Origin of the sequence: Streptomyces triticagri (genome assembly GCF_003429565.1) — a bacterium.
Lineage (GTDB): Bacteria > Actinomycetota > Actinomycetes > Streptomycetales > Streptomycetaceae > Streptomyces > Streptomyces triticagri.
In genome coordinates this window covers 113,637-171,307 of sequence record NZ_QUAK01000239.1, presented here as the reverse complement: position 1 = coordinate 171,307, position 57,671 = coordinate 113,637, and the positions used below count along the sequence as shown (strand labels likewise).

The following is a 57,671-nucleotide window of genomic DNA, read 5'->3' as shown; positions in this document are numbered from 1 at the left end:
TGCTCGGCCCGCTGACCGTCCTGGCGTCCCGGTTCCTTCCGGCGCTGCAGCTCGGCGACGACACCGCCGCCGGGCTCGGGACCCGGGTCGAGCCGAGCCGCCTCGCGCTGCTCGCCTGCGCGACCGCGCTCGCCGGGGTCGCCACCGCCGCGGCGGGTCCGGTGGACTTCGTGGCGCTGCTCTCCGCGCCGATCGCACGGCGCCTGGTGCCGGGCAGGCCGGCCCTGCTGCCGGCGGCCCTCACGGGAGCGGTGATGGTGCTGGCCGCGGATCTCGCCGCGCAGCATGCGCTGCCGTCCACCCAGCTGCCGGTGGGTGTGGTGACAAGCATCATCGGGGCGCCGTATCTGCTGTTCCTCCTGGCCCGGGCGAATCGCGTGGGACGGGGAGGCTGAGATGGCCGTACGAGGGGACTCCGGGCGGGGTCCGGACGGTGCACGGCGGAGGTCCGCGCCCGGCGGGAGCCCGCGCCTCGAGAAGGGGACGACGGCCGGACAGCGGCCGGCGACGATGCGAGAGGGCGACACGGTGCAGGACGGACACACGCTCGAGGCCCGTGGTGTGTGCCTCGGCTACGGCGAGCGGGACATCGTGCAGGATCTCGACGTCACGATCCCGCGCGGCCGTATCAGTGTCATCGTCGGACCCAATGCCTGCGGCAAGTCGACCCTGCTGCGGGCGATGGCCCGGCTGCTCGCGCCGACGGCCGGTCAGGTACTGCTCGACGGCCGCGACATCCAGCAGACGCCGACCAAGGAGGTCGCGGCGCTGCTCGGCATCCTGCCGCAGTCCCCGACCGCCCCGGAGGGCATCACGGTCTCCGATCTGGTGGGCCGGGGCCGCTATCCGCACCAGGGCTGGTTCCGGCGCTGGACCGCCGAGGACGACACCGCGGTGGCCGAGGCGCTGCTCGCCACCGATGTGCTGGATCTCGCGGACCGGCCGGTGGACGAGCTGTCCGGCGGCCAGCGCCAGCGTGTGTGGATCGCCATGGCCCTGTCCCAGCGCACGGACATCCTGCTCCTGGACGAGCCGACGACGTTCCTCGACGTCAGCCATCAGCTGGACGTACTGGACCTGTTGACGGATCTGAACCGGGAGCGGGGGGTGACGATGGTCGCGGTGCTGCACGAGCTGAATCTGGCCTGCCGGTACGCGGACCATCTGATCGCGATGAAGGACGGGCGGATCGTCGCCGAGGGTGATCCGTCCGAGATCGTCGACGAGGAGCTGGTCGGCGAGGTGTTCGGGATGCGCTGCAAGGTGATCGACGATCCCGCCTCGGCCACGCCCGTGGTGGTCCCGCTGGGGCGGCACCACGTGCAACCGAAACAGTAAGGCTAGGCTAACCTGACTGGGTGAACGTCATGATGAAGTCCTCCCGCCGCACCGCGACTCTGCTGTCCGGCCTTCTCGCCGCCGTGCTCGTCTCCGTGTCGGCCTGCGGTTCCTCCGACGGCGACGAGTCGTCGGGCAGCTCCTCGTCCGGCTCGAAGGGCGCCTTCCCCGCCAAGGTCGCCACCAAGTTCGGTGAGGTCACCGTGGACGAGGCGCCCAAGCGGGTCGTCGCCCTCGGCTGGGGCGACGCCGAGACCGCGCTCGCCCTCGGTGTGCAGCCGGTGGGTGCGAGCGACTGGCTGCCGTTCGGCGGCGACGGTGTGGGCCCCTGGGCCAAGGGCAAGTACGACAAGAGCCCGAAGCTGATCGGCACCCTGGAGCCCGAGTACGAGAAGATCGCCGAGCTGCAGCCCGATCTGATCCTCGATGTGAAGTCCAGCGGCGACAAGACCCGCTACGACACGCTCAGCAAGATCGCCCCGACGGTCGGCGCCCCCAAGGGCGGCGACCAGTACAAGGTGACATGGGACAAGCAGACCGAGATGGTCTCCGCGGCGCTGGGCGTGCCCGAGAAGGGCGACGAGCTGATCTCCGGTGTCGAGAAGAAGTTCGCCGACGCCAAGAAGGCACACCCCGAGTTCAAGGGCAAGACCATCACGGTCGGCTCGCGCACCTCTGAGGGCTACGGCGCCTATGTGCGGGGCACCGGCCGGATCAACTTCGTCGAGAGCCTGGGCTTCAAGAACTCGCCCGCCGTCGAGAAGAAGGCCGGCAAGGCGTTCTCGATCTCGGTGTCCAAGGAGAACCTCGAGCTCCTCGACGCCGATGTGACCGTGATGACGCCGATCGGCATCCCCGCCAAGACCATCACCGACGACCCGCTGTACAAGGCGGTGCCGTCGGTGAAGGACGGCCGCGACCTGTTCTTCCCAGCGGGGGTCGACAAGGCCTTCGCCACGGACTCGGTGCTCTCGGTGTCGTACGCGATCGACAAGGTCGTCCCGCTGCTCGCGGAGAAGGTGAAGTAGCCGCCCGGGCCATCGGCCCTCCCCCGCTCATCCGGCGTCGGCCGCCGTCCGCATCAGGGCGGCGGTCGACGCCGGGTCGTATCCCTCGGGGACGCCCGGCACCAGGATCACGTCGCCCTCGATGTGGTCGGTGCGCAGCGGCAGGATCGCCTGGTACGCGTCCGAGCGGTACCAGCCCTTCGCCCGCTCCTCGTCGGGGAAGGCGATCATCACCAGGTATCCGGGCCAGGCACCCTCGACGACCTCGGGCCGCGATCCGTGCACGACGAACCGGCCCTCGTAGGGGTCGAGCGTCGACTGGATGCGCTCCATGTAGACGAAGACGTCCTCGTGCTGTGCTGCGCTCTGCAGGTGCGCGACGGCGTAGTGGGTCATGGCGTCCTCCTGGGTCTGCTGTGAACCGGTGTACGACCAGGCTCGCCGAGCAGGCGATGCGGGTCGATTACCTGTGAGGTCATCGCCGGACCGGCCCCGTACCCCCTTTCACCCCTGAAGAGGGGCCGAATGGCCCTGTTGTCGCGAACCGTTGATGCGCCAATCCCGTCATACGCTCAACAATCGGGCATATCGCACCGTCGACAGACGCCCGACCGTTCGACGCACAGCCCTGGGAGTGAAATCGATGGCACACCGTCCGAGCCGCCGACTTGTCCGCATCCTGCTCGGTTGTGGGGCGGTGCTCGCGCTCGCCGCGGCCAATGCCCCGGCGGTGTACGACTTCACCTCCGAGCGCTACCACGCGTACGAGATCAATCAGCCCGAGTACAAGGCGGCCAAGGGCCACTGGCGGACCGTCGACGTCCCCGAGAAGTACCGGATCAACACCATCCACGCGGCGCTCCTGAACACCGGAAAGGTGCTCCTGATCGCCGGCTCGGGCAACGATGCCAAGCAGTTCGACGCCAAGACGTTCCGCACGGTGCTCTGGGATCCGGTGAAGAACACCTTCAAGAACATCGACACCCCGAAGGACCTGTTCTGCGCGGGACACACCCAGCTGCCGGACGGGAATCTCCTGGTGGCCGGCGGAACCCAGCGCTACGAGACGCTCAGGGGCGATGTACAGAAGGCCGGCGGCCTGATGATCGTGCACAACGAGAACCCGGACAAGCCCAAGACGCTGCCGCAGGGGACGCGCTTCGTCGGTCAGGAGAACGGCAAGACCTTTGTCTCGCAGGCGAGCGTCCTGGTCCCGCGGGCTAAGAAGACCGTCGACAAGAAGACCGGCAAGGCGAAGGTCACCGCCAGCAGCGCGCGGGTCTATGTGGAGGCGCCGCGGAAGGGCGAGCAGTACCAGACCGGCACCCAGGACCAGTACCGCATCGAGGGTCTCGAGGGTGACGAGAAGCGGAACCTCTACGGCATCGCGCAGAAGCTGTCGTTCGACAAGAAGGACTTCCAGGGCATCAAGGAGGCGTACGAGTTCGACCCGGTCGCCGAGCGGTACATCACGGTCGATCCGATGGGCGAGGCCCGCTGGTACCCGACGCTGACCACGCTGGAGGACGGCAAGGTCCTGTCGGTGTCCGGCCTCGACGAGATCGGGCAGGTGGTGCCGGGCAAGAACGAGGTGTACGACCCGAAGAGCAAGAAGTGGCAGTACCTGCCCAAGTCGCGCTTCTTCCCGACCTACCCGGCGCTCTTCCTCACCGCCGACAGCCGCATCTTCTACACCGGGTCCAACGCGGGATACGGGCCGGACGACCAGGGCCGGGTGCCGGGTCTGTGGGACCTCGACTCGGACAAGTTCACCGAGGTCCCCGGGCTGACCGATCCGGACATTCTGGAGACGTCGATGTCGGTGCTGCTGCCGCCCGCGCAGGACCAGAAGTACCTGGTACTCGGCGGAGGCGGGGTCGGCGAGTCGCAGAAGTCCACGGACCGCACCGGGATCGCGGACCTCAAGGCCGACAAGCCGCGCTTCACCGACGGTCCCCCGATGTACGACAAGGCCCGGTACCCGAGCAGTGTGATCCTGCCCGACGACACCGTCCTGACCACCAATGGGTCGGGCGACTACCGCGGCAAGGGGGCCAGCAACATCCTCAAGGCCTCGCTCTACGACCCGGCGGCGAACAAGTTCAGCGAGGCCGCGGCGCCCCTGGTCGGCCGCAACTACCACTCGGGCGGCCTGCTGCTGCCCGACGGCAGGGTGATGACCTTCGGCTCGGACTCGCTGTTCTCCGACAAGGCCAACAGCAAGCTCGGGAAGTTCGAGCAGCGGCTTGAGATCTACACGCCGCCGTATCTGCACCAGGACGGCGAGCGGCCCGAGCTGCGCGACTCCGACGATGCGCGCCGGACGGTGAAGCTCGGCGCATCGGCGGACTTCCGCAGCAAGGACGCCGCCTCCATCAAGAAGATGCGGTTGATCAGACCGGGCGCCTTCACCCATGTCACCAATGTCGAGCAGCGCTCGATCGCGGTGGACTTCAAGCGGACCGACGACGGTGTACGGGTCACGCTCCCGCACAACCCGTCGCTCGTACCGCCCGGTTGGTACATGTTGACGGCCGTGGACGACCGCGGGGTTCCCTCCGAGTCGGTCTGGGTGAACGTGCCCGTCGCGAAGGACGCGCCGACGCATCGGACGACGGCGGAGGATCCTGCGCCTGCGCACAACTGAGGGCGATGGGGGGGCGAACGGTGATCGCGGCACCCGCGGCGCGGGTACCGAGCGGTCCGTCGAGACTTTCGGCCAAGGTCATCCCGGTCGAACCGGCCATCGCCGCAAGGGCGATGAGGGCGAGGCTCGATGGAGTCGGCAGGTGGCAGCGGGGTGAGCGCGTCACGGGTGGCGCGGCGGCGCACGGGACGACTCGACGGCCACTGCCGGTGGTTCAGAGTGACGCGATCCGGCCGATTTCGGCCGCCCCCCTTGCACGATCAACATGTGGTTAGCCTAACCTAAGTTGCGCACCGAGGGCCGGGCTGCCCGAAAGGCTGCTCCATGCCCGAAGTGTGCCGTCTGCCCTGCCCAAGGGCGGCCCGGAGTGACCGGACAGCTGTCCGGAACCACCCCGACCACCGAGAACGTACGGAGAAGTCAGTCCATGCTTGCGAAGTCGTCCCCTTCCATACGCGGTTCCGGCCGCCTCAGCTCCGCGGCAGCCGGGTCCGCCGTCTGTGCGGTCGCACGGACCACCTGCGGTTTCCCGGACGACGGCGGCTCGCAGACCGGGGCGAAGTCGGGTTCGGGTTCAGGTTCGGGTTCGAATGAGCAGGTCAAGTGACTGTCGATCAGGAGCTGGCCGGGCGGTTCGCCCTGGTCACGGGTGCCGGCCGAGGCATCGGTGAGGCGGTGGTGCATGCGCTCGTGGAGCGCGGTGCCCGGGTCCTCGCCACCGACCTCGACCCGGCGGGCGTGGCGGCGCTCGCCGTGAAGCACCCGGACCGGGTGACCGCCCGTGCCCTGGACGTATCGGACGCGGACGCGGTGGAGCGCCTCGTCGACGAGGCAGAGCGCGAACTGGGCCCGCTGGACATCGCGGTGAGCGTCGCGGGCATTCTGCGCGGCGGGAAGGTCACCGAACTCAGCGACGAGGACTGGGCCGCGACCTTCGCGGTGAACACCGACGGGGTGTTCCACCTCGGCCGGGCGACCGCACGCCGGATGACGGAGCGGGGCCACGGCAGCATCGTCACCGTCGCCTCGAACGCCGCGGGCATACCCCGGACCGGCATGGCGGCGTACGCCGCGTCGAAGGCGGCCGCGGTCATGTTCACCAAGTGTCTCGGTCTCGAGGTCTCCGCCCGGGGAGTGCGCTGCAACTCCGTCTCCCCCGGTTCGACGCTCACCGAGATGCAGCGCGCGATGTGGGCCGACTCCGGTGTCGACGAGACGGAGGCCGCCCGGCGGATCGTCGCCGGCGACCCCGAGTCGTACCGCACGGGCATACCGCTCGGCCGGATCGCCGACCCGGAGGACATCGCGGAAGCGGTCGTCTTTCTGGTGTCCGACCGCGCGCGCCACATCACCCTGCACGACCTGTACGTCGACGGCGGCGCCACCCTCAGGGCGTAGGCCGTGTCCATCAAGTCCTGCACGGTCCCCACGGCGCCCTCCCGGCACGGCCGCCCGGAGACCCCGGCGCGCGCCCGGTGCTTGCGCCGGCGGTACCCCCACCCGCCGGGCGCCGGTGCCCCGGACTTCCACCACATCTGCCAGCCACCGTCCGCGCCACTGCTCGCCGCCGACCGCGGCGCGTGGCCATCCCCCACTGGAGACCCTCATGTCTGCCTCTCTGCGTGAACCCCTTGCGCCGGCCGGGCACTCCTCCACCGAAGCGCTGCCCGACTCCCCCGGCGCCTCGACGGCGCTGCTCGAGGCCTACCGCCCGGGCAGCGACCGGTTCCTCGCCACGCCCCGGCACACGCTGCTCGCCCGCGGGGTGCACTCCGAAACAGCGCATGACGAACGGCCGTTGGCGCTCCGGGTCCGTGCGGCCCTGGACGAGGCGCACGCGGACGGCATCCCCTCGCCCGTGGTGATCGGTTCAGTGCCGTTCGCCCCCGGCGCCCCTGCCTCGCTGGCCGTACCGGTCTCCGTACGCAGGGCCGCCGCGCTGCACAAGGACCCCCTGATCGCGCTGCCGGTGCCGGACCGGGAGGCGGCCGCGGACTGGCAGGTGCGGGAAGTGCCGGCCGCCGACGCCTACGGGGCGGCCGTCGCCGCGGCCGTGGCGCGGATGCGGGCCGGTGAGTTCGACAAGGTGGTGCTCGCCCGCACCTTGGAGCTGACCTCGCCGCAGCCGCCGGACCTGCCGGCCATGCTGCGCCGTCTCGCCCACCGCGACCCGTCCGGTTACACCTTCGCCCTGCCGAGCGGTGCCGGCCGCACTCTGATCGGAGCCAGTCCCGAGCTCCTGGTGGCCCGCAGGAACGGCCGGTTGATCGCGAATCCGCTGGCCGGGTCCGCGCCGCGCAGTGCCGATCTGGCCGAGGACGTACGCCGGGCGGCCGCCCTCCTGGAGTCCGCGAAGGATCTGCACGAGCACGCGGTGGTGGTGGACGCGGTCCGTGCGGCGCTCGCGCCGTTCTGCAGCCGCCTCGAGGTGCCCGAGCGCCCGACGCTGGTCCGTACGGCGGCCATGTGGCACCTGTCGACGATGGTCACCGGCGAGCTGGCCGAACCGGACACCGGTGCACTGGAGTTGGCCTCGGCGCTGCACCCGACTCCTGCCGTGTGCGGCACGCCCACGGACGTGGCGCGGGACGTGATAGCCGCATCCGAGCCCTTCGACCGGGGTGCCTACACGGGGATGGTCGGCTGGCAGGACTCCACCGGTGACGGCGAATGGGTCGTCACCATCCGCTGCGCGGAGGCCGAGGGCAACCGGCTGCGGCTGTACGCGGGCGCGGGTGTGGTCGCCGACTCGACGCCGGAGGCCGAGACGGCGGAGACCGCGGCCAAGTTCCGTACCTTCCTCGGCGCGGTGGGAGCCTCCCTGTGAGCATCGACGGCATCCCCGCGCTGACGCCCGGGACCGACGCGCCCACCTGGCCCGCGGAGTTCGCCGAGCGCTATCGCAGAGCCGGCTACTGGCGGGGCGAGACCTTCGGCGGCGTCCTGCGCGAGCGCGCCGCCCGGCACCCGGACCGCATCGCCCTGGTCGATCCGGCACCCGAGCGCCGCACCTGGACGTACGCCGAACTCGACCTGGCCGCGGACCGGTTGGCGGAGGGCTTCCGGCGGCGCGGCATCGGTCCCGGTGACCGGGTGGTGCTGCAGCTGCCCAATGTGGGCGAGTTCATCGAGGTCGTGTTCGCGCTGTTCCGCATCGGCGCGCTGCCGGTGTACGCGCTGCCCGCGCACCGGGAGACGGAGATCGCGTACTTCTGCGAGTTCACCGGGGCCGTGGCGTATGTGATCCCGGACCGGCACGCGGGCTTCGACCACCGGCCGCTGGCCGCCGAGGTCAAGGCACGCAATCCCGGTCTGCGCCATGTGTTCGTGGTCGGTGAGCCCGGGGAGCACACCGCGCTCGCGGAGGTGCCGTGCGAGCCACCGGCCGATCCGCCGGACGGTCCCGGGCCCCACCAGCTCGCCTTCCTGCAGCTGTCCGGCGGCACCACGGGCGTGCCGAAGCTGATCCCGCGTACCCACGACGACTACCTGTACTCGCTGTGGGGGTCCAACGAGATCTGCGGCGTCGACGCGGACACCCGCTTCCTGGTGGTGCTGCCCGCGGCGCACAACTTCCCGATGAGCTCGCCCGGTTGGCTGGGCGTGCTGTACGCGGGCGGTACGACGGTGCTGTGTCCGCGGCCCGACCCGGCCACGGCGTTCCCGCTGATCGAGCGGGAGGGGATCACCATGACCGGGATGGTGCCGCCGCTCGCCCTGGTGTGGACGGACTCGGCCGAGTCGACGGAGCACGATCTGAGCAGCCTGGAGCTGATCCTGGTCGGCGGCGCCAAGTACAGCGAGGCGGCGGCCCGTCGGCTGGAGCCGGCGCTCGGCTGCCGGCTGATGCAGGTCTTCGGCATGGCGGAGGGCCTGGTCAACTACACGCGGCTCGACGACGACCACGAGACGGTGGTGACGACCCAGGGCCTGCCCATCTCGCCCGACGACGAGGTCCGGGTGGTGGACGACGCCGGACTCGACGTCGTCGACGGCGAGTTCGGGCATCTGCTCACCCGCGGCCCGTACACCATCCGCGGATACTGGCGGGCGCCCGAGCACAATGCGACGGCCTTCACCGAGGACGGCTTCTACCGCACCGGGGACATCGTGCGGCGCACGGCGACCGGGCATCTGGTGGTCGAGGGCCGGGCGAAGGACCAGATCAACCGCGGTGGCGAGAAGGTGGCCCCGGAGGAGGTCGAGAACGTCATCCTCGCCCACCCGTCCGTGCACGACGTCTCGGTGGTCGCGGTCGCCGACGAGTATCTGGGCGAGCGGTCGCTGGCGTACGTGATCCTGCGCGAGGGCGCCGAACCGCTCAAGGCCGTCGCGGTGAAACGCTTCGTGCGCGAGCGCGGGCTCGCCGCGTACAAGATTCCCGACCTCGTCGAGTTCGTCGACACCTTCCCGCAGACCGGCATCGGCAAGATCAGCAAGAAGGGGCTGCGGTCCACCGCGGCCACCGCCGAGCAGCACTGACCGGGACGCACCCGAAAGGCCCCCACCCTCATGGCACTTCCCGCCATCGCCCCCTATGCACTGCCCACCGAGGGCGAACTCCCCGCCAACCGCGTGTCGTGGACGGTCGATCCGTCGCGCGCCGTGCTCCTGGTGCACGATCTGCAGAACCACTTCCTCAAGGCCTTCCCGAGCGGCGCCGAGCCGCTCACGGGGATGCTCGACAACACCTCCCGGATCCTCACCGACTGCCGCAAGCGCGACGTGCCGGTCGTGTACTCGGCACAGCGCGGCGGCCAGACCCCCGAGGAGCGCGGGCTCCAACTCGACTTCTGGGGACCGGGCGTGGCCGACGACCCCGAGGCGCTCGCGACGCCCGACGCGGTCGCCCCCGAGCCCGGTGACACCTGGCTCACCAAGTGGAAGTACAGCGCTTTCGTGCGCACCGAACTCGAGTCGCTGATGCGGGAGTCGGGCCGCGATCAGCTCGTGGTGGTGGGTGTGTATGCGCACATCGGCGTGCTGATGTCGGCCTGCGACGCCTGGATGCGCGACATCCAGGCCTTCGTGGTGGCCGATGCCGTGGCCGACTTCTCCCGCGCCGACCACGACATGGCCCTCACCTGGGCCGCGGGCCGCTGCGCGGTCGTGACCACCACCGACGCCCTGTTCAAGGAGGCCTGAACCGATGGCACTCACACTGGAGCAGATCCGCGCCGACGTCGCCGACGCACTCGGCGAGGACCCGGCCGAGATCCCCTTCGACGAGAACCTTCTGGACTACGGTCTCGACTCGGTCCGCATCATGGCTCTCCTCGAGGGCTGGCGCCGCGACCACGCGGTGTCCGCCGATTTCGCCGATCTCGCCGAGCAGCCGGCCATCGAGGCCTGGGCGCCGATGCTGGGGGTGGCGGTCTCATGACACTCCTCGACACCGACCGCGAGGAGCCGGCCGGCACCGCCTCGCGGGCCGGACTCCCGCTCACCGCGGCCCAGTCGGGCATGTGGTACGCCCAGGCCCTCGACCCGCTGAGCCCGGCGCAGAACACCGCGGAGTGCCTGGAGATCGACGGCCCGCTGGACCCGGCCATCTTCGCCGCGGCGCTGCGCCGGGTCACCGCCGAGGCGGACGCGCTGCGCGTACGGGTGGTGGACACGCCCGAGGGGCCACGGCAGTACGTCGAGCCGGAGGTCGAACTGCCGCTCACCGTCCTGGACTTCCGCGGCCACGAGGACGGCCGGGAGCGGGCCGAGGCGTGGATGCGCGACGACCTGGCCACGCCCTGCGACCTGGCCACGGGTCCGCTGTTCCGCCAGGCGCTGTTCCGCGTCGGCGAGGACCGTTGGCTGTGGTACCAGTGCATCCATCACCTGGTCATCGACGGCTTCGGATACTCCCTGCTCGCGCGGCGCACGGCGGAGGTCTACTCGGCCCTCGTGCGCGGTGCGGAGCCTCCGGCACGCGCCTTCGGCACCCTGGCCGAACTGGTCGAGCAGGACACGGCATACCGCACGTCCGAGGCCTTCGCCGCGGACCGCAAGCACTGGTCGGAGGAGTTCGCCGACCGGCCCGACGTGCCGCGTCTCGCGGGCCGGGGCGCACTGCCCGGGCGTACGTTCCGCCGGCGGACCGCCCATCTGCCGCAGGTGACCTCCGAGCGGCTGCGCGAGGTGGCGGGACGGCTGCGGGCGACCTGGCCTGAGGTGCTGATGGCCGCCCAGGCGCTGTACACCTCCCGGGCCACCGCGCAGTCGGACGTGGTCCTCGGCGTGCCGATGATGGGCCGGGTCGGCTCGGCGTCGCTGCGCATCCCCGGCATGGTGATGAACGTGCTGCCGTTGCGACTCAGCGTCACGCCCGAGGACACCTTCGCCGAACTGGTCCGCCAGGTGGTGCTGGGTGTGCGGCAACTGCGCCGCCATCAGCGCTACCGCTACGAGGACATCCGCCGCGATCTGGGGCTGCTCGGCGAGAGCCGCGGCCTGGTGGGTCCGCTGGTGAACGTCATGCCCTTCGACTACGCCCTGGACTTCGCCGGCACTCGGGCGCGCGCCCGCAATCTGTCCGCGGGACCGGTCGACGATCTGACGGTGAACGTCTACGACCGTGCCGACGGCGGTGGCCTGCGCATCGACCACGACGGCAATCCGGCGCTCTACGAGGACGCCGACCTCGCCGCGCACCAGGACCGTTTCCTGCATCTGCTCGAAGGGCTCGCGGACACCGATCCGCAGGTGCCGCTCAGGGTGCACGGCATCGCCACGGCGGCCGAACGGGCTCTGGTGATCGAGGAGTTCAACCGTACGGGCCACGAGGTGCCGCCGACGACGCTGATCGGCCCGATCGAGTCGCGGGCCGCCCGCTGCCCGGGCGCGACCGCCCTTGTGTACGGCGACACTTCGCTGACGTATGCGGAGCTCAATGCCCGCGCCAACCGCTTCGCCCGCCATCTGCAGTCGCTCGGCGCGGGTCCGGGCCGCCTGGTCGCCGTCGCGGTGCCGCGTTCGGTGGACCTGATCGTGTCGCTGCTCGCGGTCCTCAAGTCGGGGGCGGCCTATCTGCCGCTGGACCCGGAGTATCCGCAGGCGCGGCTGACCTACATGCTCGACGACGCGGCTCCGGTGTGCGCCGTGACCGACCGGCCCGGCCGGCTCCCCGCGGACGGCGACACCCCGCTTGTCGTCCTCTCGGAGCTCGAACCGGCCGTGCTCGACGCCGAGTTGCCGACGAACCCGGCCCGCCCGCTCACCCCGGCGGACCCGGCGTACGTGATCTACACCTCCGGTTCGACGGGGCGCCCCAAGGGCGTGGTGGTGTCGCACGGCGCGATCGACAACCGGCTGCGCTGGATGCAGTACGCCTACGGGCTGCGGTCGGACGACCGGGTGCTGCAGAAGACCCCGTCGTCGTTCGACGTGTCGGTGTGGGAGTTCTTCTGGCCGCTGCGCGAGGGTGCGGCGCTGGTGGTCGCGGAGCCTGGTGGGCACAAGGATCCGGTGTACCTGGCCCGGCTGATCGACGAACAGGCCGTCACGACCTGCCACTTCGTGCCGTCGATGCTGCAGGTCTTCCTGACCGGTGCGGACGTGTCCGGGCTGTGCGCCGGGCTGCGCCGGGTGTTCTGCAGCGGAGAGGCGCTGCCCCGGGAGACCGCGCAGGCCTTCGGCAAGGCGCTGCCCCGGGTCGCTCTGCACAATCTGTACGGGCCCACCGAGGCAGCGGTCGACGTCAGTCACCACACCTGCCAGGTCGGTGACACGGGTCCGGTGCCGATCGGGCGTCCGGTGTGGAACACCCGGCTGTACGTCCTGGACGCGGCGCTCGAGCCGTGCCCGCCGGGTGTGCCGGGTGAACTGTTCCTGGCGGGAAGGCAGTTGGCGGACGGCTATCTGAACCGCCCGGAGCTGACGGCGGAGCGTTTCGTCGACGACCCGTTCGCGGCGCCCGGTGAGCGCATGTACCGCACGGGCGATCTGGCGCGGTGGACCGAGCAGGGCGAGGTGGAGTATCTCGGCCGCACCGACCACCAGGTCAAGCTGCGCGGTCAGCGCATCGAACTCGGCGAGATCGAGGCCGCGCTGGCCGGCCGGCCCGGGGTCACGGGCGCCTGCGCCCTGGTGCGCGAGGACCGGCCGGGAGACCAGCAGCTGGTCGGCTACGTGACCGGCGAGGCCGATCCGTCCGACGTACGTGCCGCGCTCTCTCGTGAGCTGCCGGAGCACATGGTGCCGGCCGCGGTGCTGGTCCTGGACGCCTTCCCGCTGAGCCCCAACGGGAAGCTGGACCGGCGGGAGTTGCCCGTGCCGGTCTTCACCGGGGCCGAGCGCGCACGGGAGGCGGCGAGCCCGCTCGAGAAGACCCTCGTCGGGCTCTTCGCCGAGGTGCTCTCGGTGGAGCGGGTGGGTCCGGACGACGCCTTCTTCGACCTGGGCGGCACCTCGCTGCTCGCGGTGCGCCTGGTGACACGGATCGGCGAGGAGCTGGGCTCGGAGCTCACCATCGGGTCGCTCTTCGAGGCGCCGACGCCGGCGCGGCTCGCCGCGCGTCTGGGGTCCGGGCGTCCCGCGGCGGGGGACGCGCTCGACTGCGTGCTGCCGCTGCGGCCTGAGGGCGGCCGCCCTCCGCTGTTCGCCTTCCATCCGGCGGGCGGCATCGCCTGGTGCTATGCGGGTCTCGCCGCCCGGCTCGGGCCGGATCAGCCGGTGTACGGGATCCAGGCACGGGGTCTGACGGACGACACTCCGCTGCCGGAGAGTCTGCAGGAGCAGGCCGCCGACTACGTACGGCGGATCCGCGAGGTCAGGCCGCACGGCCCGTACCGGCTGATCGGCTGGTCGGTCGGCGGGATCCTCGCGCACACGGTCGCCGTGCTGCTGCAGGAGGCCGGTGAAGAGGTCCAACTCCTGGCGCTGCTCGACGCGTTCCCTGCCGAGCAGTGGCGGGAGCGGCCCGCACCCGAGGAGGGGGACGCGCTCACCGCGGTGCTCCGCATGGCGGGCTTCGAGCGGACGGACGAACGCGACCGGGAGGACGTCCTGGCCACGCTGCGGCGCGGCGGCAGCCCGCTGGCGGGCCTCGGCGACCACACGCTCAACCGGATCGTCGACATCGTGCCGAACCACGCCCGGATGATGCGTGAACATGTGCACGGGACGTACGACGGCGATGTGCTGTTCTTCACGGCGGCAGCACCGCGTGCCGAGGACTGGTTGACCCGGGAGGCGTGGCAGCCGCATGTGCGGGGCGGCCTGGAGAATCTGGACCTCGACTGCACCCACCCGCAGTTGCTGCAGGACCGCCAACTGGACGCGATCTGCGAGGTGCTGACGGAGCGACTGAGAAAGCTGGACATCTGAGCAGCGCGATATCGCGCCAACTTCACCGCCCCGGCCTGGAGTTGTGTGCGACACGACCCGAATCCGCTTGACTTACTTAGGTAAGCCTAAGCTAAGTTGTCATTCAGTCGCCTCCTCCCAGGAGGCACATCAGCATCAGGAGACTGACGCAGCATGTCCTCACTCACCCGTCGTATCCGTCGTGCCGCTGCGATCGCCGTCGCCGTCGCCGCGGGGAGTTCCCTGGCCGTGGCCGGCACCGCGACCGCACAGGCAGGCAAAGGCGCCCCGACCGAGGCCTCGCCGGTCACCTCGGCGCCGCTGACCCAGGGTCTGTACCAGTCCGCCTACTCGGAGCGGAACAACGTCCTGTGGACCACCTCCGCCGTGGGCCGCCCGCCGGTGACCGAGTCGAGCCTGCTGAAAGTCGACCCGCGCACCCTCGAGGTGAAGGCCTCGTACGCCCCGCCGGTCACCGACCCCGAGACGGGCGCCGTCGAAGCGGTGTACGGCATCGCCGTGGACGACGAGCACAACACGGTCTGGACGACGAACACCCGGGACAACTCGGTCGCGGTCTACAGCCAGCGCGACGGCAGCCACCTCGCGACCTTGCCCGATGTGGCGCACGCCCGTGAGGTCGTGGTGGACGAACGGCACGACGTCGCCTGGGCCAGTGGTTTCGGCGACGGCACGGTGGTGGGCTTCGACACCCGTACCTTCAAGGAGAAGAAGCGCATCACGGTGGAGGGAGCGTCCCCCGCGGGCCTCGCCGTCAACGAGCGGACGGGCGCCGTGTACGCCACCGACCTGGAGGGCGACCGGATCATCGAGGTCTCCCGGCGCGCCGAGAAGCCCCGTTTCATCCCCGCCGGGGACGGACCCATCTCCGTGGCTCTCTCCCGTGACGGACGCACCGCGTACACCGCGGACCAGGCAGCCGGCGGGCTCTCGGTGGTGGACCTGCGCAAGGGTGAGGTCACCAAGAGCGTGCCGACCGGCGAGGGCGCGCTCAACGTGGCCGCCGAGCCCCGCTCGGGCCGTGTCCTGGTCGCCAACCGGGATGCCGGCACCGTCACGGTCGTCGACCCGCGCAAGGGCACGGTCGTCGCCTCGCACGCCACCGGCGCCAATCCCAACCACATCGCCGTGCACCGCGGCACCGCGTACGCCGTGGACAAGTCCGGCTCCGGCCCTGAGGGAGAGGACCAGATCCACCGCATCCGCGTCTCCCGCTGAACGCGGAGCGCGGAGCGGCAGCGCTCCGGCCGGGGTCCCTTCGCCACGGACCCCGGCCGGTCGGCCGTCCGGTGCCCGGCGGTCAGCCGTGGCTGGTGTCGATCACACAGAAGCGGTTGCCGTCGGGGTCGGCGAGCACCACGAAGTCCGGGTCCTGCGGGTAGCGGTCCCAGTCGACCCGGCTCGCGCCGAGCGAGATCAGCCGCTCCACCTCGTCCGCCTGCTCCGCGGCGTCCGCGGCGTACAGATCCAGGTGGATACGCGGGTACGGCTGCACGGCCACGTCGCTGAGGCCGAGCGAGAGGGACACGCCACCACGGCCGTCGGCGGGTACCAGGACCGCCCAGTCGGGCTCCGGTTCCTCCCGCGGTACGTAGCCGAGTGCCTTGGTCCAGAAGGCGATCGCGCGCGGCACGTCGGCCACGCCCACCACGACTGATCCGATGCTCACCATGCACCGAGTCAAGCACGCGCCGCGGAATCGGAGCTCTCCGGCTCAGTGGCGCAGGCGACACGCACCGCCGCGATCGCCACCACCATGGCCGGCCCCGGAGTCAGCAGCAGCAACGACGCCGTCCACTGGACGGCCGCCCAGACACCGAGCACTCCCAGGCAGGGACCGGCCAGATGACGGAGTGGACGGCGCAGCGCCAGGTGCAGTGCGCACCCCCACAGCAGCCGTCCGCGCAGCTCGGGCCGCAGGGCACCGAGCGGCAGCGCCACGGACAGGGCGAACAGGGCGAACAGCGCCGCCGCTCCGCTCGCTCCGACCGAGAGCAGCAGCCAGTCCGCGCCGGTCTCCTGCCACAGGCGGAGGGCGACGAGGAAGGCGGCCGTCGGCGCCGCCGCGACCAGACACTGCAACAGGCCGAAGCGCCACAACTCCCTGAGCGCCAGCCACCATTGACGCACCGTCGCACCGTCGTCCGCCGCCCGGGCGAGCGCCGCAGCTCCCGGCCCCACGAGAACGGCCGCGACCAGCACCGACACCGGTGTGACCCCCGGGGCCAGGAGGACGGTGAGGGTGGCGCCCGCGCAGACGGTCGCACTCCCGGCGAGCAGGGCCGGCAGTCCCGGCCATGCCCCGCGCAGGGTACCGGCGAGTGCCCGGTGCTCGGCCACGTGGAGGTGCTGTACGGGCACCGTCCTCACCCCCGCAGTCCGGCAGACGCGATACTGGCGACGAAGCTCCGCTGGAACGCGAGGAACACCGCGAGGACGGGCAGCACGACCGCGGTGATCGCGGCGAACACCACTACGGACGAGCCTCCTTGGCCGTTCTGCAGGGCCACCAGGCCGATCGGGAGCGTCATGTGCTCCGGCGTGCTCAGGAAGATCAGCGGGCCGAAGTAGTTGTTCCAGGACAGCTCGAAGGTGAGGATCGTCATGGCAGCGAGGGCAGGGCCGGACAGCGGCACGATCATCCGGAAGAGGATCCACAGATGTCCGGCGCCGTCGATGCGGGCCGCCTCGTCCAGTTCGCGCGGGATGGTGTTGAAGTACTGGCGCAGGAAGAAGACCGAGAAGACATTGATCAGGGCGGGCAGCCAGAGGGCGGCCAGGGTGTCGACAAGGCCGAGATTGCGCATCAGGACGAAGACGGGGATGACCGTCATCTGCACCGGCACCATGAGTGCGCTGAGCATGACGAGGAAGAGCGCGTCCCGCCCCCGGAAGCTCAGCCGTGAGAACGCGTACGCGGCGAGCACGCTGACGAGAAGGGATCCGGCCGTCGAAATGACCGCCACCTGGAGGCTGTTGAGCGCCATCCGGCCGAACGGCACCAGGTCGGGGATGCTGCCGAAGTGGTCAAAGGTGAACGGCACCGGCACCCATTCGGGCGGGATCGAGAAGGCCGACTTCTCCGGGGTGACGCTCTGGACCACCAGCCACACCAGGGGCGCCACCATCAGGAGCCCGACGGCGAGCAGCACCGCGTTGACCACCACTCCCTTTGCTCTGCTCACTGGTGGTGCACCCACTTCCTGGATCCCCGGAACTGCAGCAGCGTGACGGCCATCATCACGACGAACACCAGGAGCGAGACGGCCGACGCGTATCCGACCTGGAAGGACTCGAAGCCCTTCTGGTAGAGGTACATGACCACGGTCAGGGTGGAGTCGTCCGGGCCGCCTTGCGGGGTGATGATCTGCACCGGGTCGAAGATCTGGAAGGCCCCGATGAAGGTGATGACCGCGGCGAAGAAGATGGTCGGTGACATCAGCGGGATCGTCACGTGCCAGAGGATCTGCCGGCCGTTCGCGCCGTCGCAGCGTGCCGCCTCGACGAGTTCCTTCGGTACGGTCTGCAGCCCGGCGAGCATGATGACGAAGGTGAAGCCGATGGTGTGCCAGAAGTCGATGCCGATGATCGCGGGCAGCGCCCAGGCCGGGTCGGTGAACCAGTCCGGGGTACTGATGCCCAGCTCGCCCGCGTAGTGCGTGACGATGCCGAAGGTCGGGTCGAGCACGTACTTCCAGAGCAGTGCGACGGCGGCCCAGGAGATGACGAAGGGGAAGAACAGGGCCGTGCGTACGAAGTACGAAAGGGCCCTGCTCATCGCCCGGTTGACGGCGAGCGCCAGCAGCAGACCGCCCACCAGGTGGGTGACGACGGAGGCGAGTGCGAAGACGAAGGTGTTCGCGAGTGCCTTGTAGAGCAGTGGGTCGGCGAACATGCGGGTGAAGTTGTCGACGCCGGTGAAGCGGGCCGGGGTGAGCATGTCCCAGGCGAAGAAGCTCAGGCCGATGGCGGCGACGAACGGGCCGAGTACGAACACCAGGAACAGCAGCACGGCGGGGCTGACGAAGGCATAGCCCACCCGGTCCCGGCGGGGACCGGCAGGCCGCACGCGATCACCGCCCGGCCGGACGGATGCGCGGCGCCGCACGGCACGTACCGCGGTGTCGGTCACAACAGCCCGCCCAGTTTGCTGTTGGCCGCCTCCAGTGCCTCGCGCACCGGCTTCGTACCGGTGATCGCGGCCTGCCAGCCCTGGGTGACGGCGGCCTGCATCTGCGCGCCCTGATTCGGCGACGGGATGGGAGTGGCGTAGCCGATCGCCTCCGCCAGTTCCGGGGTGCCCTTGGGTGCGTCGTCGGTGAAACTCGCGCTCTGTGCCACCGAGTTGCGGGCCGGCACGGTGGTGCCGCCGATGGAGGCGTAGAACCGGGAGGCGTCCTTGCTCATCAGCCACTTCAGGAACGTCCAGGCCGCCTGCTTCTTCTTGGACGCCTTGAGGATCGGCCAGCCGTCCCAGCCGACGGGTGTCCCCTGTCCCGCCTTCACCGGCCAGCTCACGATGCGTACCTTGTCGACCATGTCGAGCCGGCGTACGTCGAGGGTCGGCCAACGGCCGCCGCCGAGAGCGGCGAGCTTGTCCTTGGCGAGCTGGGCGCCGGCGTCGAAGGTGCCGCCGGGCTTGGGCGACAGGCCGTCGTCGACGAGGCTCTTGACGAAGCCGGCCGCCTCGACGGCCTCCGCCGAGGCGAACGTCCCTTTGTCCCAGGCCGAGTTGAGGGTGCTGGTGCCGTTGGTGAGCAGCCATGGCAGGATGTCCACGAACGGGAATCCGTAGCCGACCGGCAGCAGGAACGCTCCGGTGCGCTCCTTGATCCGCACGCCGGCCCGCCGGAAGTCGTCCCAGGTCCACTCCCCCGACGGCAGGTCGACGCCGGCCTTCGCGAAGACCTCCGTATTGAGGTACATGACGACCGTGTTGTAGCCGCCCGGGATGTAGTAGGTGCGGCCGTCACCGGTGGAGCCGTACTTCTGGGTCCAGCGGCGCAGCTTGGGGTCGACGTCGGCGAAGTAGGCGTCGACGGTCTTCTTGTCCTTCTCGATGTAGCTGTCGAGGGGTTCGAGCAATCCCTTGGAGGCGAACAGGCGTTGGCCCTCGGTGGCGACCTGCACGACGTCGGGCACCTTGCCGCCGGCGATCTGGGTGGAGACGGTGTTGGCGAAGGTGGCCCAGTCCTTGGCGGCGATGCCGCGTGCCTTGATGCGGATCTCCGGATGGGCCTTGTTGAACTCGTCGAAGAGGGCGTTGAACGACTTCTGCTGGGTGGCGTCGCCGAGGTAGACCAGGCTCAGGTCCCCGGTGGCGGCGGAGCCCCCGCCGTCGTCGCTGCCGCCGCAGCCGGTGAGCGCGGATGCCGCGGGAAGGGTCGCGGCGGCAGCCGTCAGGTGCAGGGCGCGGCGCCGGGTGAGGGCTGCCCGGTGGAAGGTGGTCATCGCGGGGTCTCCTGTCCTGGGGTGTCCCGGATTGCGCGTACGGGCGGTGCGGGCCGGCGCAGGACGACGGCGTACGGCTCGCCCTCGTGGCTGCCGGTGAACCGTGCCGTGCCCTCCTCGGTCACCTGCACGGTCCCGACGAGGGAGCCGGCGAGCACGGGCCAGCGGCCCGGCAGCGGGTCGAGCGTGATGGTGCGGCTGCGGGCGTCGACGACCGTGCGGGGCCAGGCGTGTGCGAGCCCGAAGGACGCCATGGAGCGCACGTAGTGGTTGCCGCACTCCACCTCGTTGAACGGATTGCGGGTGCGGCCCGAGTAGCGGGCGCGGACGTCCTCGACGATGTGCCGGGCGAGGTCGTGCAGCCCGTGCGCGGCGAGCGCGACGGCCGCTGTGTACTCGAGTCCGGTCCACACCTCGTGGCAGTACGGGAAGGGCCGTTCGGGCCGGCCGCCGTGCGGATAGGTGCAGTTGAGCAGGCCGTGCTCGTCGCCGAGTGCGTAGCTGCGCAGATGGTTGAAGTGGGTGTGGAACTCGTCGCGGTGGTTGTGGCGCACGATGCTGTGCAGGGCGGTGCGGACGTGGGCGGGGTCGAGCCGGTCGTCGAGTCCGCCGAGCAGGGCCAGGGCGTGGCCGGCCAGTTGGTCGGTCATGCAGCCCGGGCCGATCTGCAGGTCCGGGTCCACCAGGTCGTCGGAGCCGACGTCCGGGTTGTCGCCGTCGTAGCGGATGCGCAGTCCGTCGGCGATGCGGTCGGCGCTGCCCGGTGGGCGCACCTGGTGGGCGTAGTACTCACCGTTGAAGAGCTCGGTGTCGGTGGCGGCCGCGCCGCGGGCCAGGAGCTGCTCGCAGTCGGCGGCGAAGTCCGGTTCGCCGAGGGCACGGGCCATCTCGGCCGAGGCGGCCAGGGCGCCCAGGTACCAGGACTGGTTGACGCCGTTCGGGCCGTAGTACTCCACGTCCGAGGTGCTGTGCTGGCAGCCCTCCATGAGGCCGTCGCGGTCGGCGTCCCAGCCGAGCGGGAGCCAGGTGAATTCGAGGGCCTTGCGGGCGCCGGGCCACAGGGCGGCGAGGAGGTCGTCGCGGCCGGTGAGCCGCCAGGTGCGGTGCAGGCGCAGGAGTGCGCCGAGTTGGCCGTCGGCGGCCGCGACCGGCCATGCGGTGCCCTCGGTGGCGAGCGGCAGTCCGGCCCGGAAGCTCATCCGTCCGCGGTCGTCGAGGGAGTGCACGAACTCGACCTCCCGCATCGTCCAGGCCAGGTCGGGGAAGAGCTGCTCGAGCGCGTACTGGTAGTTCCAGACGTGGGTGCAGCTGCCGTGACAGCTGCCGTGGTCGGTGTTGCCGCCCTCCCAGGCGAGGAAGGTGCCGTCGGCGATACGGAAACAGGTGGGCGACTTGAGTACGGCCGTGTTGGAGAGCACGGCGTCCTGCACCGCGTCCGGCAGGTCGGAGCCGGTGACCGTCTCCACGTAGGCACGGGTCCGGCGCAGGTCGTCGGCGAGGCGCGGCACGGCGTGGCGTATCACGTCCGCGGCGTCGGTGAAGCGGCCGGTGTAGTGGTTGCCGACCAGCGGCCCGCCGTGCCCGTAGTCCGGTGGGCCCGCGAAGTGGTGGGTCCAGGCACGGCGGTTGGGGAAGTGCCAGGCGATCAGGAAGGTGAAGTCGGCGGACTCGCCCGGAGGTATCTCCTTGGTGACGACGAGGGATCCGGTCGGGACCCGGGCGCCCTCGTCGGGTGCCTCGAGCCTGCCGTCGTCGGCGAAGTCGTCCCAGAAGTCCAGCAGCGAGTCGCCCCAGGAGCGGTGTGCCCAGGTCAGCCGGTGCGAGGTGACCGGGCCGTCGACGGCCGCGAGGGCGAGGCTGCCGCGGGCCTCGTCGTCCTGGGCGACCGCGTCGCTGCACCGGCCTGCGAGTGTGGTGGTGCCTTCGGCCGTGGTGACGAGCGAGAAGCTGTTGCCCGCCGGTGTCCGCCCGTCGCGGCCGCGTCCCGCGATGTGCTGGAGGCTTCCGCAGACCGCGGCCCGGACGGTCCGGTCGGAGGTGTTGCGCAGCCGGGTGCGGTGGACGAACAGGGGCAGGCCGCTGGCCTCGGCGTCCGAGGGCACCAAGGGGTTGTACGCGGACACCGTGGCCACGACCGGGAGTTCGGGGTCGGTCAGGAGGGCCTGGCCGAAGGGATACGCCGCGGCGAACTCGCCGCGGGGGAATCGGGGCAGTCCGTGCAAAGCCGTCCGGCTGCCGTGCGGGCCCGCGTACTCGTGTTCCAGGAGCGCGGCCTCCAGGACCCGCGTGCTGACGCGTTCGCCGTCGTCGAGTCGTAGGGCGAAGAAGGTGTCGGCGCTCGAGCCCTTCGCCGGGCGGTTGAACAGCTCCCAGTCGAGCAGCTGGCCGCGGCCGCCGAAGCCGATGCATCCGGTGCCGATGCCGCCGACGGGCAGCACGATGTGGGCGCGGTCCTGCCCGGTGCAGCGGCGCAGCCAGGGCCGGTCGTCGTCGAACATCAGCGGCCGCCCGCGTCGGTGTGCTGGCGGGCGGCGAGGGCGTGCGCCGTGTCCCGGGTGGAGAGGTAGAGGTCCAGGTAGTGGCCGTAGAGCTCCTCGTACAGCGCGCCGCGGGAGGGGTCCGGCTCGACGACGGACTCGACGGGGTTCCATGCCGCGATGTCCGACGGCTGGGCGAGGCCGGTGCCCACCGCCGCGAGGAAGGTGTCCCCGTAGGCGGCTCCGACGGTGTGCCGCGGGACCTGCTGCGGCTTGCCGGTGGCGTCGGAGACGATCTGTGTCCAGAGTTCGCGGGCACCGCCGCCGACCGCGATCAGCCGGTGCGGGTCGCCGCCGGCCTCGATGATGGCGGCGAGGTTGTGGCGTACGCCGAAGGCCGTCCCCTCCAGTGCCGCGCGGTACAGGTGCCCGCGTCCGTGACGCAGTGTCAGGCCGTGGACGAGGCCGCGCGCATCGGGGTCGAAGAGCGGTGACCGCTCCCCCGCGAAGTACGGCAGCATCAGCAATCCCTCCGCGCCCGGCGGGACTTGGGCCGCCTCGACCACCAGCGTGGGGTAGTCAGCGCCGGTCAGCTCGCGCAGCCAGGCGGTCACGGCGCCGGAGGTGGCCATGCCGCCGGCCAGGCAGTAGGTGCCGGGGAAGGCGCCGGTGGTCCCCCAGAGTTTGGTGCTGGAGACGGGCCTCGCGGTGAAGTTGACCAGGAACATCGTGGTGCCGTACATCAGCATCAGATCGCCCGGCCTGGTGGCGCCGACCGCCGTTGCCTCCGCCCAGGCGTCGACGGTGCCGGCCACCACCGGGGTGCCGGCCGGGATGCCGGTCTCGGCGGCGGCCGCGGTGGTCACCTCGCCCACCACGTCGGCGGGCCAGACCAGTTCGGGCCATTCGAGCCCGGGTGCGATGTCCTCGCACCAGTCCTCGATCCAGGTGTGGGTGTGCAGGTCGTAGAGCGGTGTGCACTGGCTCGCGGAGTGGTGGTCGAGCACATAGGCGCCGGTGAGCCGGTGTGCGAGCCAGGAACTGGCCATGTACCAGCGGCTCGTGGCGCCGTACACGTCCGGCTCCCGCTCGCGCAGCCACTGCAGTTTGGGGCCGATGGCCTGGCTGGTGAGCACGGAGCCGCAGCGGGCGGCGATGCGGTCCTGGCCGTAGCGTGCGGTCTGCGCGGCGATCTGGTCGCCGGCCCGGGTGTCCACCCCGTACAGGATGGCCGGACGCAGCGGGGTGCCCGCGGCGCCGGCGGGCAGCAGGCAGGGGCCGATGCCGCTGATGCCGACCGCGCTGACGCGCTCGCCCGATGCGGCGGCCGTGGCGGTCAACTCCCGTGCGAGGGCGACGAGATCGCTCCACCACACGCGTTCCGCGTCGTGCTCGACCCGGCCGGGGTACGGGGTGTCGGTGACGTGTTCGCGCACGGACTGGGCGACGAGGGTGCCGTCGGGCCGGGTCAGCACGCCCTTGGACGAGGACGTGCCGATGTCGATGCCGAGGATCAGGGTCATATGGGTCCCAAGAGGTGATGTGTACGGGGGTGTGCGTGGTGGCCGGTCGGGGTCAGCCGGACTTCTTGCTCATGTCGTAACGCCCGTACACGTCCTCGGCGTTGGACTTGGTGATCTCGGTGGTGTCGAGGGTCTGCTTCTTCTGCACCGACTTGCCCTCGGCGAGTGCCGCCGCCGTCTCGGCCGCCTCCTCGGCGCCCGTCGGGTACAGATAGGTGGCGATCATCTTTCCCTGCTGGACGGCGCGGATGCCGCCGTCGGGGATGGCGAGTCCGTCGATGCCGATGAAGTCGATGTCCTTGGCCTTGCCGGCTCCGGCCGCGGCGGACTGGGCGCCGATCGCCATGGGGTCGTTGTGTGCGTACACCAGGTCGATTCTGGTGCCGCGCTGCAGCCACTGCTGCATGATCTTGGTGCCTTCGGGCTGCAGCCATTTGCCCTCGCGCTGCTCGACGACCTTGATGTCGTCGTGGCCCTTCAGGGCGTCCGCGAAGCCCTTGTGGCGTTGCTTCTGCGGGTCGGTGGAGAGCAGTCCGCGGATCTCGGCGACATTGCCGCCGTCCGGAAGAGCCTTGATCGCGGCCTCGCCGGCCTTCTTGCCGATCTGGTAATTGTCGCCGCCGATGAAGGAGTCGTAGCAGTCGGTCTTGACGTCCCGGTCGAGGATGATGACCGGGATCTTCGCCTGGCAGGCCTGCTCGACGGCGGGGGTGAGCGGGTCGGGTTCGTTGGGCGAGACGATGAGGACGTCGACCTTCTGCTGGATGAACTGCTGGACCTGGCTGACCTGGCGGGCGTTGTCCTGTTCGGCGTCGGCGATGGGCAGCAGCTTGATGTTCTTGTGCTGCTTGGCGAAGTACCGCAGTTGCTTGTTGAGTTGGGCGCGGTACGGCTCGGCGTTGTTGGCCTGCGAGTAGCCGATGGTGAAGGTGGACTTGTCGCCGTCCTTGCCCGAGCCGCCGGTGCCGTCGTCGGTCTTGGAGGCGCAGCCCGCGCTGAGTGCGAGGACTGCTGCCAGCGCGGCTGCGGCTGCTGTGCGCGGTGTACGGGTCATGGTGCGGTCTCCTTCTCAGCCGGGGTGAGTCGGTGGCGCAGGGTGCGCAGCAGTCCGGGGCGCTGCAGCACGACGGCGACGACGACGATGAGTCCCTTGATGACCAGTTGCCAGTTGTCGCTGACGGCGTTCAGGCCGAGGACGTTGTCGAGCAGGGTGAGGATCAGGGCGCCGACGAAGGTGCCGATGATGGTGCCCTTGCCGCCGGCGAGTGAGGCGCCGCCGATGACGGCGGCCGCGATGGCGTCGAGTTCGTAGGTGTTGCCGGCCTGGGGGTCGGCGGACACCGAGTAGGCGGCGTCGATCGGTCCGGCGAAGCCGGCGAGCATGCCGGAGAGGGTGAAGACGGCGATGACGACGAGGGTGACGTTGATGCCGGAGAGGCGGGCGGCCGTCGGGTTCCCGCCGACCGCGTAGATGTGCCGGCCGAAGGCGGTGCGGGACAGGATCAGGTGGAAGACGACGCAGACGACGACGAAGGCGAGCACCGGGTAGTAGACGCCGTCGGGTCCGAGGAAGCCGACGCCGACGTTGTGCCCGGGGGTGCCGAGCGACTGGAACGCCTCGGCGTTCTCGGTGAGTTTGCCGTCGGGTCCGGCGACGGTGGTGCCGACGGACTGGTTGTCGGACATCTGGCGGTCGAGTCCGCGGGCGATGGAGAGCATGGCCAGGGTCATGACGAACGACTGGATGCGCAGGACCGAGGTGCCGACGCCGTTGACGAAGCCGAAGGCGGCGCCGATCAGCATGCACAACGGCACTATCTGCCAGACGGGCATGTCGTGGTTGGCGAGCATCATGGCGGAGGCCATCGAGGCGAAGCCGAGCAGGGATCCGACGGAGAGGTCGATGCCGGCGGTGAGGATGACCAGGGTGACGCCGACGGCGAGGATGCCTCGGGAGGCGAAGTTGCCCACCGCGTTGGTGAGGTTGGTCTGGTCGAGGAAGGTGTCGCCCTGGGTGGCGATGCCGATGGCCACGATGAGGACGAGGCCGATATAGCTCTGCAGGGAGCCGAGCCAGGGCAGCAGGCGGCGGGCACGGGTGCGGACGTCGGGGCTGCCGTTCTGCGTCTGCTCGGGCAGGGTGTCAGTCATCGCGGCTCCCGTCGGTTCGGGGAGACGCCCCTGGGGCGTCCGTGATCGTGGTGCCGCGCCCGGCTGCCGCTGCAGGGTCGCCGTCGGTGACGGTCTCGCGGGCCATCGCCGCGGTGAGGATCGACTCCTGGGTGGCCGGCGGCCCGTGCGCGGGGTCGCGGTGGAACTCGCCGGTGAGGCGGCCCTCGCAGAGCACCAGGATCCGGTCGCACATGCCGATCAGTTCCGGGAGTTCGGAGGAGACGGCGACGATGGCGGTGCCCTGGGCGGCGAGCCGGTCCATCAGGGCGTGGATCTCGGCCTTGGCGCCGACGTCGATGCCGCGGGTCGGCTCGTCCATCAGGAGCACACTCGGTTCGGTGAGCAGACAGCGGGCGAGGACCACCTTCTGCTGATTGCCTCCGGAGAGGTCGGAGACGGTGGACTCCAGGCTCGGGGTCTTCACCTTCAGATGTGTCATCTGTGCGGCCACAGCGGCCCGTTCGCGTCGCCGGCTCACGGTCCGCCAGGCGGTGCGGTAGCGGGTGAGGGCCGCGAGGGAGCCGTTGAAGCGGACGGTGTTGCCGAGCACCAGGCTCTGCTCCTTGCGGTCCTCGGCGACCAGGGCGAGTCCGCGGCGGATCGCATGGCCGGGCGTGCGGGGGTGGTACGGCTTCCCGTCGAGGGTGAACCGCCCCCGTACCCGGGGGCCGTAGGCGCCGAAGACGGCCTGCAGGAGTTCGCTGCGCCCTGCGCCCATGAGTCCGGCGAGGCCGACGATCTCGCCGGACCGTACGGTGAGGTCGATGCCGTGCAGGGCTGGTCCGCCGGACGGGTCGGGGCGGGTCAGGCCGCTGATCTGCAGGCGTACGGGGCCGTCGCTGTGCTGTTCGGGGCGACGCGGGAAGAGTTCGCCGAGCGGCCGTCCGACCATCAGGCGGATCAGTTCGGCGCGGGTGGTGTCGGCCATGGTGCGGTGTCCTGCATGGCTGCCGTCGCGGAGCACGGTGACGGAGTCCGCGACGGCCTCCAGCTCCTCGATGCGGTGCGAGATGTAGACGATGCCGACGCCCTGCGCGGTGAGTTCGCGGATGACGGTGAAGAGGCGCTGCACCTCGGCGTCCGCGAGGGCCGAGGTCGGCTCGTCCATGACCAGGACCCGGACGTTCAGGCTGAGCGCCTTGGCCACCTCGATGAGCTGCTGCTCGGCGATGCGGCAGTCCTTGACGAGGCGGCGTGGCGGGGTGTCCAGGCCGAGGCCGGCCAGGAGTGCGGCCGCTCTGCGGTCCATGGCCTTGCGGTCCACGGTGCCGCGCGAGGTGCGGGGCTCGCGGCCGAGAAGGATGTTCTCGGCGGCGGAGAGTCCGGGGACGAGATTGAGTTCCTGGTGGATCATGCCGATCCCGTGGCGGGCGGCGTCCTTGGGGCGGTGGATGTCGACGCGTTCGCCGTCGCGTTCGATGACGCCCTCGTAGTCGGAGTGCAGCCCGGCGAGGATGTTCATCAGGGTGGACTTGCCGGCGCCGTTCTCGCCGAGCAGGGCCACCACCTCGCCGGAGTGCACGGTCAGGTCGACGCCCTTGAGGGCGCGTACGCCGGGAAAGGACTTCGCTATGGCGCGCATCGCGAGCAGCGGTGGCGCGGGCGGCACTTCGCTGGTCATGGCCGGATGGGCTCGCCTTCGGTGAGGGGGCGCGCGGGCGGGCCCCGCGCTGGGGCCCGCTGTTCGCGGCGGGAGGGGGAGGACTCGCTACGCGGCGTCGCCGAACCCGTCGTAGCGGATGCCGAGTTGGTCGCAGACGGCGCGCAGGTCGGCGACGTGGTCGCCGGGGACCGCGTGGATGTGGTTGGAGCCGAAGCGGGTGAGGAATTCCTCGGCGGGCGCCTGCAGTCGGGCGAAGGCATGCGGCCACTCCCAGGTGGAGGCGCGCATCATCCGCTCGTCGGTCTCGGCGCCGTACGTCTCGAACGAGCCGCGCATGACGTGCATGCGGTACGCGCCGTCGGCCCGGGTGAGCCGGGCGAAGGTGAGGTCACCGGGGGCGGCGAGGTGCTGCACGGAGGCGCCGCCGGCCGGGAAGTAGAACACCTCGGGCAGGAAGTTGACCTTGCCCAGGTTCTCCAGCGGATCGTCGGAGCGGGCGGCGTACCAGGTGGCGTGCTGGCCGGAGTTGCAGAGGTCCCAGACGTCCTTGTCCTGGTGGTAGTGGCGCACGTCGGCGAAGAGGACGGGGTCGCCGGTGAGCAGCTTGAGGAGCTGCATGGTGAGGGCGCCGTCCATGTCGGCCTCGGTGGCGGTGACATGGGTCTGCTTGGGGCCCTCCCAGTCGTAGGGGTCGTTGAGGAAGGCCTCGGCGATGTCCATCGTGCAGAAGTTGGCGGTGAGTTCGGGCTGGCCTTTGATTCCGGAGAAGTCCAGATTCCATTCGGCGATGAGTTCCTTCATCGCGTAGTACGAGCGGATCTGGCGTTCCAGGAGTTCGGGGGTGAGCCGGTCGCCGTCGTAGTGGACACCGGCGGAGTGCTGTTCCAGCCAGAGGCGGCCCTGCTTGACCAGGGAGGCGTCCGCGTTCTCGGCGCGGCGGACGATCTCCCACTGGTCGATCTCCTCGACGTCCACGCCGAAGGTCTTCATCCACTGGTCGGTGTTGGCGGTGGCGGTGTACATCCCCATGGGGCGGCCGCCGATGCGGCCGAAGGTGGATCCGCGCAGGCCCTGCACGGCGGCTCCCGCCCTGACCTGGGAGAGGATGCGGCTCCGGGTGGCGGGGTCGTGCAGATCTCCCCAGGCGCGGGCGTGCACACGGCCGATCTGGTCGAGCGCCCCGCCGCCGGCCAGCATGCCGACCATGCCGGGGAACTGCGGGTCGATGTTCGCGACCATCAGGATCGGGCCCGGGGTGGCCTCGGCGGCGAGCATGGTGAAGTGCGGGAACGTCCACACCGAGTGATGAAAGATCGTCAGATCCACGTGCTGGTCGGCGAGATGGCGGGCCTGGGACGTGGCGAGGACGTTGGACTCGACGTGCTCGGGAGCGGTCACGACCTCGTGTCCGGCCTCGACCAGCATCGCCGCCAACTCCTGGGCCGCGCGGGTCACATGCTCGCGTACGTCGCGCTGCACATAGTCCCGGCCGTCGGAGATAGACAGCAGACCGATGCGTGCCATGAATGGCCTCCAAATGCGTGGTGGGTCCTGCGGCGGTACGTGGTGCGTACGGGGTGGGCCGTGGTCACTTCAGGCCGGAGGTCTTGATGGACTCGACCATCTGGCGCTGGAAGAAGACGAACACGGCGATCATGGGAAGGGCGGCGACCATGGTCCCGGCCAGGATGTAGTTGTAATTCGACGAACTCTGGCTGGCGAACTGGGCGATGGCGGTCTGGATGACCTGCAGTTTCGGATCCGTGGTGACCACCAGGGGCCAGACGAACGCATTCCAGTTCGCCAGGAAGAAGAAGATGGCAAGGGCGGAGAGAATGGGCCGGGACATCGGCAGCACGACGTTCCAGTAGACGCGCCAGTGACTGCAGCCGTCGACGATCGCCGCCTCTTCGAGTTCGCGCGGAAAGCCGAGATAGAACTGGCGGAGCAGGAAGATCCCGAAGGCGTTGAAGATGGCAGGGACGATCAGCCCCGCGTAACTGTCGAGCATGCCCAGCTGCCGGACGACCATGAACAGCGGGATCAGGACGACGGGCGCCGTGATGAGCAGGGTGGCGAAGATCAGCGTGAAGATCTTCTCCCGTCCGGGAAAGCGCAGCCGGGCCAGTGCGTAGGCCGCCATGGAGTGGAAGAAGAGCGCCACCACGGTGATGACGGCGGACACGAAGAAGCTGTTGAAGAGATAGCGCCCGAAGTCCACCTCGGTGAAGACGTAGACGAAATTGTCGAAGGTGAATTCGGTGGGGATGAGTTTCCCGTCGTTGACGGTGGCACGGGTCTTGAACGAGGACGTGACCATCCAGAGGAACGGGAAGAGGGTGATCACCGACATCAGGACCGCGAGTACGGTGAGGCCGGCCCGGCCGGTGAGCCGCCGGCGAGCGGCGACGGGATTGCTAGCGGTCATCGTCGAACCTCCCGCTCCCGGTCACCTTGAAGATGACGGCGGAGAACAGCACCATCACCAGGACGAGGAACGACCCCATCGCCGAGGCATAGCCGTACTCGCCGAATCCGAAGGCCTGGGTGTAGATGTAGTAGATCGCCAGCGAGGTGCCGTTCGCGGGCCCGCCCTGGGTCATGGTGAAGATCAGATCGAGGCCGCCGGTCATGGCCGCCACGGTGGACATGATGAGGACGAAGAAACTGGTGGGCTTGAGCAACGGCCAGGTGATGGAACGGAATTGAGTCCAGGGCCCGGCTCCGTCGATGCGCGCCGCCTCGTAGTATTCGCTGGGGATCTCCTGCAGACCGGCGAGGAAAATGATCATGTAGTAGCCCATCATGACCCAGACCATGATGGCGATGACCGTGCCGAGTGCGAGGGCCGGTTCACCGAGCCAGGACTCGCCGTCCATTCCCAGGGCGTGCAGCGATTTGTTCACGACGCCGACCTGGTCGTCCAGCATGAATTTCCACAGCAGGCCGACCACGGCGAGGCTGATCATGTACGGCAGGAAGAGTGCCGTACGGAAGAATCCGGTGCCGGGCAGCCGCTGTTTCATGAGGAGTCCGAGTGCGAGGCTCACGCAGAACAGCACCGGGACCAGGACCACCACATAGATTCCGGTGATCTTCATGGACTCCCAGAACATCGGGTCCTGGAACATACGCTCGTAGTTGCCGAATCCGACCCATTCGTACGAGCCGAATCCGCTGACCTGGAAGAAGCCCAGGACGATGGAGAGCAGCATCGGGATGCCGACGAAGAGCAGCAGCCCGAGGCCGTCGGGGAGGATGAAGAGTCCGGCCGCCAGCCATTCACGGTGCTTGCGGCTCATACGGTTTCGGCCGGGGCGTGCGGGAGCGGCCGTATCCGTCTCCCGGGCGCGTCCGGGTGCGGCGACACTGGTCATATCAGGCTCGCCCCCTGGTAACTCTTCATGAAGGCCTCGATGGATTCGGCGGCGCGGGTCACGGCTCCGTCGACTCCCTTGTCGGCGAACATCACGCCTTGCACGGCATCCGACACCGCCTTGTACACGACGGGCGGGAATCGGGGTTCGGCACGGCCCTCGGGTGCGATGTCGTCCTTGAATTTCTTCATCGCCCAGAAGTCGTAGCCGCCCTTCTCCGCACCGCGTTCCACGGCGGAAGTGCGCGGCGCGATGTCCGACTTGACGCCGGTGCACCACTGGACCATCCGGTCGACACATCGTTCGTCGGTGCGGCCGAGTGCCCAGCCGCAGAATTCGGCGGCCTGCTCGGGATTGCCGCCCTTGGCGTTGGCGGCGAAGGACCAACCGCCCAGTGCGGTGGTGTACTTGCCACCCGGCGGGACGGGAAGGCGGAAGATGCCGTACTTGAACTTCGGGGCGTACGCCTTGAAGCTAGACACCTGCCAGATGCCCATCTGCCACATGCCGACATTGCCGGTCTTGAAGGCGCTGACGACGTCGCCGGCGGCCGGGAGTGTGCGGGGCATGATGCCGTGGCGTACCGCGTCGCCCCACAACTGGAGTGCCTGGCGGGCCGCCTTGGAGTCGAAGACCACCGTGCCCCCGGCATCGACGACGTCGCCGCCGCCCTGCCAGAGCCACGGGTACCACATGAAGTTCTGCAGATAGCCCGGGTTGGTCTCGACGACGAACCCGGCCCGGGTACGGGTGCTCAACTTGTCGCCGGTGTCGAGGAGTTGGTCCCAGGTGGTGGGGATGTCGGCCTCGGAGAGTCCCGCCTTCTCCCAGGCGCCGACGTCGTACAGCATGGCGAGTGGCTCGACCTCCATCGGGAGGGCATAGACCTTCCCGTCGACCATCCGGCTGTTCAGGACGTCGCCGTAGTCCTCGACCACCCCGTCGTCGAGGTGCGGTGTGAGGTCCTGCAGGACGCCGCCGTTGGAGTAGCGCAGGAAGTCGCCCGGGCTGAGCAGGAAGATGTCGGGGCCAGAGCCAGTGGCGAAGGCGGAGGGCACCTTGAATCCGTTGGTGTAGTCCCCGGTGGGTACGAAGACGAGGTCGACCTTGACCTCATGGGTGGCGTTCCACTCGGCGACGAGGTCGGTGAACCACTTCGCCTGGGCGTTGACCGCCGGGTCCGGGTTCTTCTGCGGGCCGTAGAAGTTCCAGAACGTCAGCCGCTTCCCGTCGGCCTTGGCCGATCCCCCGCAGCCGCTCAACAGGGGTGTACTCGCCGCGGCGGCCGCTGCACCTGCCGCGGCGCCGAGGAAGCGGCGGCGGGTGGGCGGCGGAACGGCACCTTTGCCGTCCTTGAGCATGGCCTGGCTCCCGTCTCTGGCTGGTGACTGGTGATTCCGGTGTGTGCCGAGGCGCCGGAGCGCCTCACATATGGGTGTCGACCTCGAGGTCCAGGAGGTCCGGGGTGACCGGCGGCGAGGCCGGCGCGGGCCGGTCCAGGTAGTACAGGGAGGTCGATGCGATGTCGTCGTGGTTCTGCCGGTAGCGGTGCGGCAGTCCGTTGCCGTGGCCTCGCGCGATGCCCAGGCACTGCACGGTGACCCGCAGGTCCTCCTGGAAGCGCACCGGATCGAGGACGTGCCAGCGGTACATCCCGAAGCGCTGCTGGCTGTCGTAGAGGCCATCGGGCCGCAGGACCTGGTTGAGACCGAGGTAGGGGGTGGTGAACTCGGTGTATCCCTGGCCCGGCACGTCGAAGTTCCAGGCTCCGCCGAAGTAGTCCTCGGTGCCGGTGCCGCAGATGGTGGGGAACTCGTCGTCGCCGTCGAGGAAGAACTTCAGCTCGCCCTCGCCCCACCAGCCCGGACTGTTCACGGCCCAGGCCAGATAGGTGCCGACGTAGCTTCCCGCGCCCTGCACTCCGTCCAGGAGTACGTGGTCCACTCCGGGCGTGACCGGATTGCTGCGGCGCCACTGCGCGTGGAAGTACGCGGCGTCGTCGGCGACTTCGCCGAGCTCGTAGTCGATCTGGTAGTAGAGCGTCATCTGCTCGGCGGCCAGGTTCTCCAGGGTGATCCGGGCCCGGCGGCGGAACGGCATCGGCCAGTACGCGTTGAACCCGCCGTTCGGATTGGCCGCGACCGGGATGGAGGAGACCTGGCTGAAGCGGTTCCAGCCGTTGCAGAAGAAGTCCCCGAGCGGCACCTCGACCGCGGGGGTCTCCTCACCCTCCCAGTACAGGCGCAGCAGGGTCTGCCGCCAGGCGGCGTGCGGGGCCGTGGTGCACCAGATGTGGCGCAGGGTGCCCGGCCCGTCGATGTCCGCGAGCAGCACGGTCTCGCCGGCGGCGATGTCGATGCTGGGAGACACCTTCCAGCCACGGCCGAGCCGGGACGCGGCCGGCGCCCCGGTGCCTTCGGTGGCCATCCCGCCCGCGCCCTTGGCTCCGGTGAAGTTCTCCGCGCTGATGGACCGGCTGACGCCGCCGGTGCGGCGGGCCAGATCGTCGAGGCCGAACGTGGTGCTCATCGTCGATGACTCCAGGAATTAGATGTCTGTTGAAATCGATTTCACGCACTGCGGGTAGAACTCAACCCAGTAACTACAGCGGGTTGTTGGCTAGATCCCCCCTCGGCCAGGCGCCCGCCCCGGAGGATCTCTTGAAATCCATTTCACGTGAACGTAAAGTTCAGGCCAGACGGTGTCAAGGGGTCAGGACGCCCCGACGTCCCGCCGTACGGCAGGGCGGAGAATGACGGGCATGACACCCGGTGCGCGGTCAACTCCCGCGCCTGATCGAGGGGTTCGGGTACGGGAACAGTGACGACGATCAGCGATGTGGCCCGTGCGGCCGGAGTCTCCCCCGCGACGGTGTCGCGCGTCTTCAACGGCGGACGGGTCACCGCGGAGCGCGCCGAGCGGGTGCGCAGGACAGCAGCGGAGCTGGGCTTCGCGCCCAACCGGGTCGCGCGCAGCCTGCGCAAGCAGCGGGCCAGCGTGATCGGCCTGATCATCCCCGACATCGAGAACCCGTTCTTCACCTCGCTCGCCCGGGGCGTGGAGGACGCGGCTCAGGAGACCAACCTGTCGGTGGTGCTGTGCAACACGGACGAGGACGTGGACAAGGAGCGCCGCTATCTGGAGATCGCGGCGGCCGAGCAGATGGCCGGCGTGATCGTGGCGGCTGCCTCGCGCAACCGCACGGATCTCTCACTGCTCGCCGGCCGCGGCATGCCGGTGGTGGCGGTCGACCGCCGGCCGCGCGGCGCCTCGGTGGACGCGGTGATGGTCGACAACCAGCACGGCGGCGAGGAGGCGACGGCCCATCTCCTGGCGAGCGGGTACCGCCGTATCGCCTGCATCGCCGGGCCGGAGGGCGCCTCCACCTCGGAGGAACGCCTCGCGGGCTACCGGGCGGTGCTCCGTGACCAGCTGCGCGAGGCGGGCGAGGGCGGCGAGCCCTCCCCCGAGTACGTCCGGCACGGCGACTTCCGGGTGGAGGGCGGACGCGCGGCGATGACCGAATTGCTCGCGCTGCCCGAGCCGCCGGACGCGGTCTTCGTGGCGAACAACCTGATGACGGTAGGCGCGCTGGCGGCCCTGCGCGAAGCGGCCGTAGAACCCCCGGACTTCGGGGTGCTGTCCTTCGGTGACGTGCCGTGGGCCTCCCTGGTGCGGCCGTCCCTGACGACCGTCCAGCTTCCGTCGTACGACCTGGGCTGGACGGCCGCCGGGCTGCTGCAGGACCGCATCGCGGGCACCGACCGGTCGCTGCAGACGGTGGTGCTGCGCACGGCGCTGCAGGTGCGGGAGTCGACGTCGGGGCCGGTGACGCGCTAGGCGGCCGCTGTCGTGGTGGGCGGGCGGATCAGTAGGGCCGGTCCCCCGCGATGGCGACGCGTTCGGCGATGCGCGGTGCGTCGCCGTAGTCACCGACCGCGTAGTGCTGGGTCGCCCGGTTGTCCCAGAAGGCGACGTCGCCGGGCTGCCAGTGGAAGCGGACCTGGTACTCGGGCACGTGCGCCTGCTGGACCAGGAGGCGCAGGAGTTCGTCGCTCTCGGCGCGCTCGAGGCCGGCGATGCGGGTGGTGAACGAGGTGTTCACGAAGAGCGTCCGCCGCCCGGTCTCCGGATGTGTGCGCACCACCGGGTGTTCCACCGGCGGGAACAGGTCCTGGTGCCGGGCGAGCCGCTCGGGCCCGTAGAAGCGCTGGAAGCCGGGGATGAAGTCGTGCACCGCCCACGCCGCGTCGATGCGGGTGCGCACATCGGCGGGGAGGTTGTCGTACGCGGCCGCCATGTCCGCCCACATGGTGTCGCCGCCGGTCGGCGGGACCTCGCGCAGCTGCAGTACGGCACCCATGGCGGGGCGCTCGCGGAAGGTGACGTCGGCGTGCCAGACGTTCTCGAAGGTGGGGATCCCCGCGGCGCTCTTGTCGAAGCGGACGACCTCCTCGCTGTCGCCGGCCTCGAGCAGTGGATTGGTCTCCAACTCTCCCCAGTTGCGGGCGAATTGCTGCTGCTGGGTCGAGGTCAGGTGCTGCTTGCGGAAGAAGAGCACCTTCCATTCGAGCAGGGCACGGTTCAGTTCCTCGCGGATCTCGTCCGGGACGGGCTGCTTGAGGTCGAGGCCACGGATCTCCGCGCCGATGGTGACGCCGAGCGGCACCACCTCGAAGTGCTCGTACGGCACCGGCTCGGCGCCCGCGGGCAGACGGTGCAGGACACGCCTGCCCTCGTAGAACGCGTGGTCCGGGATCCTGGCCTCACGCAGGGTGGGTACGGGCCTGATTGCGGTGGTCGACATCTGACACTCCGGGGGTCGGTACGGGGGGTGACGGGTCTCGGGACGGTGCGCGGAGCTCGTCGCGTGCGGGTGCATGTGGTGTCGGGTGGGACCGTACGGCCGGTGGCGCACCCGGCACATGTCAGGTGTTCGCCCCGCGTGCGGTCCCGGCGATCACCGGACACATGCAGTGACTGACCCGCGACGCCCTTGCGGCGGAAGGAGATCGACCCGTCGAAGGCGGGCCCGGCGCTCAGCTGCGCCTGTGATCACGGCCGAGGGGCCGCGCTGAGAAGTTCGCTAGAGACCGCAGCGCGCACAGCCGCAGCGGTCGGGCACGAGAGCCGATCCGGGGGCGTGGACGAGGTTGGCGAACATGGCGCCATCCTGGGGTGCGAACCCCCTTCAGGTCAAGATCGGGTCCCGCACCGGGCCCGTACGGTGGCCCTCCGCGGCAGAGCGCGTGCGGGACCGGGCTCGTGCGAGGGTGGCCCCATGCTCATCGTGATGGCAGGGCTGCCCGGTGCGGGCAAGAGCGCGGTCGCCGGGGCGCTCGGCCGCGAATTGGCCGCGCCCGTGGTGTCCGTGGACCCGATCGAGGCGGCGATGTGGCGTGCGGGGGTGTCGCGGGAAGAGCCGACGGGGCTTGCGGCGTACGTGGTGGCCGAGGCCGTGGCCGACGACGTGCTCGCACTCGGCCAGGTGGCGATCGTGGATGCGGTCAACGCGGTTGCGGCGGCCCGGCAGCAGTGGCGGTCGCTCGCCGCCCGGCGTGCTGTCCCGGTGGCGTTCATCGAGGTGGTGTGCTCGGATCCGGTCCTGCACCGCCGCCGTCTGGAGGGCCGGGTCCGCGGTATCGAGGGTTTCGCCGATCCTGCCTGGGAGTCGGTGGAACGACTGCGGGACGAGTTCGCCCAGTGGTCCGACGGCCGTCTGGTGCTCGATGCGGTGGACGATCTGGCGGCCAATGCGACGAAGGCTCTGGAGTATCTGCGCCGTCTGCCTGACTGATTCCTGAGACGTAGCAGTGACCCACCGTCATGTCCGTTCAACTCCGCTTGTTTTAAGGGCTGTTGAGCGCTCGGTCGAGTTCTGCCAGCTGCGCGGCGACCGGGCCCATGGTGAGTACGCCACTTCCCGCTCCCGCGAGTTCCGCGGACGCCGGTGCCAGGTGCCGGCGGATCCTGCGCGCGGCGGCCCGGTCGCCGAGGGCGAGCGCCGCACGGGCGAGCAGGCACCACAGAGCCTCGGCCAGCAGATCCTGGGGCGGATCGGGTGCCTCGGTCAGGGCCCGCGCGGCTTCGGCCCGGCGACCTGCCGTGCTCAGGAACAACGGACGCGTCCACGGCGCATAAGGGCCCAAGTCCTCGCCGAGGAGTTCCTGCGGTACGGGCAGGCCGCGTGCCAGGCGCAGGCACAGGAGGGCAAGTGGGAGCAGCCCGTGCTCCATGCCGGGCATCCCGGCGCCGTCGAGTGCCGCCGCAGCCGTCCGGCACTCTTCGTCCGCCGCCGCGACCGGGATCGTCTCGTCGGCCGCGCTGCGCAGGGCTCGGTACCAGAGGGTGAACACCCGGACCAGCGGCACCTCATGGCGCTCCGCGAGCCCTTCGGCCGCTCGCGCATGGTCGTCCGCGGCGCCGAACTCGCCCAGGGCGCCGAGGGCTTGGACGTGTACGAGGTGGCCGAGGATCTCGTACGGCGCCAGCGCGTGGCGGGTGGCCAGGGCGATGAGCTCGGTGCCGATGGCGGCGCGGCGCGGGGCGAGGCCGGTGCGCTCGAAGGCCTGCATGTACTGGGCGTTGAGCGCATGGGCGAGGAGCGCGGGGTCGTCCAGGCGGCGTGCGATGCGCTCCGCCTCCGCGGCCGCCTGGCGGGCCCGTTCCCGTGCCGGACCGCCCGGCGTACTGCCGCCCCGGCACTCCACTGCGATCGTGGCGAGCAGTGCCCCGCGGGCGGCGTCATGGCCGTCGGCCGGCAGGGCGTGCAGGGTGCGTTCGGCGGCGGCGACGATCCGGGCGGTCTGCCCGGGATCGTCGACGCTCGTCCAGACCGCGGGTACGTCATAGCTTCCGATGACGCGGGCGGTCAGCTCGGGGTCGCCGAGCGCCTCGGCCGCCTCGACCGCCGCGACCCGGTGGCGGCGGGACTCCTGCAGTCCGCTGCCGCCGGTGACGGCCAGGCTTCTGAGCAGTCCGGCAGTCGACTCGAGCCGCGCGCGGGCGTTCGCCGGCACGCTCCGGTCGTACGCGGCGGCTGCCCGGGCCCACACCTGGTCGGCGGGGTCCGGCACGGATGCCGGGTCGTCGGGGTGCGGTGCACTGCTGTCAGCGGCGGGGCGGGGCGGATCCGGGCGCGGGTCGAGATGCGGGGCCTGGCGGAGCATGTCCTGCTCCAGACCGCGCAGCGCCGGCCCGGGGTCCACGCCGAGCTGCGCCACGAGCAGGCCGCGGGCGCGACGCAGGACGGCGAGGGCGTCGCCCTGACGGCCGGTGCGGTACAGGGCGAGCGCGAGCAGACGCCAGGCGTCCTCCCGCCAGGGATGGTCGGTGACGTGCGCGTCCAGATCGGGGACCACCCGGCCCGCGTCGCCGAGTGCGAGTCGGGCCTCGGCCTGTCGCTCGACGGCGTGCAGGCGCAGTTCGTGCAGTCTGGCGCGTTCGGCGCGGGCCCAGGGTTCGTCGGCGTACTCGGCGTAGGCCGGGCCGCGCCACAGGGAGAGCGCCTCGTCGAGGGCGGCGGCCGCGTCCTGCGCGGACGCGCCGGCCGCTGTCGCGACGAGGGACTCGAAGCGCCGGGCGTCCACACCGTCGGTGCCGGTCCGCAGGGCGTATCCGGGCCCCTCGGTGACCAGCAGCCGCGCGGGGGTGCGCGGCGGACGTTCGGGTTCCAGGGCGCGGCGCAGTGCGGCGACGAAGGTACGGACGGCTCCGACGCCGTCGGCGGGCGGCTCCGGCCACAGGTCCTCGACGAGCCGGGCGACGGGTACGACTCGGCCGCGGGCGAGCACGAGCCGGGCCAGGACGGCCCGGTGCCGTGGGCCCTTCAGGCCGATCGTGCGGCCGTCCGCGTCCCAGGCGGTGACGGGCCCGAGTACCCCGAAGGTGACCTGCACCGCGTTCCGCCCTTCCACCGACCCCACCGCTGATCACAGCCGTTCGCCCAAGGTAGCGCGCTCATCCGTTGCTCATCGGCCGGAGGAATGCTGGACGGACCCGGTCACCGAACGAGGAGTACCGCATGACCACCCCGTCGCCCCTGCCGTTCGAAGAGCCCTCCGCAGAACATGCGGAACAGGCGGAACATGTCGAAGGCTCCTTCGAGGGATTCGAGCTGCGGCGGGTGCCCGTCGCGGACGGGGTGTCCCTCAACGCCGCCGTCGGCGGCGCGGGCAGCCCCGTCGTCCTGCTGCACGGCTTCCCGCAGACCCACCTGATGTGGCGGCACGTCGCGTCCGCGCTGGCGGCCGAGCACACGGTCGTCTGCCCGGACCTGCGCGGTTACGGGGCCAGCGACAAGCCCGCGGTCCGCGACGGGACGGAGTACGCCAAGCGCACCATGGCCGCCGACGTGGTGGCCCTCGCGGCGGCGCTCGGCCACGACCGCTTCGCGCTCGCCGGGCACGACCGGGGCGCGCTGGTCGCCCTGCGCGCGGGACTCGATCACCCCGACGCCGTCACACATCTGGCCTGTCTCGACGTACTGCCGACCCTCGACATGTGGGACGCGCTGCACGGAGTGAGCGCCGCGGTCGGCTTCCACCTGTATCTGATGGCCCAACCCCCGGGGCTGCCCGAGCAGTTGATCTCCGGCGCTCCGGATGCGTTCTTCGGCCACTTCCTGGACGTGTGGACGCAGGACCCGGCGGCGATTCCGGCGCGGGTGCGGGCCGCCTACCTGGCCGCGTCCCGCGACGCGGTCGCCTCCGTCGTGGCCGACTACCGCGCCTCGGCGGGCATCGACGTCGAGCACGACCGGGCCGACCGGGCTGCGGGACGCACCCTGCGGATGCCCGTGACGGTGCTGCAGCAGGACTGGGGTGCCTCACTCGGCTACGACGCGTCCGCGCTGTGGCGCGCCTGGGCGCCGGATCTGCGGCATCGCACCGTCGCCGCGGGGCACTTCATGGCCGAGGAGGACCCGGCCCTGGTCACCGCGGAACTGCGCGCGCTGCTGGCCCGCTGACCGCGAGGCGCGGCGGGGACGTCACGGTGGCGCCGTACGACCTCACGGGAGGCGGCTCGCCACGACGGCGAGCGTGGCGTACCGCATGGTGAACCGCCCGCCCATCGCGTCGATGGCCTCGCCGACGCCGGCGAGCGCCTCGGCCCGCTGCTCCGCGGTGAGCGGTGTGAACGCACCGGTGGTGGGGAGCTGGTCGAGCCAGGCTTCCCTGGAGTAGGTGAACTCCCAGTCCTCGCGCCATCGTTCGGGCTCGGCGAAGGCGCCGGTGCCGCGGATGCCGTCGGCCGCCGTCTCGCACATCAGGCCGTACCCGTCCACCGCGGACCCGGAGATGCCACGCAGCGCCAGGGAGTCCGGTGCCACCCGGCGGAACACCTCCGCGAAGGCTTCCGTGAGGGCGGCGGGAGGTTCACCGGCGTTCCAGAACAGGGCGAGCGTCCCCCGCGGCCGGAGCAGCCGGGCAGCACGGTCCGCGCCGGTCGCGGGATCGACCCAGTGCCAGGTCTGGCCCGCGACCACCGCGTCGAAGCTGCGGCCGTCCGCGGCCCAGTCCTCGAAGCGTCCGACCTCCACGTCGAGGCCGTTCGCACGTGCCACTTCGGCCATCCGCTCGTCCGCGTCGAGCCCCTGGACGCGGCAGCCTTCGGCCGCCAACTGCCGGGCCACGATGCCCGTTCCACAACCGACGTCCAGGACGTCGGGGCCGGGTGCCGAGTCGGCGATGCGCCGGAGCAGGGCTTGCGGATAGCGCGGTCTCGCACGGTCGTAGCGGGCGGCCTCGGCGCCGAAGGACTCGGCGACGCTGCGATGCCGGTGGGTCTCGGCGGGGTCCGGGTCCGGCTGTCGCGCAGGTAGAGTGGGCATGCGCCCACTATGAGTGGGCAGATGCCCACTCGTCAATCGGGCGGGCGGAACACCAGTAGCGAAGGAGGCCCGGATGCCCACGGGTGTCGCGATGCAGGACGTGCGCCGGCAGTTGTTCGACGCGGCCGAGCGGGTGCTGCTCGACGCGGGCCCGAGCGCCCTGACCAGCAGGGCGGTCACGGTCGAGGCAGGCTGCGCGAAGGGCGTGCTGCACCGGCACTTCGCCGACTTCGACGACTTCCTCGCCGAGCTCGTCCGCGACCGTACCGCCCGTGTCGAGGGGCGGTCCGCCGAACTGAACCGGGGCGCGGGCACCGGCGACGTCGTCGACCGGCTGACGCACGCGCTCACCGACCTCTTCGGCACGGCAGCCGTGGCCGTCGTGGGTCTGATCGTCTCCCGCGACACCCTGCGCACCAGGCTGCGCGAGACCACCCCGGTCGGCATTCCCCTCCTGACCGAGGCCACCGCAGTGGTCGCGTCCTATCTCGCCGCCGAGCGAACCGCGGGCAGACTCGCGCCGGATGCCGACATCGAGGCACTCGCCCCCACCCTCATCGGCACCGCACACCTGCTGTTCGCCGACCGCCTCGCCGGCCCGCCGGCTCCCGACACCGTCCGCCGCGCGGTCGCAGGCGTACTGTCCGGCGCCCTGGCCGCTCAGGAGTCCTGAACTCCCACCCGGCGTACGGGAGAACCCGCCGGCGGACGGACCGCTCGGACGGGTGGAGTGAGAGCCGGCGGGGTCGGTGCACGGCAGGTGGTCACGTACGCTCGGCGGATGGCGAAATACTTCGACGTGCACCCCGAGAATCCTCAGCGGCGCACCATCAGCACGGTGGCCGAGAGCATCCGCTCCGGCGCACTCGTCGTGTACCCGACGGACTCCTGCTTCGCACTCGGATGCCAGCTCGGCAGTCGCGAGGGACTCGACCGGATCCGTACGATCCGGCAGCTGAACGACCGTCACCACTTCACCCTGGTCTGCCAGAACTTCGCGCAGCTCGGTCAGTTCGTGCAGATCGACAATGACGTCTTCCGCGCCATCAAGGCGGCCACGCCGGGCAGTTACACCTTCATCCTGCCGGCCACCAAGGAGGTTCCGCGCCAGCTCCTGCACCCGAAGAAGCGGACGGTCGGGGTGCGCATCCCCGACCATGTGGTCGCCCAGGACCTGGTCGCCGAGCTCGGTGAGCCGCTGGTGTCCAGCACCCTGCTGCTGCCGGACGAGGAGGAGCCGATGACCCAGGGCTGGGAGATCAAGGAGCGCCTCGACCACGTGGTGGACGCGGTGGTCGACTCGGGCGACTGCGGGACGAGCCCCACCACGGTGATCGACTTCTCCGGTGGCGAGGTCGAGATCGTACGACGGGGAGCGGGCGACGTCTCGCGCTTCGAGTAGCCGCACATTGGCGGCCCGTTCGGCCGTTCAGGGGCGGCGGATGAGCAGGATCGCGATGTCGTCGCCGCCGGTGTCCGATTCGCTCGCAGTGGCGACGATCTCCTCGGCGAGCGCCTCCAGGCCGGCGTCACCGTCGTCGCGCCCGTCCCGTCGGGCCCAGTCTGCGAACACGGCGCAGACCCGCGAGAGCGCCTCGTCGTAGGACCGTCCGGGTCGGTCGACGAGTCCGTCGGTGTAGAGCAACAGGGTGCTGCCCGGCACGAGTTGGCCGTGGAAGACGGGATAGCGGTCGTCGGGGGCGAAGCCGAGCGGCAGTCCGCCGGCCACCTCGAGTTCACAGACCGTGCCGTCGGCGGCCGCCTGCAGCGGGCGCGGGTGCCCGGCCCGTACCACCTGCAGATGGCCGGTGCCCGGCGTGACGTCGACGATGCAGCAGGTCGCGAAGCGTTCGGTGTCGAGGCCGTACAGGGTCTGGTTGCCGCGCCGCATCAGATGCTCCACCCGGTAGCCGTCCGACGCGTGTGCCCGCAGCGCGGTGCGCAGTTGACCCATGACCGCGGCGGCCTGCGCGCTGTGGCCCTGCACATCACCGATGACCAGGGACGCGCCACCGTCCGGGCGCGGCAGTACGTCGAACCAGTCGCCGCCGACCTGCATGCCCTGCGAGGCCGGCAGATAGCGCGCGGCGACCTGGAACTCCTCCAGGCGCGGAAGGGCGCGCGGCATCATCAGCTGCTGCAGGTCGGTCATCCGGCGCCGGCGCAGATCGGAGAGGCGGGCGCGGGCCAGGGACTGGCCGAGGATCCCGGAGACCGCGGTGGCCAGGGTCTCCTCGTCGGGGCTGAAGCGCTTCGGGTGGTCGTAGGCGATCAGACAGGTGCCCACCATGCCGTCCGCGGTGGCCAACGGCAGGAAGACGAAGGCCTGGAGGTTCTCGACGGGCTGCAGCTCCGGGGCGGGGAACCGCTCGAGGAACGCCCGGCGCGTCTCGAAGAACAGCGGATGGCCGGCCCGCAGCGCGGCCTGCAGCGGGTTGTCGCGGACCCGGCCCACCTCGGAGAGGCGCTTCAGGGCCTCGGGCGGATAGCCGGCCGAGCCCTCCAGGATCAGTCGCCCCTCCTCGACCATGTGCAGGGCCAGCGCCCGCGCCCCGAGCTCGGGGAGCACGATGTCAATCATCGTGGCGAGCACGTCCTGCGGCGAGAGGGCCGCGGCGAAGGCCTGGGTGACGCTGAGGTACACCGCCCGGCGGGCCTCGCGCCTGGCCTCGCGTTCGCGCTGGGCGGTGGCGTCCCAGGCGACGCCGATGACGGACTGCGGACGGCCGTCGACGGACCGCTCGACGATGCCCTTGGCCTCGATCCAGTGCAGCGATCCGTCGGGCCAGACGACCCGGTAGACGAGATGGCAGTCCTCGGTCTGCAGACTCTCGGCCAGCTCCTCCTGTACGCGTTCACGGTCGTCGGGATGGACCACGGCCAGGAAGGTGGCGAGCCGGGCGTCGAACGTGTCGGGAGACAGGCCCATCAGGCGGACCACCCGGGCGTCCCAGACCAGCACGTCGGAGTCGACGTACCACTGGAAGGAGCCCAGTTTGCCGCCCGCGAGGGCCAGTTCGAGGCGGACCTGGTCGCGGGGCTGGCCGGCCACCGCGTGGCCGCCGGGGAGCCGGGCCGCGGTGCCCGCGGGGAGTCCGGCACTCTGTGTGACGAGGATGTCCTCGAGGCGGTGGGCGCAGACCGCGGCGACCATGCTGATGAGCTGCTCGTCGGCGAGGTCGGGGGCGTAGGACGGCGACAGGTGCACCACGAGTGCGCCCAGACAGCGGTCGTCGACGAGGAGCGGCTCGGCGATCACTCCGACGGGGTTCCTGAGTGCCGCGAGATCCGGGTAGCGGGTCTGGAAGTCCTCGGCCGCGGCGCGCACGGAGCGTCGTTCGCGGACGGCGACGGACGCGGGCAGTTCGGCGTCGGGGGCGAGCGCGGGGAAGCGTTCCACGACCGCGGGGTCCAGATTGCGGTTCGCGGTCATCCGCAGCCAGCCGTCGTCCTGGGTGACGAAGAGGGCACCCGCCCGGGCCTCGATGCTCCCCAGCGCGCCGAGCACGGAACCGAGCAGGCCGTCCGGGTCGGCACTGGCCAGCATCCGCAGCACGGTCCCCCGCTCGACGGACACCCGGCCGTCGGGCGAGCCCGGCGGCGTCCCGGGTGCGGATGCACGCCGGTGTCCCGCGCTTCCGGCGGGCTCCGGGGCCGTCGTCGCGGAATCGGCGGGCTCGTCGGGGTCGGCTCTCACGGCTGCGGAACTGCTTCCTGTGAACTGAGGATCCTGTGATCACTGTAGGAATACCGGGGCATACGTGCCAATGGACGGTAAAGCGGACGGGCGAGCGGCGCGGCGGCGCGAGGGCCGCGACCAGGGCCACAAGTCCCGAATCGGGTGGGCCTTTTGCCGCTCACCGCGTACTTACTGCCCTGTCGGGACCGGACCATCCGATGCGAAGTTGAATGTTGTACGAGATGCTCGTACTGCACGGTTGCAGGAACTCGTACGGCACGGTTGTGGGAACCGGCCGTCGCCGGCGCCACCGCGGGCGCCGCGAACGCCAGGAGGAGCGATGCCATTCCGCCGTCGGACGCCCTCGCCCGCCCTCGATGCCGATCAGGTCGCCGAGTTCGTCCGGGCGGCCACGACGGCGCCGTCCCTGCACAATTCGCAGCCCTGGTTGTTCCGCTACGACCGGCGACGCGAGGTGCTGCAGGTGCGGGCCGATCCGTCCCGGCGGATGGCGGCCGCCGACCCTTCGCTGCGGTCGCTGCACATCAGCGTGGGCGCCGCCCTGTTCAATCTGCGAGTCGCCGTGGCCCGCTCGGGGCGCGTGCCCGAGACCCGGCTGCTCCCCGATCCCCGTGACCCCCTCCTGTCCGCCGAGGTCCACCTGGGCGAGTCGCTCGCGGCCGCGGCCGATGAGGGGGAGCCGGCGCGTGACGTCCGTGAGCTGAGCGATCTGCATCCCGCGCTGCTGCGGCGGCACACGAGCCGCGCGCCGTTCAGTGACGAGCGTGTCGCCCCGGCCCTGCTGGACGGGCTGCGCGGGGCGGCGCTCGTCGAAGGCACTCGGCTCGCCTTCCCCGACCCGTTCCACTGCCAGACGATCGCATCGCTCGCCGCCGAGGCCGAGATGCGGGAGTCCGACGATCCCGCGCGGCGGGCCGAGCTCGGGCGATGGACCGGTGACCCGGCGGTCGGTGGCGGCCGCCGGCGCGACGGCATCCCCGCCTTCGCCTTCGGGCCGCGGCCGCGCGGTGGTGGGGCGCCGGTGCGCGATTTCGATCCCACGGGTGCCGGGCCGCTCCGGGAGTCGGTGCGCTTCGAGGAGTCTGCTCAGCTCGCGCTGATCGGGACGGTGCGCGATCGGCCCGAGGACTGGCTGCGGGCGGGGCAGGCCATGGAGCGTGTGCTGCTCAGGGCGACGCTGGACGGGCTCGCCACGTCGGTGGCCACGCATGTCCTCGAGGAGGACGGGATTCGGTGGGCGGTGCGGGATCCCTCGGCGGGGCTCGGGTTCGTTCAGATGGTGATCCGTTTCGGGTACGGGCCGGAGGGGCCGGCGACGAGGCGTCGACGGGTCGACGAGGTCCTGTCGTTCACCAACGGGTAGGGCGAGCCCCCCGGGGGGCATCCTTCAGGAGGTCCGGCGCTTCTTTCAGCCGGTCCGGCGATTGAGGACAAGGCCGTCCAGGCCATCTCTCAGCCCGCCCGGCGTTTGAGGGCATCATTCAGCCCGTCCGGCGATTGAGGACAAGTCCCGTCCAGGGCCGTTCCGGTTCCAGGCATCGGCCTGGCGGCCTCGTCCTCAAACGCCGGACGGGCTTGTTTTGTCGGCCTGGCGGCCTCGTCCTCAAATGCCGGACCGGCTGAATTGGCCAGGACGACCCCGTCCTCACGTGCCGGGCGGGCTTGATTTTGGTCCGGTCACCCCGAAAGCCTGTGCCAACAGACCTCGTGAAGGAGCCGCCCGATGAACCAGCCGAGCAGGGACGTCTACATCGTCGACGCCGTCCGAACCCCGTTCGGCAAGTACGCCGGGAGCCTCTCCCCCGTACGCCCCGACGACCTTGCCGCACACATCCTGCGGGCCCTGCTCGACCGTTCACCGGACCTCGACCCGGGCCTGATCGGCGACATCTACTACGGGAACGCCAACGGCGCCGGCGAGGAGAACCGCAACGTGGCCCGCATGGCAGGCCTGCTCGCCGGCCTCCCGGTCTCGGTGCCGGGCGTGACCGTGAACCGCCTGTGTGCGAGCGGCCTGGAGGCCGTCGTGCAGGGCGCCCGCGCCATCGCGCTCGGCGACGCTTCCGTGGTCCTGGCCGGCGGCGTCGAGTCGATGTCCCGCGCCCCCTACGTACTGCCCAAGTCCGGCCAGGCCTTCCCGGCCGGCCACACCGAGCTGTACTCGACCACGCTCGGCTGGCGGATGGTCAACCCGCGGATGGAGCCGCAGTGGACGATCCCGCTCGGCGAGTCCGCCGAACTCATCGCCGACAAGCACCGGATCACCCGCGAGCAGCAGGACGCCTTCGCCCTCTCCTCGCACCGCAAGGCGGCAGCGGCGCAGGCGGCGGGGCACTTCGACGGTGAGATCGCACCGGTGGAGGTGCCGAAGCGCAAGGGCGACCCGGTGCTCGTCGACCGCGACGAATGCGTGCGCGCGGACGCTTCGGCGGACGCCATGGGCAGGCTGAGGCCGTCGTTCCGCGAGGACGGCGGTACGGTCACGGCGGGTAACGCCTCTCCGCTCAACGACGGTGCGTCCGCTCTGCTGCTCACCGACGAGGCCGGTCTGAAGGCGGTCGGCCGCGAGCCGCTCGCCCGGATCTCGGCGACCGGGGTGGCGGCCGTGGAGCCGCACTGGTTCGGTCTGGCACCGGTGCCCGCGGTGGAACGGGCCCTGACGAAGGCGGGCCGGAGCTTCGGCGACCTGACGTCGCTCGAGCTGAACGAGGCGTTCGCCGCCCAGGTGCTCGGCTGCCTCGCCGAGTGGCCGGAATGCGACCCTGACGTGGTCAACCCGTTGGGCGGCGCGATCGCACTCGGCCATCCACTCGGTGCATCCGGGGCCCGTCTCGCGGGCACCGCGGCGCACCAGCTGGCCGCGGCGGGCAGCGGCACGGCGGTCGCGGCGCTGTGCATCGGCGTAGGGCAGGGCCTGGCACTGGTCCTGGAGCGCTGACGGCCGGGCCCCGTGAATCAGCCGGCCTGGTGAGTCGGCGGGTCCTCGCCGATGATGGACAGAAGGGACGTATGCCCCCTCTGTTCGCCGGGGCGGAAAGGACGCTGGAAGGTGACTCCGGACAATTCCCGCACCCCGACCGACCAGGAGCTGAGGGACTTCGTGGCGGACGCCGTGACGGCGCCGTCGCTGCACAACTCCCAGCCGTGGAGCTTCCGCGCGGACCGCGCGCGAAGGACGCTGCAGGTGCGCGCCGACCGCTCGAGGGCGCTGCCGCACGTCGATCCCGAGGGGCGCGGCCTGCACCTGGCCGGCGGGGCCGCGCTGTTCAATCTGCGGGTCTCCGCGGCCGCGCGGGCCGGCCTCGATCCGGCCGTGCGACTGCTCCCCGATCCGGGCGACCCGGACCTCCTCGCCGAGGTCGACTTCGGCGAGGTCACCGGCTCCGGTGCCGGTGCCCGGCCCCCGGGAGGCGACGACGCCGATCCCTCCGTACGGTCGGAGCTCGACGAACTCACCGAACTGCACGCCGTGTTGCGAGACCGGCACAGCAGCCGGGAGCCGTTCGGCGCCGAACCGGTGGACGCGGCACTCCGTGACGGACTGCGCCGGGCCGCCCTGCTCGAAGGGGCCCGTCTGGTTTTCCCGGACCCGGGTCACAACGAAATGGTGCTCGCCCTGTCCCGCGAGGCGGAGCTGCGCGAGGAGGCCGACCCGGACCGGCGATCCGATCTGGAGCACTGGGTGGGCGACGGACGTCCCGCCGATTCGGGCCTGCCGCGCGAGGCGCTCGGGCCGCGTCAGCGGTCGGGCGGTGCTCCCGTGCGCGACTTCGAGGGCCCGGACGCACCGGCCGATCGTCCGGGCGCGAAGTTCGAGGCCGATCCCCAGCTCGCGCTGCTCGGGACGACGGGAGACGGCGCGCGCGACTGGCTGCGGGCGGGCCAGGCCCTCGAGCGCGTACTGCTGCAGGCCACCCAGGACGGGATCGCCACCTCGCTCGCCACGGCTGCCCTCGAATGGGACGCCCTGCGCTGGGCGGTGCGCGATCCGCAGACGGACTCGGGACCGGTCCAGATGGTGATCCGGCTCGGCTACGGTCCCGCCGGCGTCCCGACGGAGCGCCGCCCGGTGACGGACGTACTGACGGTGGAGGACTGACCGGGCGGCTCCTCGGCTTCTCGGTCCGGAACTGGTCCCCTCCCTCGCCGACAGCACGGCCGCGCCGCACCGCGCGCCGTCCGCCAGACGAAAGGAATCCCGCGATGACCACGAGCGAGGACGCCCCGAGTCCCGAACCCGATGCCTCGGCCGGTCCGCCGGTCGTGGTGGGGGTGGACGGGTCCGCTTCGGCGTTGCACGCCGTGGACACCGCGGCCCGGGAGGCGGCGCTGCGCGGCTGCTCGCTGCGGGTCGTGCACGTCTTCGTCTGGCCGGCGCTGCATGTGCCGCTCGGCCCTTCGGCGCTCGGCCCGGCGGAGGGCGGGCTGCGGAATCTCGCCCGGCAGACCGTGACGGAGGCCGTGCAGCGGGCCCGGGCCGCGGCTCCCGATGTGACGGTGACGCAGGCGGTGGTGAACGGTGAGGCGCTCACCGCGCTCGAGGCCGAGTCCCGCTCCGCGCGCTTGATCGTGGTCGGCAGCCGGGGCATGGGCGGCTTCATCGGTCTCCTGGTCGGCTCGACCGCGGTGCATCTGTCCGCGCACAGCCACTGCCCTCTCCTGGTCGTCCGCGAGCAGTCCGCGCAGGGCGACGGCCGTGTGGTGCTCGGTGTGGACGGGTCGCCCGCCGGCCGGGCGGCGATCGACTTCGCCTTCGCGCACGCCGCGCTGCACGGAACCGGGATCCTGGCCCTGCACGCCTGGAGCGACTGGTCGGTGCAGGCGCCTGCGCCGGCGGACCCCGCGGAGCCGTACGCGGCCGAGCCGGGTGCGCTCGCCGCGGGCGAGGAGCGGCTCCTCGCCGAGTCGATGGCCGGCCGGGCCGCGGAGCATCCGGATGTGAAGGTGGAGCACCGGGTGGTCAAGGGCGGTGCACGCGAGGCCCTGATCGCGGCGAGCGAGGGCGCGGGCCTGGTGGTCGTGGGGGCCCGTGGGCGCGGGGGCTTCACCGGGCTGCTGCTCGGTTCGGTCAGCCAGGCCCTGCTGCACCATGCGCACAGCCCGGTGGCCGTCGTACGGCCCGCCGCCCCTTAGCCGTACGGACGCCGCACGGATCACGTTCTGCCACGTCGCGCGGACCCCTGCCTTCTGTGCTGTCCTGGACTGCATGGGTTCCGCACCTGACACCCCGGGGCCGATACCCGGCCCGACCACCGCCGGCAGTGAAGGTCCGCTCACAAGCTCCCGGGACGCCCCCGATCCACGGCGCTGGTGGGGCCTCGTCGTCATCGCCCTCGCGCAGTTGATGGTCGTGCTCGACGCGACGATCGTGAACATCGCACTCCCCTCCGCACAGCGCGAGCTCGGCATGTCCGACGGCAATCGACAGTGGGTGATCACCGCGTACACGCTCGCCTTCGGTGGCCTGCTGCTGCTCGGCGGCCGGGTCGCCGATCTGGTGGGCCGCAAGCGGACCTTCGTCATCGGTCTGATCGGATTCGCCGCCGCGTCCGCGCTCGGTGGCGCCGCCGGCAGTCCGGGGATGCTGTTCGCGGCGCGGGCGCTGCAGGGCGTCTTCGCGGCGGTGCTCGCCCCCTCCGCGCTGTCTCTGCTGACCACGACGTTCACCGATCCCAGGGAACGGGGCAAGGCGTTCGGGATCTACGGTGCGCTCGCGGGCGGCGGCAGTGCGATCGGCCTGATCGCGGGCGGGCTGCTCACGGAGTATCTCGACTGGCGCTGGTGCCTGTATGTGAATGTGCCCATCGCCCTGATCGCGGTCTTCGGCGCGTTCGCGCTGCTGCACGACCGCTCCGGGCACCGGGAGGCGCGGCTCGACGTGCCCGGTGTGGTGCTCGGCTGCGGCGGCCTGGTCGCGATCGTCTACGGGTTCAGCGAGGCGGAGCCGCGTGGCTGGAGCGACGGGCTCGTCCTGGGTCTGCTGATCGGCGGCGCGGTCCTGCTCGGCTGTTTCGTGTGGTGGCAGAACCGGGCCGCCAGTCCGCTGCTGCCGCTGCACATCGTCCGCGACCGCTCGCGGGCCGGCTGCTTCCTGACCATGGGACTCGCGACGATCGGCATGTTCGGCACCTTCCTCTTCCTGACCTACTACCTCCAGGTGATCCTGCAGTACTCGCCGGTCAAGACGGGGCTCGCGTTCCTGCCGATGACGGCCGCGATCATCGTCGGTTCCACCCAGATCTCCGCCCGGCTGCTGCATCATGTGCAGCCGCGGGTGCTGATGGTGCCGGGCATGCTGCTCGCGGCGCTCGGCCTGATGCTGCTCACGGGTCTCACCGTGCATTCCGAGTACGCGGGCCACGTACTGCCGGGCATGCTGCTGATCGGTCTCGGGATGGGACTCACCTTCATGCCGGTGTTCGCCACCGCGACGGCGGGCATCGCACCGCGCGACTCGGGTGTCACCTCGGCGACGGTCAACACGGCCCAGCAGGTGGGCGGTTCGATCGGTACGGCTCTCCTGAACACCATCGCGACCAGCACCTCGACGGCGTACATCGCCTCCCGTCTGCGGGACGCGGCCGCGGAGACGGGCCGGCCGCCCGGCGAGGACGTGCGTCGGCTCGTCACGTCCGAGGGCGTGGTGCACGGCTACACGGTCGCCCTGTGGTGGGCGGTCGGCATCATGCTGCTCGCGGGTGTGGTGGCCGGTGTGATGGTGACCGCGAAGGCGCCGAAGCACAGCCAGGTCGAGCCGGTGGCGTGAGGGCGTACGGGCGCAGCGGCGCTCGCGCCGGAAATTCCCGGAGGGGAACCGGTGTCCGTTGTTAGGGTCGCGCATGCCCGTACCTGCTCTGCTCGCCCATGACCTCGTGCACACCCTCGGCAACCGGCGCGTACTCGACGGAGTGTCTCTCACCGCCTCCCCCGGTCACCGGATCGGTCTGATCGGGGAGAACGGCTCGGGCAAGTCGACACTGCTGCGGCTGCTCGCCGGGGTCGAGAAGCCGGACGCCGGCTCCGTCGACCGCCCTGCCGAACTCGGCTTCCTGCACCAGGAGTTGCCGTATCCGTCCGCTGCGACGCTGACCGATGTGCTGGACGACGCACTGCGCGAGGCCCGAGAGGACCTCGCGCGGCTCGACCGTATCGGCGGCGAACTCGCCGCGACCCCGCCCGACGCACCGGCACACGGCGAGCTGCTCGCGGCGTACGCGGAGCAACTGGAGCAGGCACAGCAGCGTGACGCCTGGGACGCGGACCGGCGTGCCTCGATCGTCCTGGGCGGGCTCGGACTCGGCTCCGTCCCGCGGCGGCGGACCCTGGGCTCGCTCGCCGGCGGGCAGCGCAGCCGGCTCGCTCTGGCGGCGCTGCTGATCCGGCAGCCGGCCGCGCTGCTCCTGGACGAGCCGACGAACCACCTGGACGACGGCGCCGCCGAGTTCCTTCAGGAGCGGCTGTGTGCGCTGCCCGGTGCGGTCGTGGTGGCCAGTCACGACCGGGCCTTCCTCGACGCGGTCTGCACCGATCTCATCGACCTCGATCCGTCCGTCGACGGACCGACGCGCTTCGGCGGCAACTACACCGACTACCAGGCCGTCAAGCGCGCGGAGCGCGAGCGCTGGCAGCGCCGCTTCGAGGCGGAGCAGGAGGAACTCGAGGCGCTTCGGCACTCGGCGGGCGTCACCGCGCATCGGGTGGCCCATTACCGGCCGATGCGGGACAGCGAGAAGATGGGGTACGGCCGCCGTGGCAACCGGGTCGATCACCAGATCTCCCGGCGGGTGCGCAACGCCACTCGCCGCCTGGAGGATCTGCAGCGCGAGCAAGTGCCCGAGCCACCGAGGCCGTTGAGGTTCAGCCCGCCCGCGCCGGCGCGTCCCGTCGCGGAGCCGGATGCGTCCGGCTCCGAGGGTCTGCCGGAGATCGCGCAGGACGCCGCCGATGGCCCGCTCGTCGCACTGCACGGGGTACGGGTGCCGGGGCGCCTGCGGCTGGATGCGCTCGACGTCGCGGACGACGAGCGGCTGCTCGTGACGGGGGCGAACGGCTCGGGCAAGTCGACACTGCTCGCGGTCCTTGCCGGGCGGTTGGAGCCGTACGGCCGGGTGCGGCGCAGGCCAGGACTCACCGTGGCGCTGCTCACCCAGGACACCACGTTCGAGCGGCCGGGCCGCACCGTCCGCGACACCTACGAGACCGGGGTCGGTGCCGAGCGGGCGGAGGTCGTGCCGCTGACCTCGCTCGGCCTGATGGACACCCGGGATCTCGACCAGCGGGTGGCGGACCTGTCCGTGGGCCAGCGCCGCCGGCTCGCCCTCGCGCTGCTCGTCGCCAGGCCGCCGGCGCTGCTGTTGCTCGACGAGCCGACGAACCACCTGTCGCCACGGCTCTGCGACGAACTGGAGGACGCGCTCGGGCCCGGTCCGGGCGCCGTGGTGGTGGCAAGTCACGACCGGCGGCTGCGCGCGCGGTGGCAGGGCCGGGAACTGCGGGTGCACACTGAGCCGCCGGAGGGAGGTGCGTGATGGATGCGCTGATTCCGCGGCCTGCGCTCGAACTGGCGCCGGGCGTCGTACACGTGCCGGGGTGGCTCGGGTCCGACGAGCAGCGGGAGTTGGTGGCCGCGTGCCGGGAGTGGGCGAGGGGCCCGGTGCCGATCCGGCACACCAGGCTGCCGCGTGGCGGGGTGATGTCGGTGCAGACCGTGTGCGTCGGCTGGCACTGGCAGCCCTACCGGTACAGCCGCACCGCGGACGATGTGAACGGCCTGCCGGTCGCCCCGTTCCCCGACTGGCTGGTGCGACGGGGCCGGCAGGCGGTGGCCCGGGCCTACGGTGCGTCCGCCGCGGCCGAGCGCTACACACCGGACACCGCACTGATCAACTTCTACGACGGCGATGCCCGCATGGGCATGCACCAGGACAAGGACGAGCGGTCCTCGGCGCCCGTGGTCTCCCTGAGCATCGGCGACACCTGCGTCTTCCGCGTCGGCAACACCGAGACCCGCAACCGCCCCTACCAGGACGTCGAGTTGGTCTCCGGTGACCTGCTGGTCTTCGGCGGTCCTTCGCGCTACATCCACCACGGAGTCCCGAAGGTACGGACGGGCACCGCCGACCCGGACTGCGGACTCGGCTCGGGCCGGCTGAACATCACGCTCCGCGAGACGGGTCTCGGGTAGCCGCCACCTCGATCGTCCGCCGCACCCCGGCGATCGTAGGGTGATCGTCATGAGCTCCCTGGTCTTCGCCCTGCCGGACGGGATCGCGTTGCGCCCGCTCACCGTGTCCGATGCCGAGCCGCTGCTGCGCGCGTACGCGGCCAACCGTGAGCATCTCGCCCCGTGGGAGCCGCGCCGGCCACCGGACTTCTACACGGTGCTCGGCCAGGAGCTGCGGGCACGCGACCGGGCACGGCTGCAGCGTGAGGGGCGGTTGTGTTCCTGGGCGCTGGCGGACGGGGAGCGCATCGTGGGCACGATCACGCTGTCGCACATCGAGATGGGGCCGTTCCGCAGCGCCCACCTCGGCTACTGGATCGACTCCGGGTACACCGGCCGCGGTCTCGCCACGGCCGCGGCGAGCATCGTCTGCCGGGCGGCCGACGAGGATCTGGGGCTGCACCGGATCGAGGCAGGCACCCTGCTGCACAACACGGCCTCGCAGCGCGTCCTCGAGCGGTGCGGCTTCTCCCGTATCGGCGTGGCGGCGCAGTATCTGCACATCGACGGGGCCTGGCAGGACCACGTCCTGTTCCAGCGCGTCCTCAACGACCGTCCGGGCGACTGAGATCCGCCCGGGCGCTGCAGCCGAACGGCCCGGCGCGGCACCCGAGTCGGGCGCCGCACCGGGCCGGTACGTTCCTGCGGCGCAGGTCAGGCAGCGGCGGGTGTGACCTGTCCGGCGAGCCGGCCGACCACCGCGGCGATGTTCTCGGCGACCTCGGCGTCGTCGGCCGGGTGCAGCTCGGCGAAGCGGCTCAGCGAACCGGGGATGGACAGCTTGAGGTCCTCGACGACCGCACCGCCGGCGATCCCGGCGGCCTTGCGGGCCTCGTCCTGCGCCCACACACCGCCGTACTGGCCGGCAGCGGTGCCCACCACGGCGACAGGGCGGCCGGACAGGGCGCCGGCTCCGTACGGGCGGGACAGCCAGTCGATGGAGTTCTTCAGTACGGCGGGCATCGTGCCGTTGTACTCCGGCGAGAACAGCAGCAGTGCGTCGGCCGCGCGGGCCGAATCGCGCAGCGCCTGTGCGGCCTGCGGCACGCCGCCCTCGACGTCGATGTCCTCGTTGTAGAAGGGCACATCGGCCAAGCCTTCGTAGACCTCGATGGCCACGCCCTCGGGTGCGTGCTTGGCAGCGGCCTCGGCGAGCTGACGGTTGTGGGAGCCGGCGCGGAGGCTGCCGACGAGAGCAAGGATGCGAACAGACATGGAGGTATCTCCTGATTAGGGCGTGCCTGACGGTCCGGGCCGACGGAGCATCCGAACAACCGGACCAAGGTCCGCTTAGATTTGTACCAGCTATCCGGACCGCAGTCCACTTTCCCTCGTCAGGCGCTACGCTGAACTGCATGACCGGCCCTGCCACGCCCCCGTCCACGCCGTCGTCCGCCGCGTCCGGTACGCCCGTCGACTTCACCTCGGGGCCGCCGGACGGCGCCCCGCAGCTGCGCGCCGACGCGGCCCGCAACCGTTCGCGTCTGCTCGACGCCGCCTCCCAGCTGCTCACCGAGCAGGGCCCCGAGCGTCTCACCATGGATGCCGTCGCCTGTGCGGCAGGGGTCGGCAAGGGCACCGTCTTCCGGCGCTTCGGTGATCGCAGCGGGCTGCTGCTCGCCCTGCTCGACCACCGCGAGCACGAGTTCCAGGGCGCCTTCCTGGGCGGTCCCGCACCACTCGGCCCCGGGGCACCGGCCGTCGACCGGCTGCACGCCTTCGGACCCGCGCTGATCCGGCACGAGAGCGACCATCACGAACTGATCCTGGCCAGCCGGAAGGACCCGCTGCGGCCGTACGCCGCCCCGCCCTACCGCCTGCGCCACACCCACGTCGCCATGCTGCTGCGGGAGGCCGGCAGCGGACCGGACCCGGAGTACCTCGCGCACACCCTGCTCGGCGCCACCGACACCGCACTCGTGCACCACCTGACGAAGGCCGGCGGACGGACCTTCGAGCAGTTGGAGGCCAACTGGCACGACCTGGTGAGCCGCTTCACCGGGCCGGGAGCCTGAGCCGGGGCAGCCTCCCGGCGGTGTGCGCGGAAAGCGGTGGAGCAGCTCCCGCCGATCACCGATGATGACGCCATGTCACGGCCGCCCGCGCACCTGCACCCCGTCGAGATCGCCTGCGACGAATCCGGATCCGACGGGGAGAACCTCGTCAACGGCAATACGGACGTCTTCACGCACGCGAGCGTGGGACTCGACCGCACGGCAGCCGAACAGGGCCTCGACGAGACCTTCGACCGGGTACGGTCCCCGGCCAGCTCCGCCCTCACCGAGTACAAGGCGAACGTCCTGCTGCGCCCCAAGCACCGCCGGGCACTGATCTGGCTGCTCGGCCCCTCCGGGCCGCTCCTGGGCGGCGCACACGTCCATGTCGTCGACAAGCGCCACTTCCTCCTGGCCACCACGACGGCACTGCTCACCGACACGGACGAGGAGACGGCGGATCTGGTGCTCGCCGCCCATCACGCCGGCCCCGAGACGTACGGGACCGAGCGCTGGCGGGACTTCCTCGCCGCGGCCAACGACCTGCTGCGCGCCCGGACCCGGCCGGACGCCCCGGATCCCGTCGAGGCGTTCGGCCGCAGCGTCGAGCGTCTGCACGCCGTCGGTCCGGCCGACGCCGCCGGCCCTGCCGCCCGTCTGACGGAACGACTGCTGCCCACCCGCGAACGCGCGGACCGGATCCGCCTGCACCTGGCGCAGGACCCCGGCGACTGGCCCGTACTCGACCCGCTGTTCCCCGCCCTGCTGCACACCATCGGCCACTGGAGCACCGGAGGCCGGCGGGTCACGGTCGTCCACGACCGGCAGAACACCCTCACTCCGGAGCGCATCGGCCATGTCGCGGCCGCCACCGGAGGTGCGCTCGCCGAGGTGCAGTTGGTCGAGGCGCGGCAGGATCCGCGGATCGGGCTCGCCGACTTCCTCGCCGGCACCACGCGCAAGATCGCCTCGGACCTGCTGCAGGGGGTCGAGGACCCCGAACTGACGGATCTGCTGCGGCCGTACACCGATTCACCCGCCGGCTCGCCGGCGTCCTGGCGCTGGTCCGGCTCCCGGCCCGGATAGCCGCGGCGGCCGTTCAGCTGCCGGTGGCGGCCGCTGCGACGGTGGCGATCATCGTGGCCGTGGTGTGTGCGGCGTCGCGTGCCGCCGCGCTCCGGGCCGGCACACAGCGGCGCACCGTGGGGTCGTAGGCACAGCCGATCACGCCGGCGTGATCGGTGGGCGGCTCGGTGAGCCGGGCGTCCCAGCCGTGGTCGAGCAGCGCGCGATGCATGGACCGGGTCGATGCGGGCGGTACGACCGTGTCATCGGTGCCGTGGACGAGTCGTACGGGTACGGGCGAGGTGGCTGCGGAGAGCGCGTCGGAGGGGGCGACGCCGGTGGTGCGCGCGGGGCGGTCGAAGTCGCCGGCGATGCCGACGACGGCCACCGGCCGCCAGTCGCCGAGGAGTTCGGGCCGCGGGAGTTGCCCGGGGACAAGCGCGGCGCCCAGGGCCGCTCCGGCGCCCGCGGACCAGCCCCCGAGGACCAGGCGGCCGGGCAGCGTGGAGTGGGCGCGGCTGTGGTCGAGGGCGAACTGCAGTGAATCGGTGAGGTGTCGGCGTCCCCCGTCAGGCTGGTCGGACTGCCAGTCGGGTACCAGGACGGTGTGTCCGAGCGCGGCGACTGCGCGGGCGAGCGGGGCGAGTACGTCGCGCTCGTCGGGTCCGGTGCCGTGCCAGAGCAGCACGATCGGCCCGACGCCCGGGTCCGCGTCCGCGTCCGCGTCTGGGGTGTGGATGTCGACTGCCTTGGTGCGGCTGCCGGTCGGGTAGGTCGCCGTACGGACCTCGGTGTTCACGGAGAGCCTCTCGGGGTGTGGCGGTGTCGGTGGTCCGACTGATCGGCACCGAGCGTTCGTCCGAACGTACTCGGGCGGTCGCACGAGCCGGGGCCCTCCCCCCTGCTTGTCGGTGGTGCGAGAATTCCCGGAGGAGTACTCCACC

At 71.1% G+C, this 57,671-nt stretch carries 48 protein-coding genes (1 of these 48 only partly in view); 26 read left to right on the top strand and 22 right to left on the bottom strand.

Annotated elements, in window-relative coordinates; all coding sequences use genetic code 11:
- The 3 genes from DY218_RS34045 to DY218_RS34035 form a co-directional block, all read left to right on the top strand.
- Positions 1–395: the final stretch of a FecCD family ABC transporter permease gene (locus tag DY218_RS34045; RefSeq protein WP_233522044.1), read on the top strand. The gene continues 685 nt to the left of window position 1, outside the view; 395 of the gene's 1,080 nt are visible here — the last part of the coding sequence; its start codon lies beyond the left edge, outside the window; its stop codon occupies positions 393–395.
- A gap of 115 nt (positions 396–510) precedes the next feature.
- Positions 511–1,338: an ABC transporter ATP-binding protein gene (locus DY218_RS34040; RefSeq protein ID WP_128560074.1), complete on the top strand. Its 828-nt coding sequence runs from the start codon at positions 511–513 to the stop codon at positions 1,336–1,338.
- Between the two features lie 29 nt (positions 1,339–1,367).
- The gene (locus tag DY218_RS34035) at positions 1,368–2,366 is read left to right on the top strand and encodes an iron-siderophore ABC transporter substrate-binding protein (RefSeq protein ID WP_128560073.1); all 999 of its coding nucleotides are present in this window, start codon (positions 1,368–1,370) and stop codon (positions 2,364–2,366) included.
- Positions 2,367–2,393: 27 nt separating this feature from the next.
- On the opposite strand, the gene DY218_RS34030 is transcribed toward DY218_RS34035, so the two are convergent.
- The gene (locus tag DY218_RS34030) at positions 2,394–2,741 is read right to left on the bottom strand and encodes a DUF1330 domain-containing protein (protein WP_128560053.1); all 348 of its coding nucleotides are present in this window, start codon (positions 2,739–2,741) and stop codon (positions 2,394–2,396) included.
- A gap of 247 nt (positions 2,742–2,988) precedes the next feature.
- Here DY218_RS34030 and glxA point away from each other — a divergent pair, with 247 nt between their 5' ends.
- The 8 genes from glxA (at position 2,989) to DY218_RS33990 (ending at position 15,528) form a co-directional block, all read left to right on the top strand.
- Positions 2,989–4,992 (top strand): radical copper oxidase GlxA, encoded by a 2,004-nt coding sequence (gene glxA / locus DY218_RS34025; protein WP_128560052.1) that lies wholly within the window; start codon positions 2,989–2,991, stop codon positions 4,990–4,992.
- A gap of 603 nt (positions 4,993–5,595) precedes the next feature.
- Entirely contained in the window at positions 5,596–6,390 is a 795-nt protein-coding gene (locus DY218_RS34020) for a 2,3-dihydro-2,3-dihydroxybenzoate dehydrogenase (RefSeq protein ID WP_128560051.1), read from the top strand.
- A gap of 208 nt (positions 6,391–6,598) precedes the next feature.
- Entirely contained in the window at positions 6,599–7,819 is a 1,221-nt protein-coding gene (locus tag DY218_RS34015; RefSeq protein WP_128560050.1) for an isochorismate synthase, read from the top strand.
- On the top strand, positions 7,816–9,474 hold the full coding sequence (locus DY218_RS34010) for a (2,3-dihydroxybenzoyl)adenylate synthase (protein WP_128560049.1): 1,659 nt from the start codon (positions 7,816–7,818) through the stop codon (positions 9,472–9,474). Before DY218_RS34015 ends, DY218_RS34010 begins: the two co-directional genes overlap by 4 nt.
- 30 nt (positions 9,475–9,504) lie before the next feature.
- Positions 9,505–10,137 (top strand): isochorismatase family protein, encoded by a 633-nt coding sequence (locus tag DY218_RS34005; protein ID WP_128560048.1) that lies wholly within the window; start codon positions 9,505–9,507, stop codon positions 10,135–10,137.
- Between the two features lie 4 nt (positions 10,138–10,141).
- Positions 10,142–10,375, top strand: a complete 234-nt coding sequence (locus tag DY218_RS34000) for a phosphopantetheine-binding protein (protein ID WP_128560047.1) — start codon at positions 10,142–10,144, stop codon at positions 10,373–10,375.
- Positions 10,372–14,310: a non-ribosomal peptide synthetase gene (locus tag DY218_RS33995; RefSeq protein WP_128560046.1), complete on the top strand. Its 3,939-nt coding sequence runs from the start codon at positions 10,372–10,374 to the stop codon at positions 14,308–14,310. The genes DY218_RS34000 and DY218_RS33995 overlap by 4 nt, the downstream gene beginning before the upstream one ends.
- 153 nt (positions 14,311–14,463) lie before the next feature.
- Positions 14,464–15,528 carry a YncE family protein gene (locus tag DY218_RS33990; protein ID WP_128560045.1) on the top strand — a complete coding sequence of 355 codons (1,065 nt, stop codon included), beginning with the start codon at positions 14,464–14,466 and terminating at the stop codon, positions 15,526–15,528.
- Positions 15,529–15,610: 82 nt separating this feature from the next.
- Here DY218_RS33990 and DY218_RS33985 read toward each other — a convergent pair whose 3' ends face one another.
- The 15 genes from DY218_RS33985 to DY218_RS33915 form a co-directional block, all read right to left on the bottom strand.
- On the bottom strand, positions 15,611–15,982 hold the full coding sequence (locus DY218_RS33985; protein WP_128560044.1) for a VOC family protein: 372 nt from the start codon (positions 15,980–15,982) through the stop codon (positions 15,611–15,613).
- 8 nt (positions 15,983–15,990) lie between these two features.
- A complete protein-coding gene (locus DY218_RS33980) occupies positions 15,991–16,671 on the bottom strand; it encodes a hypothetical protein (protein WP_128560043.1) in 681 nt (226 codons plus the stop codon).
- A gap of 5 nt (positions 16,672–16,676) precedes the next feature.
- The gene (locus DY218_RS33975) at positions 16,677–17,495 is read right to left on the bottom strand and encodes a carbohydrate ABC transporter permease (RefSeq protein ID WP_233522043.1); all 819 of its coding nucleotides are present in this window, start codon (positions 17,493–17,495) and stop codon (positions 16,677–16,679) included.
- Complete coding sequence (locus DY218_RS33970; RefSeq protein WP_233522042.1) at positions 17,492–18,379, bottom strand: carbohydrate ABC transporter permease; 888 nt, start codon at positions 18,377–18,379, stop codon at positions 17,492–17,494. The genes DY218_RS33975 and DY218_RS33970 overlap by 4 nt, the downstream gene beginning before the upstream one ends.
- A gap of 59 nt (positions 18,380–18,438) precedes the next feature.
- Positions 18,439–19,761 (bottom strand): ABC transporter substrate-binding protein, encoded by a 1,323-nt coding sequence (locus DY218_RS33965; protein WP_233522041.1) that lies wholly within the window; start codon positions 19,759–19,761, stop codon positions 18,439–18,441.
- Positions 19,758–22,259 (bottom strand): GH116 family glycosyl-hydrolase, encoded by a 2,502-nt coding sequence (locus DY218_RS33960; protein WP_128560041.1) that lies wholly within the window; start codon positions 22,257–22,259, stop codon positions 19,758–19,760. The genes DY218_RS33965 and DY218_RS33960 overlap by 4 nt, the downstream gene beginning before the upstream one ends.
- A complete protein-coding gene (locus DY218_RS33955) occupies positions 22,259–23,761 on the bottom strand; it encodes an FGGY-family carbohydrate kinase (RefSeq protein ID WP_128560040.1) in 1,503 nt (500 codons plus the stop codon). The genes DY218_RS33960 and DY218_RS33955 overlap by 1 nt, the downstream gene beginning before the upstream one ends.
- Before the next feature lie 52 nt (positions 23,762–23,813).
- Positions 23,814–24,815 (bottom strand): substrate-binding domain-containing protein, encoded by a 1,002-nt coding sequence (locus tag DY218_RS33950; RefSeq protein WP_128560039.1) that lies wholly within the window; start codon positions 24,813–24,815, stop codon positions 23,814–23,816.
- On the bottom strand, positions 24,812–25,912 hold the full coding sequence (locus tag DY218_RS33945) for an ABC transporter permease (protein WP_128560038.1): 1,101 nt from the start codon (positions 25,910–25,912) through the stop codon (positions 24,812–24,814). The genes DY218_RS33950 and DY218_RS33945 overlap by 4 nt, the downstream gene beginning before the upstream one ends.
- The gene (locus DY218_RS33940) at positions 25,905–27,554 is read right to left on the bottom strand and encodes a sugar ABC transporter ATP-binding protein (protein WP_128560037.1); all 1,650 of its coding nucleotides are present in this window, start codon (positions 27,552–27,554) and stop codon (positions 25,905–25,907) included. The genes DY218_RS33945 and DY218_RS33940 overlap by 8 nt, the downstream gene beginning before the upstream one ends.
- An 87-nt stretch (positions 27,555–27,641) precedes the next feature.
- Complete coding sequence (locus DY218_RS33935) at positions 27,642–29,060, bottom strand: L-fucose/L-arabinose isomerase family protein (protein WP_128560036.1); 1,419 nt, start codon at positions 29,058–29,060, stop codon at positions 27,642–27,644.
- A 64-nt stretch (positions 29,061–29,124) separates the two neighbouring features.
- On the bottom strand, positions 29,125–29,964 hold the full coding sequence (locus DY218_RS33930; RefSeq protein WP_128560035.1) for a carbohydrate ABC transporter permease: 840 nt from the start codon (positions 29,962–29,964) through the stop codon (positions 29,125–29,127).
- A complete protein-coding gene (locus tag DY218_RS33925; protein ID WP_233522040.1) occupies positions 29,954–30,838 on the bottom strand; it encodes a carbohydrate ABC transporter permease in 885 nt (294 codons plus the stop codon). Before DY218_RS33925 ends, DY218_RS33930 begins: the two co-directional genes overlap by 11 nt.
- 71 nt (positions 30,839–30,909) lie before the next feature.
- Complete coding sequence (locus DY218_RS33920; protein WP_128560033.1) at positions 30,910–32,274, bottom strand: ABC transporter substrate-binding protein; 1,365 nt, start codon at positions 32,272–32,274, stop codon at positions 30,910–30,912.
- A gap of 64 nt (positions 32,275–32,338) precedes the next feature.
- A complete protein-coding gene (locus DY218_RS33915; RefSeq protein WP_128560032.1) occupies positions 32,339–33,442 on the bottom strand; it encodes a glycoside hydrolase family 172 protein in 1,104 nt (367 codons plus the stop codon).
- A 291-nt stretch (positions 33,443–33,733) separates the two neighbouring features.
- On the opposite strand from DY218_RS33915, the gene DY218_RS33910 reads away from it, so the two are divergent.
- A complete protein-coding gene (locus tag DY218_RS33910; protein WP_128560031.1) occupies positions 33,734–34,753 on the top strand; it encodes a LacI family DNA-binding transcriptional regulator in 1,020 nt (339 codons plus the stop codon).
- 28 nt (positions 34,754–34,781) lie between these two features.
- Here the strand turns inward: DY218_RS33910 and DY218_RS33905 are convergent, their stop codons facing one another.
- Entirely contained in the window at positions 34,782–35,720 is a 939-nt protein-coding gene (locus tag DY218_RS33905) for a TauD/TfdA dioxygenase family protein (RefSeq protein WP_128560030.1), read from the bottom strand.
- Positions 35,721–36,194: 474 nt separating this feature from the next.
- On the opposite strand from DY218_RS33905, the gene DY218_RS33900 reads away from it, so the two are divergent.
- The gene (locus DY218_RS33900; protein WP_128560029.1) at positions 36,195–36,710 is read left to right on the top strand and encodes an AAA family ATPase; all 516 of its coding nucleotides are present in this window, start codon (positions 36,195–36,197) and stop codon (positions 36,708–36,710) included.
- A 52-nt stretch (positions 36,711–36,762) separates the two neighbouring features.
- On the opposite strand, the gene DY218_RS33895 is transcribed toward DY218_RS33900, so the two are convergent.
- Positions 36,763–38,811, bottom strand: coding sequence for an AfsR/SARP family transcriptional regulator (locus DY218_RS33895; protein ID WP_128560070.1), 2,049 nt, complete (start codon positions 38,809–38,811; stop codon positions 36,763–36,765).
- A gap of 125 nt (positions 38,812–38,936) precedes the next feature.
- On the opposite strand from DY218_RS33895, the gene DY218_RS33890 reads away from it, so the two are divergent.
- A complete protein-coding gene (locus DY218_RS33890; RefSeq protein ID WP_128560028.1) occupies positions 38,937–39,881 on the top strand; it encodes an alpha/beta fold hydrolase in 945 nt (314 codons plus the stop codon).
- Between the two features lie 42 nt (positions 39,882–39,923).
- On the opposite strand, the gene DY218_RS33885 is transcribed toward DY218_RS33890, so the two are convergent.
- Positions 39,924–40,745, bottom strand: a complete 822-nt coding sequence (locus DY218_RS33885; RefSeq protein WP_128560027.1) for a class I SAM-dependent methyltransferase — start codon at positions 40,743–40,745, stop codon at positions 39,924–39,926.
- 73 nt (positions 40,746–40,818) lie between these two features.
- Here DY218_RS33885 and DY218_RS33880 point away from each other — a divergent pair, with 73 nt between their 5' ends.
- Both DY218_RS33880 and DY218_RS33875 read left to right on the top strand, forming a co-directional pair.
- Positions 40,819–41,418, top strand: coding sequence for a TetR/AcrR family transcriptional regulator (locus tag DY218_RS33880; RefSeq protein ID WP_128560026.1), 600 nt, complete (start codon positions 40,819–40,821; stop codon positions 41,416–41,418).
- A gap of 108 nt (positions 41,419–41,526) precedes the next feature.
- Positions 41,527–42,147 carry an L-threonylcarbamoyladenylate synthase gene (locus DY218_RS33875; RefSeq protein WP_128560025.1) on the top strand — a complete coding sequence of 207 codons (621 nt, stop codon included), beginning with the start codon at positions 41,527–41,529 and terminating at the stop codon, positions 42,145–42,147.
- A 27-nt stretch (positions 42,148–42,174) separates the two neighbouring features.
- On the opposite strand, the gene DY218_RS33870 is transcribed toward DY218_RS33875, so the two are convergent.
- On the bottom strand, positions 42,175–44,442 hold the full coding sequence (locus DY218_RS33870; RefSeq protein ID WP_128560024.1) for a SpoIIE family protein phosphatase: 2,268 nt from the start codon (positions 44,440–44,442) through the stop codon (positions 42,175–42,177).
- Between the two features lie 322 nt (positions 44,443–44,764).
- On the opposite strand from DY218_RS33870, the gene DY218_RS33865 reads away from it, so the two are divergent.
- From DY218_RS33865 to DY218_RS33830, 8 genes are all read left to right on the top strand, one after another.
- Entirely contained in the window at positions 44,765–45,808 is a 1,044-nt protein-coding gene (locus DY218_RS33865; RefSeq protein ID WP_128560023.1) for an Acg family FMN-binding oxidoreductase, read from the top strand.
- Positions 45,809–46,168: 360 nt separating this feature from the next.
- Positions 46,169–47,383, top strand: a complete 1,215-nt coding sequence (locus DY218_RS33860) for a thiolase family protein (RefSeq protein ID WP_128560022.1) — start codon at positions 46,169–46,171, stop codon at positions 47,381–47,383.
- Positions 47,384–47,494: 111 nt separating this feature from the next.
- A complete protein-coding gene (locus DY218_RS33855; protein ID WP_233522039.1) occupies positions 47,495–48,544 on the top strand; it encodes an Acg family FMN-binding oxidoreductase in 1,050 nt (349 codons plus the stop codon).
- A 104-nt stretch (positions 48,545–48,648) separates the two neighbouring features.
- Positions 48,649–49,578 carry a universal stress protein gene (locus tag DY218_RS33850; protein ID WP_128560021.1) on the top strand — a complete coding sequence of 310 codons (930 nt, stop codon included), beginning with the start codon at positions 48,649–48,651 and terminating at the stop codon, positions 49,576–49,578.
- Positions 49,579–49,651: 73 nt separating this feature from the next.
- On the top strand, positions 49,652–51,211 hold the full coding sequence (locus DY218_RS33845; RefSeq protein ID WP_128560020.1) for an MFS transporter: 1,560 nt from the start codon (positions 49,652–49,654) through the stop codon (positions 51,209–51,211).
- 73 nt (positions 51,212–51,284) lie between these two features.
- Positions 51,285–52,973 carry an ABC-F family ATP-binding cassette domain-containing protein gene (locus tag DY218_RS33840; RefSeq protein WP_128560019.1) on the top strand — a complete coding sequence of 563 codons (1,689 nt, stop codon included), beginning with the start codon at positions 51,285–51,287 and terminating at the stop codon, positions 52,971–52,973.
- On the top strand, positions 52,973–53,629 hold the full coding sequence (locus DY218_RS33835) for an alpha-ketoglutarate-dependent dioxygenase AlkB family protein (protein ID WP_128560018.1): 657 nt from the start codon (positions 52,973–52,975) through the stop codon (positions 53,627–53,629). Before DY218_RS33840 ends, DY218_RS33835 begins: the two co-directional genes overlap by 1 nt.
- Before the next feature lie 49 nt (positions 53,630–53,678).
- The gene (locus DY218_RS33830; protein WP_199566940.1) at positions 53,679–54,236 is read left to right on the top strand and encodes a GNAT family N-acetyltransferase; all 558 of its coding nucleotides are present in this window, start codon (positions 53,679–53,681) and stop codon (positions 54,234–54,236) included.
- An 86-nt stretch (positions 54,237–54,322) separates the two neighbouring features.
- Here the strand turns inward: DY218_RS33830 and DY218_RS33825 are convergent, their stop codons facing one another.
- Complete coding sequence (locus tag DY218_RS33825) at positions 54,323–54,883, bottom strand: NAD(P)H-dependent oxidoreductase (RefSeq protein ID WP_128560017.1); 561 nt, start codon at positions 54,881–54,883, stop codon at positions 54,323–54,325.
- Positions 54,884–55,023: 140 nt separating this feature from the next.
- Here DY218_RS33825 and DY218_RS33820 point away from each other — a divergent pair, with 140 nt between their 5' ends.
- Both DY218_RS33820 and DY218_RS33815 read left to right on the top strand, forming a co-directional pair.
- Positions 55,024–55,683, top strand: coding sequence for a TetR/AcrR family transcriptional regulator (locus DY218_RS33820; protein ID WP_128560016.1), 660 nt, complete (start codon positions 55,024–55,026; stop codon positions 55,681–55,683).
- A 72-nt stretch (positions 55,684–55,755) separates the two neighbouring features.
- Positions 55,756–56,748 (top strand): hypothetical protein, encoded by a 993-nt coding sequence (locus tag DY218_RS33815; protein ID WP_199566939.1) that lies wholly within the window; start codon positions 55,756–55,758, stop codon positions 56,746–56,748.
- A 13-nt stretch (positions 56,749–56,761) separates the two neighbouring features.
- On the opposite strand, the gene DY218_RS33810 is transcribed toward DY218_RS33815, so the two are convergent.
- Complete coding sequence (locus DY218_RS33810; protein WP_128560014.1) at positions 56,762–57,526, bottom strand: alpha/beta hydrolase; 765 nt, start codon at positions 57,524–57,526, stop codon at positions 56,762–56,764.
- Positions 57,527–57,671: the final 145 nt, after the last annotated feature.

Coding starts and splice junctions, on each gene's coding strand:
- DY218_RS33925 (WP_233522040.1), bottom strand. CDS start 30,838: ATGAGCCGCAAGCACCGTGAATGGCTGGCGGCCGGACTCTTCATCCTC.
- DY218_RS33955 (WP_128560040.1), bottom strand. CDS start 23,761: ATGACCCTGATCCTCGGCATCGACATCGGCACGTCCTCGTCCAAGGGC.
- DY218_RS33960 (WP_128560041.1), bottom strand. CDS start 22,259: ATGTTCGACGACGACCGGCCCTGGCTGCGCCGCTGCACCGGGCAGGAC.
- DY218_RS33915 (WP_128560032.1), bottom strand. CDS start 33,442: ATGAGCACCACGTTCGGCCTCGACGATCTGGCCCGCCGCACCGGCGGC.
- DY218_RS34035 (WP_128560073.1), top strand. CDS start 1,368: ATGATGAAGTCCTCCCGCCGCACCGCGACTCTGCTGTCCGGCCTTCTC.
- DY218_RS33935 (WP_128560036.1), bottom strand. CDS start 29,060: ATGGCACGCATCGGTCTGCTGTCTATCTCCGACGGCCGGGACTATGTG.
- DY218_RS33860 (WP_128560022.1), top strand. CDS start 46,169: ATGAACCAGCCGAGCAGGGACGTCTACATCGTCGACGCCGTCCGAACC.
- DY218_RS34030 (WP_128560053.1), bottom strand. CDS start 2,741: ATGACCCACTACGCCGTCGCGCACCTGCAGAGCGCAGCACAGCACGAG.
- DY218_RS33995 (WP_128560046.1), top strand. CDS start 10,372: ATGACACTCCTCGACACCGACCGCGAGGAGCCGGCCGGCACCGCCTCG.
- DY218_RS33945 (WP_128560038.1), bottom strand. CDS start 25,912: ATGACTGACACCCTGCCCGAGCAGACGCAGAACGGCAGCCCCGACGTC.
- DY218_RS33815 (WP_199566939.1), top strand. CDS start 55,756: ATGTCACGGCCGCCCGCGCACCTGCACCCCGTCGAGATCGCCTGCGAC.
- DY218_RS34015 (WP_128560050.1), top strand. CDS start 6,599: ATGTCTGCCTCTCTGCGTGAACCCCTTGCGCCGGCCGGGCACTCCTCC.
- DY218_RS33865 (WP_128560023.1), top strand. CDS start 44,765: ATGCCATTCCGCCGTCGGACGCCCTCGCCCGCCCTCGATGCCGATCAG.
- DY218_RS33890 (WP_128560028.1), top strand. CDS start 38,937: ATGACCACCCCGTCGCCCCTGCCGTTCGAAGAGCCCTCCGCAGAACAT.
- DY218_RS33900 (WP_128560029.1), top strand. CDS start 36,195: ATGCTCATCGTGATGGCAGGGCTGCCCGGTGCGGGCAAGAGCGCGGTC.
- DY218_RS33835 (WP_128560018.1), top strand. CDS start 52,973: ATGGATGCGCTGATTCCGCGGCCTGCGCTCGAACTGGCGCCGGGCGTC.
- DY218_RS33830 (WP_199566940.1), top strand. CDS start 53,679: ATGAGCTCCCTGGTCTTCGCCCTGCCGGACGGGATCGCGTTGCGCCCG.
- DY218_RS33850 (WP_128560021.1), top strand. CDS start 48,649: ATGACCACGAGCGAGGACGCCCCGAGTCCCGAACCCGATGCCTCGGCC.
- DY218_RS33985 (WP_128560044.1), bottom strand. CDS start 15,982: ATGGTGAGCATCGGATCAGTCGTGGTGGGCGTGGCCGACGTGCCGCGC.
- DY218_RS33825 (WP_128560017.1), bottom strand. CDS start 54,883: ATGTCTGTTCGCATCCTTGCTCTCGTCGGCAGCCTCCGCGCCGGCTCC.
- DY218_RS34000 (WP_128560047.1), top strand. CDS start 10,142: ATGGCACTCACACTGGAGCAGATCCGCGCCGACGTCGCCGACGCACTC.
- DY218_RS33820 (WP_128560016.1), top strand. CDS start 55,024: ATGACCGGCCCTGCCACGCCCCCGTCCACGCCGTCGTCCGCCGCGTCC.
- DY218_RS33840 (WP_128560019.1), top strand. CDS start 51,285: ATGCCCGTACCTGCTCTGCTCGCCCATGACCTCGTGCACACCCTCGGC.
- glxA (WP_128560052.1), top strand. CDS start 2,989: ATGGCACACCGTCCGAGCCGCCGACTTGTCCGCATCCTGCTCGGTTGT.
- DY218_RS33885 (WP_128560027.1), bottom strand. CDS start 40,745: ATGCCCACTCTACCTGCGCGACAGCCGGACCCGGACCCCGCCGAGACC.
- DY218_RS34040 (WP_128560074.1), top strand. CDS start 511: ATGCGAGAGGGCGACACGGTGCAGGACGGACACACGCTCGAGGCCCGT.
- DY218_RS34005 (WP_128560048.1), top strand. CDS start 9,505: ATGGCACTTCCCGCCATCGCCCCCTATGCACTGCCCACCGAGGGCGAA.
- DY218_RS33905 (WP_128560030.1), bottom strand. CDS start 35,720: ATGTCGACCACCGCAATCAGGCCCGTACCCACCCTGCGTGAGGCCAGG.
- DY218_RS33950 (WP_128560039.1), bottom strand. CDS start 24,815: ATGACCCGTACACCGCGCACAGCAGCCGCAGCCGCGCTGGCAGCAGTC.
- DY218_RS33875 (WP_128560025.1), top strand. CDS start 41,527: ATGGCGAAATACTTCGACGTGCACCCCGAGAATCCTCAGCGGCGCACC.
- DY218_RS33965 (WP_233522041.1), bottom strand. CDS start 19,761: ATGACCACCTTCCACCGGGCAGCCCTCACCCGGCGCCGCGCCCTGCAC.
- DY218_RS33845 (WP_128560020.1), top strand. CDS start 49,652: ATGGGTTCCGCACCTGACACCCCGGGGCCGATACCCGGCCCGACCACC.
- DY218_RS33930 (WP_128560035.1), bottom strand. CDS start 29,964: ATGACCGCTAGCAATCCCGTCGCCGCTCGCCGGCGGCTCACCGGCCGG.
- DY218_RS33920 (WP_128560033.1), bottom strand. CDS start 32,274: ATGCTCAAGGACGGCAAAGGTGCCGTTCCGCCGCCCACCCGCCGCCGC.
- DY218_RS33880 (WP_128560026.1), top strand. CDS start 40,819: ATGCCCACGGGTGTCGCGATGCAGGACGTGCGCCGGCAGTTGTTCGAC.
- DY218_RS33990 (WP_128560045.1), top strand. CDS start 14,464: ATGTCCTCACTCACCCGTCGTATCCGTCGTGCCGCTGCGATCGCCGTC.
- DY218_RS33940 (WP_128560037.1), bottom strand. CDS start 27,554: ATGACCAGCGAAGTGCCGCCCGCGCCACCGCTGCTCGCGATGCGCGCC.